The 55,586-nt window shown below is 65.5% G+C and carries 56 protein-coding genes and 1 tRNA gene (1 of these 57 running past the window's edge); 32 read left to right on the top strand and 25 right to left on the bottom strand.

The features are described from left to right. Positions 1–10, bottom strand: the beginning of a protein-coding gene (locus RXV88_RS07250; RefSeq protein ID WP_316291552.1) for a TraR/DksA family transcriptional regulator. It extends 332 nt beyond the left edge of the window; 10 of the gene's 342 nt are visible here — the first part of the coding sequence; its start codon is at positions 8–10; its stop codon lies off the left edge, out of view. An 84-nt stretch (positions 11–94) separates the two neighbouring features. Here RXV88_RS07250 and cysE point away from each other — a divergent pair, with 84 nt between their 5' ends. After that, positions 95–907: a serine O-acetyltransferase gene (gene cysE, locus RXV88_RS07245; protein WP_316291550.1), complete on the top strand. Its 813-nt coding sequence runs from the start codon at positions 95–97 to the stop codon at positions 905–907. Between the two features lie 104 nt (positions 908–1,011). Here cysE and RXV88_RS07240 read toward each other — a convergent pair whose 3' ends face one another. From RXV88_RS07240 to RXV88_RS07210, 7 genes are all read right to left on the bottom strand, one after another. Continuing rightward, positions 1,012–1,896 (bottom strand): hypothetical protein, encoded by an 885-nt coding sequence (locus RXV88_RS07240; protein WP_316291548.1) that lies wholly within the window; start codon positions 1,894–1,896, stop codon positions 1,012–1,014. 121 nt (positions 1,897–2,017) lie between these two features. Next, positions 2,018–3,307, bottom strand: coding sequence for a pyruvate dehydrogenase complex dihydrolipoamide acetyltransferase (locus RXV88_RS07235; RefSeq protein WP_316291546.1), 1,290 nt, complete (start codon positions 3,305–3,307; stop codon positions 2,018–2,020). Then, entirely contained in the window at positions 3,298–3,654 is a 357-nt protein-coding gene (locus RXV88_RS07230) for a hypothetical protein (RefSeq protein WP_316291545.1), read from the bottom strand. The genes RXV88_RS07235 and RXV88_RS07230 overlap by 10 nt, the downstream gene beginning before the upstream one ends. After that, on the bottom strand, positions 3,651–5,012 hold the full coding sequence (locus RXV88_RS07225; RefSeq protein ID WP_316291544.1) for a pyruvate dehydrogenase complex E1 component subunit beta: 1,362 nt from the start codon (positions 5,010–5,012) through the stop codon (positions 3,651–3,653). Before RXV88_RS07225 ends, RXV88_RS07230 begins: the two co-directional genes overlap by 4 nt. Then, on the bottom strand, positions 5,012–6,013 hold the full coding sequence (gene pdhA, locus RXV88_RS07220; protein ID WP_316291542.1) for a pyruvate dehydrogenase (acetyl-transferring) E1 component subunit alpha: 1,002 nt from the start codon (positions 6,011–6,013) through the stop codon (positions 5,012–5,014). The genes RXV88_RS07225 and pdhA overlap by 1 nt, the downstream gene beginning before the upstream one ends. Before the next feature lie 71 nt (positions 6,014–6,084). Continuing rightward, a complete protein-coding gene (locus RXV88_RS07215; protein WP_316291540.1) occupies positions 6,085–6,447 on the bottom strand; it encodes a TfoX/Sxy family protein in 363 nt (120 codons plus the stop codon). Next, positions 6,444–7,637, bottom strand: coding sequence for a pyridoxal phosphate-dependent aminotransferase (locus tag RXV88_RS07210; protein WP_316291538.1), 1,194 nt, complete (start codon positions 7,635–7,637; stop codon positions 6,444–6,446). Before RXV88_RS07210 ends, RXV88_RS07215 begins: the two co-directional genes overlap by 4 nt. 219 nt (positions 7,638–7,856) lie before the next feature. On the opposite strand from RXV88_RS07210, the gene RXV88_RS07205 reads away from it, so the two are divergent. From RXV88_RS07205 to RXV88_RS07185, 5 genes are all read left to right on the top strand, one after another. Next, on the top strand, positions 7,857–8,237 hold the full coding sequence (locus tag RXV88_RS07205; RefSeq protein WP_316291536.1) for a VOC family protein: 381 nt from the start codon (positions 7,857–7,859) through the stop codon (positions 8,235–8,237). Between the two features lie 162 nt (positions 8,238–8,399). After that, the gene (cysS, locus tag RXV88_RS07200) at positions 8,400–9,773 is read left to right on the top strand and encodes a cysteine--tRNA ligase (RefSeq protein WP_316291535.1); all 1,374 of its coding nucleotides are present in this window, start codon (positions 8,400–8,402) and stop codon (positions 9,771–9,773) included. 513 nt (positions 9,774–10,286) lie between these two features. Then, positions 10,287–11,900, top strand: coding sequence for a citramalate synthase (gene cimA, locus RXV88_RS07195; RefSeq protein WP_316291533.1), 1,614 nt, complete (start codon positions 10,287–10,289; stop codon positions 11,898–11,900). Then, the gene (locus RXV88_RS07190) at positions 11,900–12,619 is read left to right on the top strand and encodes a class I SAM-dependent methyltransferase (protein ID WP_316291531.1); all 720 of its coding nucleotides are present in this window, start codon (positions 11,900–11,902) and stop codon (positions 12,617–12,619) included. The genes cimA and RXV88_RS07190 overlap by 1 nt, the downstream gene beginning before the upstream one ends. Continuing rightward, positions 12,616–13,392, top strand: a complete 777-nt coding sequence (locus RXV88_RS07185) for a squalene/phytoene synthase family protein (protein ID WP_316291529.1) — start codon at positions 12,616–12,618, stop codon at positions 13,390–13,392. The genes RXV88_RS07190 and RXV88_RS07185 overlap by 4 nt, the downstream gene beginning before the upstream one ends. A 224-nt stretch (positions 13,393–13,616) precedes the next feature. Here the strand turns inward: RXV88_RS07185 and RXV88_RS07180 are convergent, their stop codons facing one another. Continuing rightward, the gene (locus RXV88_RS07180) at positions 13,617–14,828 is read right to left on the bottom strand and encodes an MFS transporter (protein ID WP_316291528.1); all 1,212 of its coding nucleotides are present in this window, start codon (positions 14,826–14,828) and stop codon (positions 13,617–13,619) included. Positions 14,829–14,903: 75 nt separating this feature from the next. Between RXV88_RS07180 and RXV88_RS07175 the strand changes: the two genes are divergently transcribed. From RXV88_RS07175 to RXV88_RS07160, 4 genes are all read left to right on the top strand, one after another. Next, on the top strand, positions 14,904–15,668 hold the full coding sequence (locus tag RXV88_RS07175; protein ID WP_316291526.1) for a precorrin-6A/cobalt-precorrin-6A reductase: 765 nt from the start codon (positions 14,904–14,906) through the stop codon (positions 15,666–15,668). Next, positions 15,638–16,282, top strand: coding sequence for a DNA-3-methyladenine glycosylase 2 family protein (locus RXV88_RS07170; RefSeq protein ID WP_316291525.1), 645 nt, complete (start codon positions 15,638–15,640; stop codon positions 16,280–16,282). Before RXV88_RS07175 ends, RXV88_RS07170 begins: the two co-directional genes overlap by 31 nt. Continuing rightward, positions 16,279–16,944: an alpha/beta hydrolase gene (locus tag RXV88_RS07165; RefSeq protein WP_316291524.1), complete on the top strand. Its 666-nt coding sequence runs from the start codon at positions 16,279–16,281 to the stop codon at positions 16,942–16,944. Before RXV88_RS07170 ends, RXV88_RS07165 begins: the two co-directional genes overlap by 4 nt. A 270-nt stretch (positions 16,945–17,214) precedes the next feature. Continuing rightward, positions 17,215–17,799, top strand: a complete 585-nt coding sequence (locus RXV88_RS07160) for an HNH endonuclease (protein ID WP_316291522.1) — start codon at positions 17,215–17,217, stop codon at positions 17,797–17,799. A 72-nt stretch (positions 17,800–17,871) separates the two neighbouring features. On the opposite strand, the gene RXV88_RS07155 is transcribed toward RXV88_RS07160, so the two are convergent. The 4 genes from RXV88_RS07155 to RXV88_RS07140 all read right to left on the bottom strand — a co-directional run bounded on the left by RXV88_RS07155 (position 17,872) and on the right by RXV88_RS07140 (position 21,246). Next, positions 17,872–18,426: a polymer-forming cytoskeletal protein gene (locus RXV88_RS07155; protein ID WP_316291520.1), complete on the bottom strand. Its 555-nt coding sequence runs from the start codon at positions 18,424–18,426 to the stop codon at positions 17,872–17,874. Beyond that, positions 18,416–19,729 (bottom strand): DUF5930 domain-containing protein, encoded by a 1,314-nt coding sequence (locus RXV88_RS07150; protein ID WP_316291518.1) that lies wholly within the window; start codon positions 19,727–19,729, stop codon positions 18,416–18,418. Before RXV88_RS07150 ends, RXV88_RS07155 begins: the two co-directional genes overlap by 11 nt. Before the next feature lie 172 nt (positions 19,730–19,901). Next, a complete protein-coding gene (locus RXV88_RS07145) occupies positions 19,902–20,714 on the bottom strand; it encodes a ferritin-like domain-containing protein (protein ID WP_316291516.1) in 813 nt (270 codons plus the stop codon). A gap of 79 nt (positions 20,715–20,793) precedes the next feature. Then, positions 20,794–21,246, bottom strand: coding sequence for a peroxiredoxin (locus RXV88_RS07140; RefSeq protein WP_316291514.1), 453 nt, complete (start codon positions 21,244–21,246; stop codon positions 20,794–20,796). 96 nt (positions 21,247–21,342) lie between these two features. On the opposite strand from RXV88_RS07140, the gene RXV88_RS07135 reads away from it, so the two are divergent. The 5 genes from RXV88_RS07135 to lpdA all read left to right on the top strand — a co-directional run bounded on the left by RXV88_RS07135 (position 21,343) and on the right by lpdA (position 29,217). Beyond that, the gene (locus tag RXV88_RS07135; RefSeq protein WP_316291512.1) at positions 21,343–24,585 is read left to right on the top strand and encodes an AsmA-like C-terminal region-containing protein; all 3,243 of its coding nucleotides are present in this window, start codon (positions 21,343–21,345) and stop codon (positions 24,583–24,585) included. Positions 24,586–24,592: 7 nt separating this feature from the next. Beyond that, positions 24,593–25,645 (top strand): tRNA preQ1(34) S-adenosylmethionine ribosyltransferase-isomerase QueA, encoded by a 1,053-nt coding sequence (gene queA / locus RXV88_RS07130; protein WP_316291510.1) that lies wholly within the window; start codon positions 24,593–24,595, stop codon positions 25,643–25,645. Between the two features lie 149 nt (positions 25,646–25,794). Then, positions 25,795–27,051, top strand: a complete 1,257-nt coding sequence (locus RXV88_RS07125) for an MFS transporter (protein ID WP_316291508.1) — start codon at positions 25,795–25,797, stop codon at positions 27,049–27,051. Between the two features lie 121 nt (positions 27,052–27,172). Then, positions 27,173–27,754, top strand: coding sequence for a DUF924 family protein (locus RXV88_RS07120; protein WP_316291507.1), 582 nt, complete (start codon positions 27,173–27,175; stop codon positions 27,752–27,754). A gap of 68 nt (positions 27,755–27,822) precedes the next feature. Next, the gene (gene lpdA / locus RXV88_RS07115) at positions 27,823–29,217 is read left to right on the top strand and encodes a dihydrolipoyl dehydrogenase (RefSeq protein ID WP_316291505.1); all 1,395 of its coding nucleotides are present in this window, start codon (positions 27,823–27,825) and stop codon (positions 29,215–29,217) included. A gap of 13 nt (positions 29,218–29,230) precedes the next feature. Here lpdA and RXV88_RS07110 read toward each other — a convergent pair whose 3' ends face one another. From RXV88_RS07110 to RXV88_RS07100, 3 genes are read right to left on the bottom strand one after another with little or no spacing between them, the layout of a single operon-like run. Continuing rightward, positions 29,231–29,833, bottom strand: a complete 603-nt coding sequence (locus RXV88_RS07110) for an HD domain-containing protein (RefSeq protein WP_316291504.1) — start codon at positions 29,831–29,833, stop codon at positions 29,231–29,233. A 2-nt stretch (positions 29,834–29,835) separates the two neighbouring features. Then, positions 29,836–30,117, bottom strand: coding sequence for a hypothetical protein (locus RXV88_RS07105; RefSeq protein ID WP_316291503.1), 282 nt, complete (start codon positions 30,115–30,117; stop codon positions 29,836–29,838). Positions 30,118–30,126: 9 nt separating this feature from the next. Beyond that, a complete protein-coding gene (locus RXV88_RS07100; RefSeq protein ID WP_316291502.1) occupies positions 30,127–30,780 on the bottom strand; it encodes an alpha/beta hydrolase in 654 nt (217 codons plus the stop codon). A gap of 170 nt (positions 30,781–30,950) precedes the next feature. Here RXV88_RS07100 and RXV88_RS07095 point away from each other — a divergent pair, with 170 nt between their 5' ends. The 12 genes from RXV88_RS07095 to RXV88_RS07040 all read left to right on the top strand — a co-directional run bounded on the left by RXV88_RS07095 (position 30,951) and on the right by RXV88_RS07040 (position 39,948). After that, entirely contained in the window at positions 30,951–31,412 is a 462-nt protein-coding gene (locus RXV88_RS07095) for an Rrf2 family transcriptional regulator (RefSeq protein WP_316291501.1), read from the top strand. Positions 31,413–31,532: 120 nt separating this feature from the next. Continuing rightward, on the top strand, positions 31,533–32,576 hold the full coding sequence (locus RXV88_RS07090) for a cysteine desulfurase family protein (RefSeq protein WP_316291499.1): 1,044 nt from the start codon (positions 31,533–31,535) through the stop codon (positions 32,574–32,576). Between the two features lie 17 nt (positions 32,577–32,593). Then, the gene (gene sufB / locus RXV88_RS07085) at positions 32,594–34,114 is read left to right on the top strand and encodes a Fe-S cluster assembly protein SufB (RefSeq protein ID WP_316291497.1); all 1,521 of its coding nucleotides are present in this window, start codon (positions 32,594–32,596) and stop codon (positions 34,112–34,114) included. A gap of 4 nt (positions 34,115–34,118) precedes the next feature. Beyond that, positions 34,119–34,295 (top strand): hypothetical protein, encoded by a 177-nt coding sequence (locus RXV88_RS07080; RefSeq protein WP_316291496.1) that lies wholly within the window; start codon positions 34,119–34,121, stop codon positions 34,293–34,295. A gap of 28 nt (positions 34,296–34,323) precedes the next feature. Then, entirely contained in the window at positions 34,324–34,674 is a 351-nt protein-coding gene (locus RXV88_RS07075) for a hypothetical protein (RefSeq protein WP_316291495.1), read from the top strand. Further along, entirely contained in the window at positions 34,674–34,988 is a 315-nt protein-coding gene (locus RXV88_RS07070) for a heavy metal-binding domain-containing protein (protein ID WP_316291494.1), read from the top strand. Before RXV88_RS07075 ends, RXV88_RS07070 begins: the two co-directional genes overlap by 1 nt. Beyond that, on the top strand, positions 34,985–35,587 hold the full coding sequence (locus tag RXV88_RS07065; protein WP_316291493.1) for a hypothetical protein: 603 nt from the start codon (positions 34,985–34,987) through the stop codon (positions 35,585–35,587). The genes RXV88_RS07070 and RXV88_RS07065 overlap by 4 nt, the downstream gene beginning before the upstream one ends. 33 nt (positions 35,588–35,620) lie before the next feature. Further along, positions 35,621–36,376, top strand: coding sequence for a Fe-S cluster assembly ATPase SufC (gene sufC / locus RXV88_RS07060; protein WP_316291491.1), 756 nt, complete (start codon positions 35,621–35,623; stop codon positions 36,374–36,376). After that, complete coding sequence (locus RXV88_RS07055) at positions 36,376–37,653, top strand: SufB/SufD family protein (RefSeq protein ID WP_316291490.1); 1,278 nt, start codon at positions 36,376–36,378, stop codon at positions 37,651–37,653. The genes sufC and RXV88_RS07055 overlap by 1 nt, the downstream gene beginning before the upstream one ends. A gap of 3 nt (positions 37,654–37,656) precedes the next feature. Next, entirely contained in the window at positions 37,657–38,148 is a 492-nt protein-coding gene (locus tag RXV88_RS07050) for a YIP1 family protein (protein ID WP_316291487.1), read from the top strand. Continuing rightward, the gene (locus RXV88_RS07045; protein WP_316291485.1) at positions 38,145–38,735 is read left to right on the top strand and encodes a YIP1 family protein; all 591 of its coding nucleotides are present in this window, start codon (positions 38,145–38,147) and stop codon (positions 38,733–38,735) included. The genes RXV88_RS07050 and RXV88_RS07045 overlap by 4 nt, the downstream gene beginning before the upstream one ends. Then, the gene (locus RXV88_RS07040) at positions 38,728–39,948 is read left to right on the top strand and encodes a cysteine desulfurase (protein WP_316291483.1); all 1,221 of its coding nucleotides are present in this window, start codon (positions 38,728–38,730) and stop codon (positions 39,946–39,948) included. Before RXV88_RS07045 ends, RXV88_RS07040 begins: the two co-directional genes overlap by 8 nt. 3 nt (positions 39,949–39,951) lie before the next feature. Here the strand turns inward: RXV88_RS07040 and RXV88_RS07035 are convergent, their stop codons facing one another. Next, positions 39,952–41,436, bottom strand: coding sequence for a fused MFS/spermidine synthase (locus RXV88_RS07035; RefSeq protein WP_316291482.1), 1,485 nt, complete (start codon positions 41,434–41,436; stop codon positions 39,952–39,954). Positions 41,437–41,657: 221 nt separating this feature from the next. Here RXV88_RS07035 and RXV88_RS07030 point away from each other — a divergent pair. Continuing rightward, positions 41,658–41,734 (top strand) — tRNA-Arg (locus RXV88_RS07030). 1,804 nt (positions 41,735–43,538) lie between these two features. Here the strand turns inward: RXV88_RS07030 and RXV88_RS07025 are convergent. From RXV88_RS07025 to RXV88_RS06990, 8 genes are all read right to left on the bottom strand, one after another. Next, positions 43,539–44,741, bottom strand: coding sequence for an amidohydrolase family protein (locus RXV88_RS07025; RefSeq protein WP_316291480.1), 1,203 nt, complete (start codon positions 44,739–44,741; stop codon positions 43,539–43,541). Between the two features lie 10 nt (positions 44,742–44,751). After that, positions 44,752–45,375, bottom strand: coding sequence for a flavin reductase family protein (locus RXV88_RS07020; protein ID WP_316291479.1), 624 nt, complete (start codon positions 45,373–45,375; stop codon positions 44,752–44,754). 33 nt (positions 45,376–45,408) lie between these two features. Then, a complete protein-coding gene (locus tag RXV88_RS07015) occupies positions 45,409–46,392 on the bottom strand; it encodes an ABC transporter ATP-binding protein (RefSeq protein WP_316291478.1) in 984 nt (327 codons plus the stop codon). Next, complete coding sequence (locus RXV88_RS07010; protein WP_316291476.1) at positions 46,392–47,378, bottom strand: ABC transporter ATP-binding protein; 987 nt, start codon at positions 47,376–47,378, stop codon at positions 46,392–46,394. Before RXV88_RS07010 ends, RXV88_RS07015 begins: the two co-directional genes overlap by 1 nt. Continuing rightward, complete coding sequence (locus tag RXV88_RS07005) at positions 47,378–48,253, bottom strand: ABC transporter permease (protein ID WP_316291474.1); 876 nt, start codon at positions 48,251–48,253, stop codon at positions 47,378–47,380. Before RXV88_RS07005 ends, RXV88_RS07010 begins: the two co-directional genes overlap by 1 nt. Further along, positions 48,250–49,227 carry an ABC transporter permease gene (locus RXV88_RS07000; protein WP_316291472.1) on the bottom strand — a complete coding sequence of 326 codons (978 nt, stop codon included), beginning with the start codon at positions 49,225–49,227 and terminating at the stop codon, positions 48,250–48,252. The genes RXV88_RS07005 and RXV88_RS07000 overlap by 4 nt, the downstream gene beginning before the upstream one ends. A 72-nt stretch (positions 49,228–49,299) precedes the next feature. After that, a complete protein-coding gene (locus tag RXV88_RS06995; RefSeq protein WP_316291470.1) occupies positions 49,300–50,877 on the bottom strand; it encodes an ABC transporter substrate-binding protein in 1,578 nt (525 codons plus the stop codon). A 76-nt stretch (positions 50,878–50,953) separates the two neighbouring features. After that, positions 50,954–51,919 carry a LysR family transcriptional regulator gene (locus tag RXV88_RS06990; RefSeq protein ID WP_316291468.1) on the bottom strand — a complete coding sequence of 322 codons (966 nt, stop codon included), beginning with the start codon at positions 51,917–51,919 and terminating at the stop codon, positions 50,954–50,956. 107 nt (positions 51,920–52,026) lie between these two features. On the opposite strand from RXV88_RS06990, the gene RXV88_RS06985 reads away from it, so the two are divergent. Genes RXV88_RS06985 through RXV88_RS06970 form a run of 4 tightly spaced genes read left to right on the top strand, consistent with a single transcriptional unit; the run spans position 52,027 to position 55,502 of the window. Further along, positions 52,027–53,670, top strand: a complete 1,644-nt coding sequence (locus RXV88_RS06985) for an amidohydrolase (protein WP_316291467.1) — start codon at positions 52,027–52,029, stop codon at positions 53,668–53,670. Beyond that, the gene (locus RXV88_RS06980; protein WP_316291466.1) at positions 53,670–54,557 is read left to right on the top strand and encodes a GTP-binding protein; all 888 of its coding nucleotides are present in this window, start codon (positions 53,670–53,672) and stop codon (positions 54,555–54,557) included. The genes RXV88_RS06985 and RXV88_RS06980 overlap by 1 nt, the downstream gene beginning before the upstream one ends. Before the next feature lie 15 nt (positions 54,558–54,572). After that, a complete protein-coding gene (locus RXV88_RS06975; protein ID WP_316291465.1) occupies positions 54,573–55,094 on the top strand; it encodes an IS110 family transposase in 522 nt (173 codons plus the stop codon). 24 nt (positions 55,095–55,118) lie between these two features. Then, positions 55,119–55,502, top strand: a complete 384-nt coding sequence (locus RXV88_RS06970) for a transposase (RefSeq protein ID WP_316291464.1) — start codon at positions 55,119–55,121, stop codon at positions 55,500–55,502. Positions 55,503–55,586 lie beyond the last annotated feature (84 nt).

Here is a 55,586-nt window from a genome sequence, read left to right as displayed (position 1 = left end):
AATCCTCCATTTTTTGTGATCCCCGTCTTCAAGCATTGGCGTTTCCGTAACGCCAGACTATCTGCTAAGCTCCCGTGGTCAAAGGAGAGATGACATGGCACAGACACGCGCACAGATTGCCGCAGTCGACCCGGTATGGGCCCGCATCATCCGCGAGGCGGAGCAGGCCGTCGGCAACGAGCCGCTGCTGGGCGGCATGATCCATTATTCGGTGCTGCACCATCCGACCATCGAGCGGGCGCTGGGCTACCGGATTTCGCTCAAGCTGGCCAATGGCGAGATCAGCGAGCAGATCCTGCGCGAGATCTGCGACGAGGCTTACGCATCGGACCCCGAGCTGGCGCTGGCCGCCCGTGCCGACATCGTCGCGGTGTTCGAGCGCGATCCCGCCTGCCACCGTTTCCTGCAGCCGCTGCTCTTCTTCAAGGGGTTCCAGGCGGTTCAGGCCTATCGCATCGCCAACTGGCTCTGGCGCGAGGGGCGCACCGATCTGGCCTATCTCTTTCAGATGCGCTGCTCGGAGGTGTTCGGCGTCGACATTCACCCGGCCGCGCGGATCGGTCGGGGCATCATGATCGACCACGCCCATTCCATCGTGATCGGCGAGACGGCCGTGGTGGGCGACAACGTGTCGATGCTGCATTCGGTGACGCTCGGCGGGACCGGCAAGGAAGAGGAAGACCGTCACCCCAAGATCGGTGACGGCGTTCTGATCGGGGCCGGCGCCAAGGTGCTGGGCAACATCAAGGTGGGCAATTGCAGCCGCATCGCCGCGGGGTCGGTGGTGCTGGAGGAAGTGCCGCCCTGCAAGACGGTCGCCGGCGTGCCCGCGCGCATCGTCGGCGAGGCCGGCTGCCCGCAGCCTGCGGTCAGCATGGACCAGATCCTGCGCGGCGGGAAGATCTGACCGGGCGCGGGAGCCCCCGGTGTGACATGGCCATCGCGTGAGGACGTCAGCGGCGCTGGGCCGCTGACCCTCGACCGAATTGAAGCCTCCGATCGGGCGAATGGCTACTCTGTCTTCGCAGTCTTCGCGTCGATTTCCGAATTCGACATATAGACATCGAAGTCGAGCAAGATCGCCTCGGCCGATATCCGGTAGTACATCTTGTGTGCGAGCGTCCCAAGGACGACCGCACCGGCCAAACTGGCCAAGAGCGTGATACAGGTATTGGGCGCCGCGTCCTCCTGCAAGAGAACGACGACCAGTGTAACGACCCACAAAAGCACATATGCCGCGGCATAGCGCCCGTATAATTCCATATTGCCCACCTTCTCGGTCAGACCGGCGCTGCGATTGCGGTATCGGGCAAGGCCTTCGCGCCGGTCGTTCGAGACGACGACGTAGCGGTGCGCGTCCCGCAGGCTGGTTTCGTTCTGAGCGGTAAAGTCTTTGATGTTACGCTCGCCATAGTGCGCCTTGAGGCGCGCGCCCAGGTCCTGGGGGCATTGCCGCAGGATGGTGGTGATGCGGTTCGAAAAGAAGCTGTCGGGTCTGATCTGCCCGATGACGTAGAGGATCACCGACCCCAGCCAGCTGGTCAGGACGTGCAACAGAAAGACGATCACGCCGACAATGACGATGATGCTGGTCGAGGCGGTGACCGACTCTTTTAACGGGTCTTTCAGGAAATTGCAGTAGAGGCTGGCGACCGTCCGGCCGAGCAGGCCTTGTGACGAGTCCGGAATGCCCTCCTTGGGGCAGATGAGGGCCGGCTGTTCCTGGCCGGTGCCATCGGTCTGGGCGGGCGCGCGGGTTTCGAGCGTCGCACCGACCGTCGAGACGATCAGCGGGAAGGCCAGGGCGCAAATGAAGACGAAATTGAGAAGCGGGGTTCCGAAGAATTTCCAAAGCTCCGACAGAATGTTGTCGAAGGCATCCCAACTCGCGCGCATGACGTGGCTCCCAAGGCATTTCGAACAATGCCTTGGGGATATCACAAAATGCGCGAGCGTGAAACGGGTTGCGCAACCTTAGGCTTAGGGTTTGGCCCGGTGGTTGGACAGGCGGTCGGTTTCAGGCCAGCATGGCCATCGGGTTTTCCAGATGGTCGACAATGGCTTGCAGCACCTGCGCCCCGAGCGCGCCGTCGATGACCCGGTGATCGACGCTGAGCGTGACCGACATCACGGTCGCGACGCCCAAGCTGCCGTCGGGCGCGACCACCGGTTTCTTGACGCCCGCGCCGACCGCCAGGATGGCTCCGTGCGGCGGGTTGATCACCGCGTCGAAATTGTCGATCCCGAACATACCGAGGTTTGAGATGGCAAAGCTGCCGCCCTGGTATTCGTGCGGCGCGAGCTTGCGGTCGCGGGCGCGGGCGGCGAGATCCTTCATCTCGGCGCTGAGGGCGGAGAGCGATTTCTGATGCGCGTCCTTGAGCACGGGCGTGAAGAGGCCGCCCTCGATGGCCACGGCGACGGCCACGTCCGAGGGGGTTAGTTGAAGGATGCGGTCGCCGGCCCAGACGGCGTTGGCGGCGGGCACCTCTTGCAGGGCGAGGGCGCAGGCCTTGATGATGAAATCGTTGACGCTGAGCTTGACGCCGCGCTTTTCGAGCTGTCCGTTGAGCTGGGAGCGGAAGGCCAGCAGCGCGTCGAGCCGGATGTCGCGGCGCAGATAGAAATGCGGGATGGTCTGCTTGGCCTCGGTCAGCCGCGCGGCGATGGTCTTGCGCATGCCGTCGAGCGGGACCTCGGTATAGGCGCGGTCGGCGTAGAGTTTTGCGATGGTATCCGGGGACACGGGTGGCGGCGCGGCGGGGCGGGGCGCCTCATCCGCCCTTGCGGGCGTCTTCGGCGCGGCAGCGGCGGCCTCGACATCGGCCTTGACGATGCGCCCGCGCGGGCCGCTTCCAGCAATCTGAGCGAGATCGAGCCCTTTGTCCGCAGCGATGCGCCGGGCGAGGGGGGAGGCGAAGATGCGCTCGCCCCTGGCGTCACGCGATCCCGGGCTTGACCCGGGACCCCCTGCCGCGGGTGCGGGCGCCTGTTCGGGAGCGGGTTCGGGTTCGGGCGGTGTGCTGGCGGCGACTGTCGGGTCGGACAGGTCGTCGGCGTTTTCGCCGTTTTCCAGCAAGAGCGCGATGGGGGTGTTCACCTTGACGCCAGCACTGCCCTCGACCACCAGGATCTTGCCCATGACACCCTCGTCCACGGCCTCGAATTCCATCGTGGCCTTGTCGGTCTCGATCTCGGCGAGGACATCGCCGGAGCGGACGCTTTCGCCCTCTTTGATCAGCCATTTGGCCAGGGTGCCGTCCTCCATCGTGGGGCTGAGGGCGGGCATGAGGATTTCTATCGGCATGGCGGTGCCTCCTGGCGGCGCGCGTGTGTCTGGCGGGCGGAGCGAGGGGCCGGCCCCTCGCGCTCCCCGGGATATTTTGGGATCGATGAAGGGCTGGGCGCGTCGTCGAGCAGGGTGAGGATGTCGTAGGGCGGCTTGGGGGCGCGGCCCGCGCGGAGGGTCTCGACGGCGCGTGCCAGCGCAACGCGATGCGCGGCGATCCATTCATAGGCCTCCTGGTGGCTGGGCCGGTCGCCGGGGCGCAGCCCTTCCATCAGGCATTCGGGCACCAGCGCGCGGCCCGAATCGGTTTCGATGCGGTAGGCCTCGGCGGCGGCGTCGCGGCCCTGAACGGCGACGCGGCTCATCGGTAGGTGACCTGTTTCGCCGCCGCGATCACTTCGGCGGTGGTGACAAGCGCGTGTTTTTCCAGGTTCGCGGCATAGGGCATGGGCACGTCCTTGCCGGTGCAGTTGATCACCGGGGCGTCGAGATAATCGAAGGCCTCCTGCATCAGCACCGCCGAGATGTGGTTGCCGATGGCGCCCACCGGCCAGCCTTCCTCGACAGTGACGCAGCGGTTGGTTTTCTGGACGCTCGCGATCACCGTGGCGGTGTCCATCGGGCGCAGGGTGCGCAGGTCGATCACCTCGGCCTCGATCCCGTCTTCGGCAAGCTTTTCAGCGGCTTCCAGCGCATAGCTCATGCCGATGCCGAAGCTGACGATGGTGACGTCGCCGCCTTCGCGCCAGATGCGGGCCTTGCCGAACGGCACGGTGAAATCGTCGAGTTGGGGCACGTCGAAGCTGCGGCCGTAAAGGATCTCGTTTTCCAGGAAGATCACCGGGTTGGGATCGCGGATCGCGGATTTCAGCAGGCCCTTGGCGTCCGAGGCCGAATAGGGCATCGCCACCTTGAGGCCGGGGATATGCGCGTACCACGCCGCGTAATCCTGGCTGTGCTGGGCGCCGACGCGGGCCGCGGCGCCGTTGGGGCCGCGAAAGACCATCGGAGCGCCCATCTGACCGCCGGACATATAGAGCGTCTTGGCGGCGGAATTGATAATCTGGTCGATGGCTTGCATGGCGAAGTTGAACGTCATGAACTCGACGATCGGCCTGAGCCCACCAAAGGCCGCACCCACAGCGATGCCGGCAAAGCCATGTTCGGTGATCGGGGTGTCGATCACGCGTTTGGATTTGAACTCGTCCAAGAGCCCCTGGCTGATCTTGTAGGCGCCCTGGTATTCGGCCACCTCCTCGCCCATCAGGAAGACCGTGTCGTCGCGGCGCATCTCTTCTGCCATGGCGTCGCGCAGCGCCTCACGCACGGTCTGCTGTTTCAGCTTGGTGCCCTCGGGCCAGTCGGGGCCCGGGGCGGGCGTGGCGACCGGGCTGGCGGGGGCGGCGGCGACCGGTTCGGCCTGCGCGGCGGCGGGGGGGGCTGGCGCGGCGGCTTCCGGGGCCTGATCCGGCACCTCTTCGCCCTCTTCGACCAGCACCGCGATGGGGGTGTTCACCTTGACGTCGGCGGTGCCCTCGGCGACAAGGATCCTGCCCATGACGCCCTCGTCCACGGCCTCGAATTCCATCGTGGCCTTGTCGGTCTCGATCTCGGCGATCACATCGCCCGAGCGGACGGGATCGCCCTCCTTGACCAGCCATTTGGCCAGCGTGCCCTCTTCCATCGTGGGGCTGAGGGCGGGCATGAGGATTTCCGTGGCCATCAGACAGCCTCCTCTGCGTAGATATCCGTCCAGAGCTCGTCGAGCGCGGGTTCGGGGCTTTCCTTGGCGAAATCGGCGCTGGCGTTGACCACCGCCTTGATCTCTTTGTCGATGGCTTTCAGGTCGTCCTCGGTGGCGTGCTTGCCCTGCAGCAGCATGTCGCGCACGTGGTCGATGGGGTCGCGTTCCTCGCGCATTTTCTGCACCTCTTCGCGGGTGCGGTATTTCGCCGGGTCCGACATCGAGTGGCCGCGGTAGCGATAGGTGTTGATCTGCAGAATATAAGGCCCCTTGCCGGCGCGGCAGTGTTTCACCGCCGTGTCGCCCGCCTGTTTGACCGCCAGCACATCCATGCCGTCCACCGCCTCGCCGGGGATGCCGAAGGCGGCCCCGCGGGTGTAGAGATCGGGCGTCGAGGTCGAACGCGCCATGGCCGTGCCCATGGCGTATTGGTTGTTCTCGATCACGAAGACCACCGGCAGCTTCCAGAGTGAGGCCATGTTGAAGGTCTCGTAGACCTGGCCCTGGTTGGCAGCACCATCGCCGAAATAGGTGAAGGTCACGCGGCCGTTGTCCTGGTACTTGTCCGCAAAGGCGAGGCCCGCGCCCAGCGGCACCTGCGCCGCCACGATGCCGTGCCCGCCGTAGAAATGTTTCTCCTTGGAAAACATGTGCATCGAGCCGCCTTTGCCCTTGGAATAGCCGCCCTCGCGCCCGGTCAGTTCGGCCATGACGCCGTTGGGGTCCATCCCGCAGGCCAGCATGTGACCATGGTCGCGGTAGGAGGTGATGCGCTTGTCGCCTTCCTCGGCGGCGGCCTCGAGCCCGACGACGACCGCCTCCTGCCCGATGTAGAGGTGACAGAAGCCGCCGATCAGGCCCATGCCGTAAAGCTGGCCGGCCTTTTCTTCGAAGCGGCGGATCAGCAGCATGTCGCGGTAATATTTCCGCAGGTCGTCAGCCGAGACATTGGGTTTCGGGGTGGTCTTGCGGGCCGCCATCGGCACCTCCCTGCGGGAATTGTTTAGTGTTAAACGTTTAGCCGCAGGGTAATGCGCGACGGCGGGTCTTGTCAAAGGTCACGGGGGCGGGCGGGCGCGCGTTTCTCGATCACGCCGATGGCGTCCAGCGCGGCCTCGAAATCCGAGCGTTTCTTGTCGGCGCTGCCCGCGACCTCGGCCTTGAGCCGGTCGAAGGATTTGCGCAATTCGGCCTTTTCAGCGCCCTTGCAATCATTCCAGGGTCGCCCCTGCAACCCCATGTGCAGCACGTAATAGCCGATGAAATGCGCCTGCGTGCCGGTCAGCAGCAGGCGGCGGTAGGTCTCATGCGCGCCAAGCTCCCGCAGGGTTTCGGCATCGGGGATGCCGGCGCGGTGGCAGGCGGCCTCGACCGCGGGGCCGAGGTTGCGGATCGTGGTGATCGGGGTGCTCATACCGCGGGCGCGTGCGCAAGCGACGCGGCAAAGGCGCAGAGCGTGGTCAGCGCCGTCTCGAGCGCGGTGTCCTCGACCGTCAGCGCCACGCGGACATGGCCCGCCGCCGCCTGGCCAAAGCTTTCGCCGGGCATGACCGCGATCCGGTGCGCATCGAGCAGGGCGTTGGCGAAGGCCTCGCCGTCGAGGCCCGTGGCGCGGATGTCGAGCATGATGTACATCGCCCCCTGCGCCGGAATCGCGCGCACCACGTTCTGCCGGCCGATCACCGCCTGCGCCAGATCGCGGCGGCGGCGGAAGGGGGCGGCGACGGCGGCCTCGACGTCGTCGCCCTGGTTCAGCGCAAAAAGCGACGCGTCCTGGATATAACCGGGCACGCCATAGGTGGTGTTGGTGGCCAGATCGACCAGCCCGTCGATAGCCGGGACAGGGCCGCAGATCCAGCCAATGCGGCTGCCGGTCATGGCGTGGCTTTTCGACATCGACCCGATCACCAGCGTGCGCTCGGCCATGCCGGGCAGGGCGCGCGGGCTCAGATGCGCGCCCTCCCAGACCTGGGTGTCATAGACCTCGTCCGAGATCAGCCACAGATCGCGCGCCTCTGCCACCTGCGCCAATGCGGCGAGCGTGGCGCGCGGATAGACCGCGCCTGTGGGGTTGTTAGGCGTGTTGATCAGCAGCGACCGGGCCTGCGTCTGGCCCGCCAGCGCGTCCACATCGGAGGCCTCGGGCAGGAACCCGGCATCGGCCCGGGTGATCACCGCGCGGGGCACCGCGCCTGCGCTGCGGATCGAACCGGGGTAGGTGGCGTAATAGGGGTCGACGTAAAGTGCTGTTTCGCCCGGATCGCAGGCCAGCATATGCGCGGCGAAAAGCGCGGCCTGCCCGCCAGGGGTGATCAGGATGTTGTCGCGCGTGGTCGGAACGCCGGTGCGCGCGGCGATCCGCGCGGCCACCGCGTCGCGCAGGCCGGGCGTGCCGGGCACCATCGCATAGCCGGTGTGCCCGCCACGCGCGGCGGCGTGCATCGCGTCGAGGATTCGCGCATCGGTGCCGGTGTCGTGCTCGCCGATGGTCAGCTCGGTCACCCGCTCGCCCGCCGCCACCATCGCGCGGGCGCGATAGAAGACGTCCCAGCCGTCGGACCCGCCGGCATTGATCGAGGTGACGCGCGTGGAGAGCTGGGGCATGACGGCTCCTGTCGGGTTCGAACTGCGTCGCTTGTGGCAGAGAGCGCGGGTGGCTGGCAAGCCCGTCTGGTCTTCGGGGGCTGCTCAGGCAGGCGGGCGCAACACGGTCCCGGATCGGGTCCGGGACTCGCGCGTGCCAGGGGTCGATCTTTTCGCTTGACCTCAAGTGGGCTTGAGAAATTACCCTTCACGTGAGTCGTTATCGAAAGGACCATCGCCATGCCTGCCAAACTGGAACATCTGAACATCTGCGTGCACGCCCCCGACGAGGTCGCCGAGGCGCTCTGCGCTCTTTTCGGCTGGCGCATCCGCTGGCGGGGTTCGGTGATGGACGGCGGGCTGTCGGTGCATGTGGGCGGCGAGGACGACTATATCGCGCTCTACGCCCCCACGCATGACATGGACCAGCGCCCCGAGAGCTACCGCCATTGGGGGATGCTGAATCATGTGGGCGTCACGGTCGACGATCTCGACGCCGTCGAGGCGCGGGTGCGCGAGGCCGGCTTCACCCCGCGCGAACATGCCGATTACGAACCGGGGCGGCGGTTCTACTTCATGGGGCCGGGCGGGATCGATTACGAGGTCGTCAGCTACGCCTGACATAGGTCTTGGCGGATCGGGGGGGGCGTGCTATGCCCCCCTCATGACCGACACCGCCCTCATTTGTTGCATTAGCCGCTGACATATTCGGCGGGCCGGTCCTCTATTCCCTCTCTTCGACAGAGTTGCTAAGCCCGCCGCGACCCCGCGCGCGAGGAAGCCATGACCATTCGCCTGACCAACACCAAGACCCGCCGGAAAGAGCCGTTCAAACCCATCGACCGTGAAAACGTGCAGATGTATGTCTGCGGGCCGACGGTCTATGACCGCGCGCATCTGGGCAACGCGCGCCCGGCGATCGTGTTCGACGTGCTCTTCCGGCTGCTACGCGAGGTCTACGGCCCGGATCACGTGACCTACGTGCGCAACTTCACCGACGTGGACGACAAGATAATCGCCCGGGCCGACGAGACGGGGCGCGACATCGGCCAGATCACCGCCGAGACCACGCAATGGTATCTCGACGACATGGCCGCCGTGGGCGTGATGGAGCCCACCCACATGCCGCGCGCGACTGACTACATCCCGCAGATGGTGGCGATGATCGAAGGTCTGGTGAAGGACGGCCACGCCTATGCCGCCGAGGGCCATGTTCTTTTCGCGGTGGACAGCTGGAAGGACAGCTACGGCAAGCTCTCGGGCCGGTCGGTCGACGATATGATCGCCGGCGCCCGGGTCGAGGTCGCGCCCTACAAGCGCAACCCGATGGATTTCGTGCTCTGGAAGCCGTCGACCGGCGATCAGCCCGGGTGGGACTCGCCCTGGGGCCGGGGGCGGCCCGGCTGGCATATCGAATGCTCGGCCATGGCCAAGGCTTTGCTGGGCGACACCTTCGACATCCACGGCGGCGGCAACGACCTGATGTTCCCGCACCACGAAAACGAGATCGCCCAGAGCTGTTGCGCCAACCACACCGACCGGATGGCCAACGTCTGGCTGCACAACGAGATGCTGCAGGTCGAGGGCAAGAAGATGTCCAAGTCCCTGGGCAATTTCTTCACCGTCCGGGATTTGCTGGACCAGGGCGTCCCGGGCGAGGTGATCCGCTTTGTCATGCTGAGCACCCATTACCGCAAGCCGATGGATTGGACCGAGAAAAAGCGCGAAGAGGCGGAGAAGACGCTGCGGAAGTGGTACGCTCAGGTGTCCGAGGCATTGGATAATGCAGAGCCCTACGAAAACGTTGTGCAGGCGCTCGAGGACGATCTGAACACCGCCGGCGCGATTGCTGAATTGCATCAGCTGTCATTGGCCGGGGATACACCTTCGTTGCGATCGAGTCTCCGGCTGCTGGGATTTCTCGACAATGGCATTCCGGAATGGGCTGCCGTTCCGCAAGTCGATCTTTTCCCCTATGTCTCCTTGCTCACCAAAGCGCGCGAGACGGCGATGGAGACGAAGGATTTCGCCGAGGTGGACCGCCTCAAGACGCTGTTGACCGAAGCCGGTGTCGAGGTGCGCATGTCGCGTGCGGGCGTGGATCTCATTCCCGATGCAGGCTTCGATCCTTCCAAGCTGGAGGGCATCCTGTCATGACCCTGGGCTCGCACGACTCCTCCCGCCCCGCCGACGGATCGCACCCCAGCCGCGGAGTCAAGGCCGCAGGCCGCCGCGGCCAGCGCCTGCCCGCCCGGACGGGCTGGCGCTTTGGCGACGCCTGGGGCGCCGTTCGGACGGCGTCCGGGTTGGCAGTGATAAAGCGCCACAGAACCGCCGTTGCTGCGCCACCCCGCGGGCAGGCGCTGGCCGCTGGGTGCTTTGAATGGACGGTTTCGGGATCGAGAAAGGTGCGTATGTCGAAAGAAGGGGTGGTTCTGGTCCCGGGGCCGGGGTGCGATGCTTTGGCTTTGGAGGGAATCGCGTGAAAGATCGTGGCGGTCGCAGTCACCGGCGCCGGAGTGGGGGGCAGCCCCCACACGCTGGTTCAAGTGGGGGCCAGCCCCCACACGCAGGTATTAGTGGGGGCCAGCCCCCACACCCAGGTTTAAGTGGGGGCCAGCCCCCACACCCCCGGGATATTTTCGACCAGATGAAAGCAGGGGCGCTGCGATGACGCGAGAACGGCTTTATCTCTACGACACGACCTTGCGGGACGGGCAGCAGACGCAGGGGGTTCAGTTCTCGACGCCGGAGAAGCTGCGGATCGCGGCGGCGCTGGATCGGCTGGGGGTGGATTACATCGAGGGTGGATGGCCCGGGGCGAACCCCACCGACAGCGCCTTTTTCGACGAGGTGCCGCACACACGGGCGCGCATGACCGCCTTTGGCATGACAAAGCGCGCGGGCCGTTCGGCGGCCAATGACGACGTGCTGGCGGCGGTGATGAACGCGGGCACGCCGGCGGTCTGTCTCGTGGGCAAGTCGAGCGCCTTTCACGTCACCGACGCGCTGGGCATCACGCGCGAGGAGAACCTCGAGAACATCGGCGCCTCGGTGGCGCATCTGGTGGCGCAGGGGCGCGAGGCGCTCTTCGATGCCGAACATTTCTTTGACGGCTATGCGGACGATCCGGCCTATGCGCTCGACTGCTTGCGCGTCGCCCTCGACGCGGGGGCGCGCTGGATCGTGCTGTGCGACACCAACGGCGGCACCTTGCCCGCCACCGTGGGCCGCGTGGTGGGTGAGGTGATCGCGGCGGGCATCCCCGGGGACCGGCTGGGCATCCACACCCATAACGACACCGAAAATGCGGTGGCCGCGTCGCTGACGGCGGTGGATGCGGGCGCGCGCCAGATCCAGGGCACGCTGAACGGGCTGGGCGAGCGTTGCGGCAACGCCAACCTGACCACGCTGATCCCGACGCTTTTGCTGAAGGAGCCCTATGCCAGCCGCTTTGACACCGGCGTCAGCCCGGAGGCGTTGGAAAGCCTGACGCAGGTCAGCCGGATGCTGGACGAGGTGCTCAACCGTGTGCCGATGAAGCAATCGCCCTATGTCGGCGCCTCGGCCTTTGCCCACAAGGCCGGGCTGCACGCCAGTGCCATCCTCAAGGACCCCACGACCTATGAACATGTCGACCCCGCCCGGGTCGGCAACCGGCGCATCATCCCGATGTCGAACCAGGCCGGCCAGTCCAACCTGCGCCGCCGCCTGGTCGAGGCAGGGCTGGAGGTGGTTCAGGGCGACCCGGCGCTGGCGCGGATCCTCGAACGGGTCAAGACGCGCGAGGCCGAGGGCTATTCCTACGACACCGCGCAGGCCAGTTTCGAGCTTTTGGCGCGCGAAGAGCTGGGGCTCATGCCCGAGTTCTTCGAGGTCAAGCGCTACCGCGTCACCGTCGAGCGGCGCAAGAACAAGCACAACCGGATGGTGTCGCTTTCCGAGGCTGTGGTCGTGGTCAAGGTGGACGGCGAAAAGAAGCTGTCGGTCAGCGATTCGCTCGATGCGGCGGGCAGCGACCGGGGGCCGGTCAACGCTCTGTCGAACGCGCTGGCCAAGGATCTGGGGCGCTACCAGGACACGATCGACGACATGCGGCTGGTGGATTTCAAGGTGCGCATCACCCAGGGCGGCACCGAGGCGGTGACCCGCGTCATCATCGACAGTGAGGACGGGCAGGGGCGGCGCTGGTCCACCGTAGGGGTCAGCGCCAACATCGTCGACGCCTCGTTCGAGGCGCTGCTGGACGCGGTGCGCTGGAAGCTGGCAAGGGATCACGCCTGATGGACATGGAAGCGTTTCTCACCCTGCACAAGGACCTGCCGCGCGAAGGCCCCGGCGCGCCCGAGGACGTGGCCTGGGCCTGCGCGCTGGCTGGGCTGGCGGCGGATGCGGTGATCTGCGACGCGGGCAGCGGGCCGGGCGGCGATGTGCCCGCGCTGCTGGCGGCGGCGCCTTCGGGCCGCGTTGTCGCGGTCGACGCCTATTTCGGCGCGGCGGCGGATGCGCGCTTTGCCGAGGACCCCCGCGTTCGGGGCGACACCGCGGACATGGCGCATCTCGACCGCCTGCCCGAGGCGCCCTTCGACCTGATCTGGTGCGCCGGGGCGCTCTATTTCCTCGGGCTCGAGAACGGGCTCGCGGCGATGGCGCGGGCGCTGAAACCCGGCGGCGTGCTGGCCTTTTCGGAGCCCGCGCGCTTCGTCGATGCGCCCGACCCGGCGGCCGAGGCCATTTTCGAAGGCTACCCGCTGCGACGCCCCGAAGAAATCGCGGCGGTGACGGTCGGCGCGGGCTACGAGGTGCTTGGCCAGCGCAAGGTGCCCGATGCCGGATGGGAGGCCTACTTCGGCCCGATCGAGGCGCGCGTGGCGGAATTGCGCCCGGGGGCGGACGAAAACCTGACGGTTGTTCTGGACGAGGCCTTGGCGGAGGCTGCCGCCTGGCGGGTCCATCGCGACGCCATTGGCTATGTCCTGACCGTGGCGCGGCGCGGCGCATGACCGATTTCGCCCCTGGGACAGACCTGCACGCCTGCGCGCGGATCGTCGAACAGGGCGACCCCGACCGCTTTGCCGCCGCGATGGCCGCGCCTCTGGCGGCGCGCGCCGTGCTCTTTCCGCTTTACGCCTTCAACGTCGAGGTCGCGCGCGCACCGTGGGTGACGCAAGAGCCGATGATCGCCCAGATGCGCCTGCAATGGTGGGCCGATGTGCTGACCGAGATCGAGGCGGGCGGCCCGGTGCGCCGCCACGAGGTGGCGACACCGCTCGCCGTGATCGGTGCGCAGGCCGCGGGGCGGCTGCAACAGCTGGTCGAGGCGCGGCGGCTCGATACCGAACGCGCGCCCTTCGACGACGCGGCGGCGCTCGACGCCTATCTGGCGGACACCGCCGGGGGACTGGCGATGGCGGCGGCGCAGGCGCTGGGCGCGCAAGCGACCGACAGCCTGGCGCCCTGGGGCCGCGCGGCGGGGTTCGTGCGCTACATGCAGGCGGTGCCCGATCTCGAGGCGCGGGGCAAACAGCCCTTGCCCGACGGCCGGGCCGAGACGATTGCCGACATGGCCCGCGCGCATCTCGAGGTGCTCGAGCCGCGCGGGATCCGGCGGCTGCGCGCCGCGCTCGGGCCGGATGCGGGGGCGGCGGCGATCGAGTTCTGGCAGGTCGAACCGCTCTTGCGCCTCATTTCGGCAGAGCCGGGACGCGTGGCCGACGGCACGGTGACGCTCAGCGATTTCGCGAAACGCTGGCGGCTGATGCGCGCGGCGTTCTAGCGATCGAAACCATCGTTCATCGCCCCTAAGTCGCGGAATCAAGGCCGTAGGCCGCCGCGACCGGTGCCTGCCCGTCACGGCGGGCTGGCGCCTTGTCGAGGTAAGTGCCGCGATCATTCGGAGCGATGACTTGGCTGGCATAAAGCGCGCCGATCTGTGGTAGCAGCGCCACCCCACGGGCAGGCGCTGGTCGCGGCTTGGGGGGGGGGCGCACTCCAGCGCGGCTATTGCGCAGGTTGGTCCTTGGGTCGCATCACCAGCCAGATCAGCGCACCGCCCGCCAGCACCAGGAACGGCGCCATGGCCAGGTTCACGGCGGTCCAGCCTTGCTCGGCCGAGCCGCCCGAGCAGTTCATCAGCCCGCCCGAGGCCAGCGAGGCCATGGTCACGCCGCCGAAGACCAGAAGGTCGTTCAGCCCCTGCATCCGGCCGCGTTCGTGCGGGGCGTGGGCGGCGGCCAGCATGGTGGTCGCGCCGATGAAGCCGAAGTTCCAGCCCAGCCCGAGCAGCACCAGCGCCACGAAGAAATTCTCGAGCGTAACGCCCGAGAGCGCGACAAGCCCGGCCCCGGCGAGGATGACCAGCCCGGTCGCGACGATCCGCTCGACCCCGAAGCGCGCGATCAGGTGCCCGGTAAAGAACGACGGCGCGAACATCGCCAGCACATGCGCGGTGACCACGTCGGCGGCGTCGTTGGTCTCGAACCCGCAGCCGACCACCGCAAGCGGGGTCGAGGTCATCACCAGGTTCATCAGCGCATAGCTGACCATGGCGCAGATCACCGCCACGGCGATGCGCGGCGTTGTCAGAAGCTCGAGCCGCGAGCGGCCTTTGGGCGCGTCTTCGGCGGGGACCTGCGGCTTGGGGATGTCGAGAAAGAGAAAGAGAAGCGATCCCAAGAGGTTGAGCGAGATCACCGCCACATAGGTGCCGATGAAGGGCACCACATAGGCATCCGCCGTCAGCTTGACCAGCTGCGGCCCGACAATGGCCGACGCGAGCCCGCCGGCCATCACGTAGGAAATCGCCTTGGGGCGGAATTCGTCCGACGCGGTGTCGGCGGCGGCGAAGCGGTAGAACCCCTGCGCCGACATGTAGACGCCGGTCAGCAGGCTGCCCAGCAGGAAGATCGGGAAGGATGCCAGATAGAGCCCGTAGGCCCCCACGGCCCCGCCCAAAGCGCCGCCCGTGGCGCCCACGAAAAACCCCGCCCGGCGTCCGAACCGCTGCATGAACCACGACAAAGGTGTGGCCGAGAGCATGCTGCCCAGAACGATCAGCGAGATCGGCAGGGTGGCGAAACAGATGTTCGAGGCCAGCGACTGGCCCGCAAGCCCGCCGATGGTGAAGATCATCGGCATCTGCGCGCCCAGGATGGCCTGGGCCATCACCAGAACGGCGACATTACGTTTGGCGCGGGTGTCGGATCTTGTCATGGCGCAGGGCTTACGCGGCCACGCTGGGGGCCGCAAGATCGATAGCGCCCTCGTTCGGATCGGGCGCGGATTTTCGTGGCACGCCGGGACGGCGCGGCGTATCACCGGGGCATGAAGGATACCGGACAGAGACCCGTGGCGATCGTCGGCGGCTCGGCCGAGGCGCGGCTGCTGGCCGCGCTGCTGCCGGGGGCTGTGGTCCGTCTGCCCGCGCCGGATAGAGTGCCGCAGGATTGGGCTTGCCCGGTGTCGGTGGGGCCTGTCGACGCGGCCTGGCTGCGGGGCGTGGGTGCTGTGGCGGTGCTGATCGCGCCGCATCCCTGCGACGACGGTGCGGCCTTTCAGGCGGTGCGCGCTGCGCGGGGCGCGGGGCTGGACTATGCGCTGGTGCGCCGGCCGCCGTGGCGGGCGGCGCGGGGTGACCGCTGGCACAGCCTGCGGGCGGCGACCGAGGCGCGGGCGGTCATCCCGCCGGGTGCGCGGGTCTTTGTCACGCTGGGGCGCGCGGGCCTGGGCGATCTGCACGGGCTGCGCGCCCGCGCCTTCGTGCGCCGCATCGGCGCGCCGGGGGGCGCCTGTCCGCTGCGCGGCGGGCGCTTTGTGCCGGGGCAGGGGCCTTTTACGGTGCGGCAGGAGGCGGGCTTGCTGCGCACGCTGCGCATCGGCTGGCTGATCACCCGCAACGCCGGCGGGCCCGGCGGCTGGCCCAAGCTGGCCGCGGCGCGGCAACTGGGGCTGAAGGTGGCGATGATCGACCGGCCGCGCTGGCCCGAGGGGCCGCTTTTCGACACGGCAAAAGGAGCGATCGCATGGGTGACGGCGCGGATATCGGCCGGATAATCGTCTCGGACGACTGCGTGGCCGAGGGCGCGGAATGGCTTGCGTGCCGGGATGCGCGCTTTGCCCGGGCGCTGGAGGCGACCGGGCCGCTGCCGCTACGCCGCCGCCCCAACGGCTTTGCGCAATTGCTGAGCGCGATCGTCAGCCAGCAGGTCAGCGTCGCCTCGGCGCGGGCGATCTGGGCGCGGCTGGAAGAGGCCGGGATGACGGCCCCCGCGCAGATCCTGGCCTCGAGCGACGAGGCGCTGCGCGGGCTGGGGCTGAGCCGGCAGAAAGCGGCCTATGCGCGGGCGCTGGCCGAGGCCGGGATCGACTTCGCGGCGCTGCGGAGCGCGCCGGTGACAGAGGTGGTGGCGACCCTGACGGCCGTCAAAGGCATCGGCGTCTGGACCGCCGAGATCTATGCGATGTTCAGCCTGGGCCGGGCGGATGTCTTCGCGCCGGGGGATCTGGCGCTGCAGGAGGGCGCGCGGCTGCTTTTCGAACTGCCCGACCGGCCCCGCGAGAGGGCGCTGCGCACCATGGCCGAGGACTGGAGCCCGTGGAGATCGGTTGCGGCGCGCACGCTCTGGGCCTACTACCATGTTGAAAAGCAACGTGAGGGGATCGCATGACACGGGTTTTGACGGCGGGCCGGAAAGAGCCTCTTTCGGGAGAGATGCGGTCGGCGGTGGTGTTTCTGCACGGCTATGGCGCCAACGGGGCGGACCTTTTGGGGCTGGCCGATCCGCTGGCCGAGCATCTGCCCGACACGCTTTTCGTCGCGCCCGACGCGCCCGAGGCCTGCGCGGGCGCGCCTTTCGGGTTTCAGTGGTTTCCGATCCCCTGGATCGATGGGTCCTCGGAAGAGGAAGCGATGGCCGGGATGGCGCGGGCGGTCGACGATCTGAACGCCTTTCTCGACGCGCTGATGGTGGACGAGGATCTGCTGCCCGAACAGGTGGTGCTTTTCGGCTTTTCGCAGGGCACCATGATGTCGCTGCATGTTGCGCCGCGCCGCGAGGACGAGGTGGCGGGCGTGGTCGGGTTTTCGGGGCGGCTGTTGGAGCCGGAACTGCTGGCGGATGAAACCGTCAGCCGCCCGCCCATCCTGCTGGTGCATGGCGATCAGGACGACGTGGTGCCGCCGCAATCGCTGCCGGCGGCCGCCGAGGCGCTGCAGGGTGCGGGCTGGAAAGAGGTCTATGCCCATATCATGAAGGGCACCGCCCATGGCATCGCCCCCGACGGGCTGTCGGTGGCGCTGGCCTTTATGCGTGACAAGTGCGGGTTGTGACCTGGCGGCGGGTGCGCCCTGGGCCGGCGTCGGAGTGAGGGGCCAGCCCCTCACGCTCCCCGGGATATTTTGTGGATCAGTGAAAGGGGAAAGCGCCTGTTTTTCAGGCGTCGTTGTTCTGTTGCATTGGCTTGGTAGGGCTTGTGCCGTCACTCTATCTAGCGGGGCTTGCCTTGGGGCATCCGCGATATATAGTGGTTGCAGACCGGGGCGGGACTCCCCGCTTTGGTGCACGGTGACGGGCAGGCAGGGTAGAGGACGAGTCACGACATGGACGGCGATTTCAGAACGGCCTTCGTGCGCGAACCGGGCGCGTTGAGGCATCATCCGGCGCTGGTGCTGAATGCGGATTACCGGCCGCTGTCCTATTACCCGCTCAGCCTCTGGCCCTGGCAGGAGGCGGTCAAGGCGGCCTTCCTCGACAGGGTGGATATCGTCGCCGAATATGACGAGGTGGTCCGCAGCCCTTCGATGACGCTGAAAATCCCCAGCGTCGTGGTGCTGAAAGATTATGTCAAACCGAGAAAGCGCGTGGCCTTCACGCGCTTTAATTTATTTCTGAGGGACGAATTCCGCTGCCAGTATTGCGGATCGAAGGGCGATCTGACCTTTGACCACGTGGTGCCGCGCGCCAGCGGCGGGATCACCTCGTGGGAAAACGTCGTGGCGGCCTGCGCGCCCTGCAACCTGCGCAAAGGGTCCAAAAGCCTGCGGCAGGTGGGGATGAGCCTGCGCAAACCGCCGCGCCGGCCGGGGGCGTCGGAGCTGATGAACATGGGGCGGAAATTCCCGCCCAACCATCTGCACGACAGCTGGATGGATTTCCTTTACTGGGACGCCGAGCTGGAGGCGTGAGCCGTCTGGCGGTATGAAAAAGGCCTCCGGGCGATCTGCGCGGAGGCCTTTGATTTTTCGTGACCGAAAGGATCAGCCGTTCTGCGGGCCGCGCTGGGGCGCGGGCTTTGCGCCGCCGGCCTGTCCGCCGCCGCCAGGCTGTCCGCCAGCGCCTGCGGCGCCCTGCGGCTTGGTCTTGTTGCCGGTGAGCGGATCGTCCTGACGCTGCACCGAGCCTTCGAAATGCGCGCCGCTTTCGATGGCGATGGTCTTGTGGATGATGTCGCCCTCGACCCGCGCGGTCGCGGTCAGGCGCACCTTGAGGCCGCGCACGCGGCCGACGATGCGGCCGTTCACGACCACGTCGTCGGCGGTCACTTCGCCCTTGATCGTGGCGGATTCGCCGATGGTCAGCAGGTGGGCGCGGATGTCGCCCTCGACCGTGCCTTCGACCTGGATGTCGCCGGTGGTCTTGAGATTGCCGGTGATGTGAAGATCAGGGCTCAGCACCGATGCGGGGGGCTTGGCCTTGGGGGCCGATGCCTTGAAGTCGGGAGCGGGCGAGGGGCGCGGGGCCTCGGAAGAGGCGGGTTTCGCCGTGTCCTCGGGCTTGGCGCCGGGCTCGTTGATTTTGCTTTTAGAAAACATCGTTCGCAGCCTTGATGTAGATCATGGGGTTGACGGCGTCTCCTCCGACGCGGACCTCGTAGTGCAGATGCGTGCCGGTCGACCGTCCTGTATTGCCCATATCACCGATGCGGTCCCCGCGCGAGACCCTTTGACCGACCTTCACGCGAATTTTCGACAGATGCGCGTAGCGTGTTTCGATGCCGAATTCGTGCTGGATCTTGACCAGGCGGCCATAGCCGGACTGCCAGCCCGCATGCACCACGACGCCGTCGGCGGTGGAATAGATCGGCGTGCCGTGGGGCGCGGCGAAATCGGTGCCCGCGTGCAGGCGGCCCCAGCGGTAGCCGAAGCCGCTGGTGAAGCGGAACGGATCCTTGAGCGGCGACGAGAAGGGCGCTTTTTGCGCGGCGATCCGGTAGAGGTTCAGCCGGTCCATCTGGTTGAGGATCCGGTTGGCGCGCTGGGTGTCCGGCGAGGGGTCGCCGCCCCGGGTGGAAAAGCTGAGCGGGGTCAGCGGGCCGCCCTGGCCGGAATAGCCGCGGCGGACCTGGTCGAGGATGCGGTCGGGGTTCATTCCCGCCGCTTCGAACATCTTGTCGAGCGGCTTGACGCTGACGGTCATGGCCTCTTCGAGCTGGCGGAAGATGGCGTCGTTCTTTTCTTCCATCAGCCGGATTTCCAGCGCCATTTCGTCGGCGCGGATCAGCGCGTCCTGCGCGTCTGCCACCACCTGGTCGCGTTCGGCGGCGGTGCGGGCCAGCGCCTGGGCCAGCATGTCGAGCGTGCCGTCCCCTTCGCCGCCGCCCCGGGCCAGTGCGGTCGCGCCGCCTTCGATCTGCGCCTCGAGCGCGGCGAGACGGTCGGCGACGGCCTCGCGTTCGTTCATCGTGTTGCGCAAGGTGGCCTGGATCACGTCGATGCCGGTCTCGAGCTCTTTGCGGCGGGTTTCGGAATCGAGCAGCTGCGATTGCATGGCCGAGATCTGCGCCAGGGCCGAATTGAAGCGCTGCTGTGCGGCCAGCGCCTCGGCGGCGCGGGCGTCGCGTTCGGCGGACATCTCGTTGAGGCGCTGCTGGTAGGTGATCTGGTCGCGCTTGGCCTGTTCGCGGAAGTTGCCGGCGCCGATGCTGTCCATCAGAAGGACTGCGGTGGCGATGATCGTCCAGGCCAGAACCGCCGTTCCGCCGGCAAAGGCGAGCGCCTGAGTCTCGGATTTCAGACGAATGAAACGGGTGTCTTCTTCGGACCTCAGAAACAGCCGGCGTTCCGGAAACCAGCGTTCGAGCAGCGCATGTGTCTTGATCGCGAGACGCGTTCTCACCTGATCGTCCTCTTTCCCGTCCCAATTCCGGCGCTCGGTTCCCCATTCCGGAACCTTGGGAACCGGGGTTAACGGCCGCGTGACGGTTTCGCAACACTTTTGGGCGTGCGATTCGGGTCTTTGGGCGTCATGCCGCGCAAGTGGCAAAAATCCGCCGATGCCAAGGGCTTCGTTATTGCGGCCGATCCGCGAGCGGCCAGTAGAAATCCGGCGGCAGGCCCGCCTCGGCGCGTTTTTCCTCGTTGAAGGGCGGCTTGAGCGCGCCCTTGAAATATCGCCGGACCAGGTCGTGGAAGACGGTTTTGGGGTCGAGATCGTGGCGGCCGCAGAGGAAATGGAACCATTTGGAGCCGTAGGCGACGTGGCTCACCTCCTCGGCATAGATCGTCTCGAGCGCTGCGACGGCGGCGGTGTCGCCGGCCTTGCGGAAGATCTCGATCATGCCCGGGGTCACATCGAGCCCGCGCGCCTCGAGCACCATGGGCACGACGGCGAGCCGGCCCATGAAATCCTCGGCGGTGTCCTCGGCGGCGCGCCACATGCCGGCATGGGCGGGCAGGGCGCCGTAATGGCTGCCGGCCGCTTCGAGGCAGTCGCACATCAGGTTGAAATGCTTGGATTCCTCGTCGGCGGCCTTGACCCAGTCGTCGTAGAAGCCGGCGGGCATCGCGGTGCCGGCAAAACGCGGGATGATGTCCCAATGCAGATCGACGGCGTTGAGCTCGATATGGGCGACCGCGTGCAGGAGCGCGATGCGACCCTGCGGCGTTCCGGGCTTGCGTTTGGGCACGTCGCGCGGGCTCAGAAGCTCGGGCTCCGCGGGCCGGGCCGGGCGCAGCGGCGGCGCGGCGCGGCCCAGAGGGATGTCGTCACCCGAGGCACGCGCGGCAAACCACGTGGCGGCATGGGCGCGGGATTTGGCGGTCTTTTGCCGCCCGTCGGCGGTGGTCAGAACATCCACCGCCATGTCGCACAAGGTCATCATGCGACCGCTCTACCGCGGCGCCGAAATCTTTGAAAGATTTCGGACCGATTTCTTTGAAAGAAATCGTCACGCGCCGGGTTCAGAGGGCGCGCGCCGCCTCCAGCACCTCTTCGGCGTGGCCGGGGACCTTGACCTTGCGCCATTCCCGGACAATCCGTCCTTCGCCGTCGATCAGGAAGGTCGAGCGTTCGATCCCCATGAATTTCTTGCCATACATGGATTTTTCCTTCCACACGCCATACTTTTCACACACGTCCGACGCTTCGTCGGACAACAGCGGGACGGTCAGCGCCTTCTTGGCCATGAACTTGTCGTGGCTTGCGATACTGTCCTTGGACAGGCCGAAGACCTTGGTGTTCAGCGCCTCGAACTCGGCCTGAAGCGCGGTGAAGGCCTCGTTCTCCTTGGTGCAGCCCGAGGTGTCGTCGCGAGGATAGAAGAACAGCACCACATTGGCCGGGCGCAGGGCCGAGAGGGTGACATCGCCGCCGCCGGTGACGGGGAGGGTGAAATCGGGGGCCGTATCGGTCATCGGGGGCTCCTTGTCATGCATCATGAGAACGGGCGTTCCATATCGGCCCGTGATGGGCAACAGTAATCCGGGAAAGACACAGCTCAAGTGAGAGACGTGAAAGAAACCGAACCGACGCGGCGAAAGACCCGCCGCTGGCCCTGGGCCGCGGCACCGCTGGCGCTGATCCTGGCCATCGGCGGACTGCTGATGCTGGGGCGTGCGGTGTCGGCGCCCGACTGGCTGCGCGAGCGGATCGAGGCGCGCATCGACGTCGCCCTTCCGGGCCTCGACCTGCGGTTCGGCGACATGCAGGTGCAGGTCCAGCGCAACGGTCTGCCGCAGGTGATGCTGTGGGACGTGGACATCCGCACCGACGACGGCGTGCCGGTTGCGGCGTTTGGCGACGTGCGGGCGGCGCTCTCGCCCAAGGCGCTGGCGCGGGGCAAGATCGTGTTGCGCGACGCGAGCGTCTCGGGAGCGATCCTGACGCTCACCCGCGGCCCCGATGGCCGCATCGCGGTGGCGCTGGGGGATGTCTTTGCCGCCGACACAGCGACGCCGGACCTGCCCACCCTGATCGCGCAGGTCGACCGCGCGCTGGCGGACCCTAGGCTGGCGCGGCTGCGCAGCGTGACCGCCGACGCGCTGACCCTGCGCTACGAGGACGCCCGCGCGCACCGCGGCTGGACGCTGGACGGCGGCGTGCTGCGGCTGACCCGCGACGACGGCCGGCTGCAGCTGGGCGGCAACGTGGCCATCCTCGGCGGCGGCGACACCGCCGCCAGCATCGAGCTGAACGCCCAGAGCGTCATCGGCGACACCGGGATGGACTTTGGCCTGACCCTGCGCGGGCTGTCGTCCAACGACATCGCCACGCAGAGCCCGGCGCTGGCCTGGCTCGACGCGCTGCACGCGCCGATTTCCGGCGCCCTGCGCGGCGCACTGACGCCCGAGGGCGCGCTCGGCCCGCTCAGCGCAACCTTGCAGATCGGCGAGGGCGTGCTGCAGCCCAACGAGGGCACCCGAGCGATCCCTTTCAAGGCCGCGCGCACCTATTTCACCTACAAGCCCGACAGCGCCACGCTCGATTTCGACGAAATTTCCGTCTCCAGCGAACTGGGCGAGCTTCTGGCCGACGGGCGCGCGGTGCTGGAGGGCATCGAGGATGGCTGGCCCCGTGCGCTGACCGGGCAATTCGCGGTCTCGCGGCTGATGGCCGATCCCGGCGATCTGATGCCGGAGCCGGTCGAGCTGGCCGGGGCCGAGATGGATTTCCGTCTGGATCTCAAGCCCTTCCGGTTCCGGCTGGGGCGGCTGCGCCTGACCGACGAGGACCTGCCGCTGCGGCTGAGCGGCGATGTGCTGGCGCTGCGCGAAGGCTGGCAGCTGGCGCTGGATGCGCGGCTGGACGGCGCGACCCGCGACCAGGTGCTGCGCTACTGGCCGCCGCGCGTGACGCCCCGCACCCGTGACTGGGTCGAACGCAACGTCGCCCGCGCCGACATCCGCCACGCCGTCGCCGCGCTGCGTCTGTCGCAGGGGCAAAAGCCCGACCTCTACCTCGACCTGCGGTTCGAGGACGCGGATGTGCGCTATGCCCGGACCCTGCCGCCGGTCACCGGTGGCAGCGGCCAGCTGACGATCTACGAAAACCGCCTGTCGGTCTTGGCCGAGGGCGGCACGGTCGACCCCGGGCAGGGCGGCACGATCGACATCGCGGGCACCAGTTTCGTCATCCCCAACGTCCGCGAGCGCCCGGCGCGGGGCGAGGTGCAAGTGGCGGCCAACGCGCCGCTCACGGCGGCGCTGGCCTATCTCGACAGCGACCCGCTGAACATCATGCAAAAGGCCGGGCGGCCGGTCGATCTGGGGCAGGGGCAGGTCATTGCGCGCGGCCGGGTCGACCTGCCGCTTGTGCGTCCGATGCCGAAAGGCGCGGTGCGCTTTGGCTTCGAGGGCGAGGTGCGCGACGCCGCCAGCGACCAGATCGTGCCCGGGCGAGACCTGCGCGCGGACCTGCTGACCTTTGCCGCCGACAACGATCTGGTCGAGGTCGCGGGCCGCGCCACCTTGTCCGGCGTGCCGTTCGAGGGCAGCTGGCGCCAGCCGCTCGGGACCGGGGCGGGCAGCCGCGTGGCGGGCCGGGTGACGCTGTCGCAAGCGGCGGTCGAGGCCTTCAACATCGGCCTGCCCGCCGGGTCGGTGCGCGGTTCGGGGCCGGGCGATCTGACGGTCGAACTGCCCAAGGGCGGCCCGCCCCGGTTCGCGCTGACGTCCGAGCTGGCCGGGGTCGGCCTGCGCATTCCGCCGCTGGGCTGGAGCCTCGCGCCCGAGACACGCGGAACCCTGCAAGTGGCGGGAACGCTTGGAAAACCGGCGGCGGTCGAGACGTTGCGGCTCGACGCGCCGGGGCTTCTGGCCGAGGGCAGTGTCGCGCTGAAGGAGGACGGGTCGCTCGACCGGGTGGTGATGTCGCGGTTGCGGGCGGGCGGCTGGCTGGACGCGCCGGTCACCTTGCGGGGGCGCGGCGCGGGGCGCGCGCCTGCGGTGCAGATCGCGGGCGGCAGGATCGACATGCGCAACCTTCCGAGCAGTGGTGGCGGCGGATCGGGCGGCGGGCCGATCGCGATTGCGGTGAACCGGCTGCAGGTGTCCGAGGGCATCGCCCTGACGGATTTCCGCGGCGAGTTCAGCAGCGGCGGCGGGCTGAACGGCAAGTTTACCGGCAAGGTCAACGGCGCCGCCGCCATCGCCGGAGAGGTGACGCCGCAGAAAGGGCGCAGTGCGTTCCGCATCAGCGCAGAGGATGCAGGCAGCGTGTTCTCTGCCGCCGGGCTGCTGAAAACCGCCGCCGGCGGTGCGCTGAGCCTGACGCTGGCCCCGGTCGCGGGCGTGGCGGGCACCTATGACGGGCGGCTCGACGTGAAAGACATCCGGCTGCGCGACGCCCCGGCCTTTGGCGCGCTGCTCGACGCGATCAGCATCGTCGGGCTGATCGACCAGCTGAACGGGCCGGGCATCTATTTCGCCGAGGTCGAGGGACGTTTCCGGCTGACGCCCAACCAGCTGATCCTGACCCGGTCGAGCGCGGTGGGCCCGTCGATGGGTGTCTCGCTCGATGGCTATTACGATCTGGCCAGCAAGCGGATGGACATGCAGGGGGTGCTGTCGCCGATCTATATCCTCAACGGCATAGGCCGCATCTTTTCGCGCAAGGGCGAGGGGCTGATCGGCTTCAACTTCAACCTCAGCGGCGCGGCGGAAAAGCCGCGCGTCGCGGTCAATCCGCTTTCGATCTTTACACCCGGCATGTTCCGCGAGATTTTCCGCCGGCCTCCGCCGGATGTTTCGCAATAGGACCGCCATGCAGCTTTCCGACTTCGACTTTGACCTGCCCGAGCGGCTGATCGCCACGCGCCCGGCGCAGCCGCGCTCTTCGGCGCGCCTTTTGGTGGCAGAAGGCGACCGGATCACCGATGCGGTGGTGCGCGATCTGGGCCAGTGGCTGCGTCCGGGCGACCGGCTGATCCTGAACGACACACGCGTGATCCCCGCCCGGCTGAGCGGGCTGCGCCGCCGCGACAGCGCGCAGGGGCCGGTTGAGGCGCGGATCGAGGTCACTTTGCTGGAGCCGCGCGCTGACGGCACATGGGCCGCGCTGATGAAGCCGTTAAAGAAGGTTCGGATCGGCGAGGAAATCATATTTTCCAATGACCTGAGCGCTGTTCTTGAAGCAGTGGAGGACGGCCAGGCCCATCTGCGCTTCAACCTGACGGGCGACGATTTCGACACCGCCCTGGCCGAGGCGGGCGCAATGCCTTTGCCGCCCTATATCGCCGCCAAACGCCCCGCCGACGACCGTGACAAACAGGATTACCAGACCGTCTGGGCCCGCAACTCGGGCGCCGTCGCCGCGCCGACCGCGTCGCTGCATTTCGACGAACCGCTGCTGGCCGATCTGGCCGCGCGCGGCATCGCCTTTACCCATGTCACGCTGCATGTGGGCGCGGGCACCTTCTTGCCGGTCAAGGTCGATGACGTGACGACCCACAAGATGCATGGCGAATGGGGGCAGGTGACCCCCGAGGCCGCCGCCGAGATCGCCGCCACCAAGGCCGCCGGCGGGCGGGTGATCCCGGTGGGCACCACCGCGCTGCGGCTGATCGAGACGGCGGGCCAAAGCGGCCGGATCGAGGCCTGGGAAGGCACGACAGAGATCTTCATCTACCCCGGCTTCAAGTTTCAGGTCGCCGACGCGCTGATGACCAATTTCCACCTGCCGAAGTCGACGCTGATGATGCTGGTGTCGGCACTGATGGGGGCGGATCGGATCAAGGCGATCTACGATCACGCCATCGCTGCAGAGTACCGCTTTTTCTCGTATGGCGACGCGTCGCTGCTGATTCCGGACGGGTGACCGCCTGTCGCACCCCCGCGCCCTGTTTCCCGCTTTCCCCGGCTTTGCGGCTGTGACACTCCGCCCGCGACGGCGGGTGTCGCATCCAAGCGCGTGACGGGGGGGCGTCCGCGCTAGGCAGACCCCGAAACCAAGACGCGGAGGCCGCCATGCTGCAAGTTTTGAACGCATCCTGGGCGCTGTTGCTGGGCATGACGCTTTTGATGGTCGGCAACGGGCTGCAAAGCTCGCTTCTGGGCGTGCGCGGCAGCGCGGCGGGGTTCTCGGCCTTCGAGATGTCGGTGATCATGTCGTCCTATTTCGCGGGCTTTCTGGCCGCGTCGCGGATGACGCCCGGGATGATCCGCCGCGTCGGGCATGTGCGGGTCTTCGCGGCGCTGGGGTCGTTCATCTCGGCCGTTCTGATCCTGTTTCCGGCGCTGCAAAATCCCATCGCCTGGATCGCCGGGCGCGCGATTCTGGGGTTCTGCTTTTGCGGGGTTTACGTGACCGCCGAAAGCTGGCTGAACAATTCCGCCAGCAACGAGACCCGCGGGCAGGCGCTGTCGCTTTACATGATCGTGCAGATGGCCGGGATCATCGCTGCGCAGGCGCTGCTGCTGGTGCCGGACCCGTCCGGCTTTCTGCTCTTCGTGATCCCGTCGGTTCTGGTGTCGATCGCCTTTGCGCCGATCCTGTTGTCGATCTCGCCCACCCCGGCCTTCGAGGCGACCAAGCCGATGAACCTGCGGCAGCTTTTCAAGACCTCGCCGCTGGGCTGCGTGGGCCTGTTCCTGCTGGGCGGGGTGTTCGCCGCGCAGTTCGGCATGTCGGCGGTTTACGGCACAGCGGCGGGGCTCAGCCTGCAGCAGATCTCGATGTTCGTGTCGGCCTTCTATGTCGGCGCTCTGGTGCTGCAATATCCGCTGGGCTGGATGTCGGACCGCACCGACCGCCGCCGTCTGATCGCCTTTGTCGCCGGATGGGGCGGGGCGGCGGCGTTGCTGGCGGTGTTCATGGCCGAGCATTTCCTGGTGCTGCTTGGCGCGGCCTTCCTGATCGGGGGGTGTTCGAACCCGCTTTATTCGCTGCTGATCGCCTATACCAACGATTTCCTCGACCCCGAGGACATGGCCAGCGCCTCGGCCGGGCTGTTGTTCATCAACGGGCTGGGGGCCATCGCCGGGCCGATGATCATCGGCTACGGGATGGGCGTCGTCGGGCCGTCGGGCTTTTTCATCCTGATCGCGGTGCTGCTTTTGAGCATGATGGGCTACGCCTTCTACCGCATGACCCAGCGCGCCGCGCCGTCGGTTCAGGACACGGGGGCCTACACACCGCTCACCCCGTCGGCCACGCCGGTCGCGATGGAATATGCGCAGGAATTCGCCATCGAGGCGGCGCAGGACGATCAGGACGCCGCATGAACTTGAAAGCCACAATGGGCTGTCATATGTCGATTTGACAGAAAATGTGACTGGCCTGATGCGGTTGGATGATCCTATCTTTTTATCATCGGCCAGGGGCCGGACAAATGGAGCAAGACCGATGGCATCGCCGGAAGAGGTACTGAGTTTTTGGTTGGACGAGTATGGTCCACAAGATTGGTACAGGAGCGACGCGGATTTCGACGCGCTTGTGCGCGACAGGTTCGAAGCCACCTGGCAGGCGGCGATGCAGGGCAAGTTCGCGCTCTGGCTGACCTATCCCAGCGGCGCGCTGGCCTATTGCATCCTGCTCGACCAGTTTCCGCGCAATATGTTCCGCGGCACCAAGAAAGCCTTCTCTTCGGACCGCTACGCGCTTGCGGCGGCGAAACAGGCGATCCACCGGGGCTGGGATCTGAAGATCGACGAACCGGCGCGGGCGCTCTTTTACATGCCGCTGGTGCATTCGGAAAACCTCTGCGATCAGGACCGCGCGGTGCGGCTGATGAAAGAGCGGCTGCCGAACGGGCCGGTCTATCTGCTGCACGCCAAGGCGCACCGCGAGATCATCCGCATGTTCGGCCGTTTCCCGTCGCGCAACGAGGCGCTGTCGCGGACCACGTCGAAGCCCGAGAGCGCGTTCGCCGAAAGCGGCGGCTATGGATCGGTGCTGCGCGCGCTGCAGGCGACCGAGGCCGCCTGAGTGGACACATTGCCCAGCTATCTGCGATAGGCTAGCGTTCCCCTCACAGCCTGTGAGGGGAGAGCACGATGGCATCTGACAGCTTTGACATGATCGTGATTGGCGCCGGGCCCGGCGGCTATGTGGCCGCCATCCGGGGCGCGCAGCTTGGGCTGAAGGTCGCGATCGTCGAACGCGAGCATATGGGGGGGATTTGCCTTAACTGGGGGTGCATCCCGACCAAGGCGATGCTGCGCTCGGCCGAGGTGTTCCACCTGATGCACCGCGCCAAGGAATTCGGGCTGAGCGCGGACGGGATCGGCTATGACCTGGAGGCGGTCGTGAAGCGGTCGCGCGGGGTGGCCAAGCAGCTGAATTCGGGCGTGGGCCATCTGCTGAAGAAGAACAAGGTCACCAGCGTGATGGGCGAGGCGCGGCTGGCGGGCAAGGGCGAGGTGGCGGTGCGGACCGCCGACGGCGAGACGACGCTGCGCGCGCCGGCCATTGTGCTGGCCACCGGGGCCCGGGCGCGCGAGCTGCCGGGGCTCGAGGAGGATGGCGCGCGGGTCTGGACCTACAAGCACGCGCTGGTGCCGCCGCACATGCCGAAAAAGCTGCTGGTGATCGGATCGGGCGCCATCGGGATCGAGTTCGCGAGCTTCTACAACACGCTTGGCGCCGAGGTGACGGTGGTCGAGGTGATGGACCGGATCCTGCCCGTCGAGGATGCCGAGATCAGCGCATTTGCCAAAAAGCAGTTCGAAAAGCAGGGCATGAAAGTGCTGGAAAAGGCCATGGTCGCCGGGCTGGATCGCGGCCGCGACGCGGTGACGGCGAAAATCGAGAAAGATGGTAAAACGGAAAGTCATACCTTCGATACAGTGATATCTGCGGTTGGAATTGTTGGAAATGTGGAAGATCTTGGGCTGGAAGATCTGGGCGTCCGGGTCGAAAAGACCCATGTGGTGACCGATGAATTCTGCCGCACCGGGGTCGAGGGGCTTTATGCGATCGGGGATGTGGCGGGCGCGCCCTGGCTGGCCCACAAGGCCAGCCATGAAGGCGTGATGGTGGCCGAGCTGATCGCCGGCGGGCATCCCCACGCGGTCGCGCCCGAGAGCATCGCGGGCTGCACCTATTGCCAGCCGCAGGTGGCCAGCGTCGGCCTGACCGAGGCGCAGGCGAAAGAGCGGGGCTATGACGTCAAGGTGGGGCGGTTCCCCTTCATCGGCAACGGCAAGGCCATCGCGCTGGGCGAACCCGAGGGGCTGGTCAAGACGGTGTTCGATGCCAAGACCGGCGCGCTGCTGGGCGCGCATATGGTGGGGGCCGAGGTGACGGAGCTGATCCAGGGTTATGTGGTGGGCCGCCAGTTGGAGACCACCGAAGAGGATCTGATGCAGACCGTCTTTCCGCATCCGACGCTGTCGGAGATGATGCATGAATCGGTGCTGGACGCCTGGGGGCGGGCGATCCACTTTTAGCGCCGGGCGCCGCTCATCCGCCCTTGCGGGCGTCTTCGCTGTGGGTGTCAAACCAGCGGCGGGCGCGGGGTTCGAGCCAGTGCCAGAGTTTTGGCGCGCCGTTGGCGACCTTGCTGCCGACGCGGGCGAGGAACGTGTCGAAGCTGACGTTGTAATCGCGCCAGGACCCGCCGCCGGCGGCCATGTTCTGGTTCGGGGTCTGGAAGCGGTCGATGGATTTGGCGAATTGCGCGTCCGGGGTTTCGTTCGCCTCGAATTCGCGCCAGAGCGCGATCAGCTCTGCCGCCTGATCCTCGGGCAGGAGGCCGAAGAGGCGCTTTGCGGCGGCCTCTTCGCGGGCGGCCATGGCCGAGGCATCGTGTTCGCCGAAGACCGGCGCGTCGCCTGCGTCGATCTCGACGATGTCGTGGATCAGCAGCATCCGGATCACCCGGTCGATGCGCACCTGCGGGTCGGCGTGTTCGCCCAGCACCAGCGCGTAAAGCGCGATCTGCCAGCTGTGTTCGGCGGAGTTTTCGTAGCGCGAGGCGTCGCAGAGCGGGGTGGCGCGGGTGATGGATTTCAGCCGGTCGGCCTCGTTCAGGAAGGCCACCTGGGCGTCGATGCGGGCGGTCACGATCACAGGTTTTCGTTGTCAGAGCCGACCGAACGCGCCTGCGGCACGGCCTCGCCGGCCCGCAGGGCCTTGGCGGCGGCGTCGATATGGTTGTTGATGAAGGCGCGCGCGCGGCGTTCGGAGAGCCGCACGCGGATCGAGGTCAGGAAGGCCTCTTCCAGCGTGGTGGAGGAGGCGGCGAGTTCCTTGGCCACTTCCATGTAGAAGCGATCCTCGCCCAGCTCGTCCTGGATTTTCAGCACGTCTTCGGCCAGCGCGTCGGCCATGTCTTGGACAAGAGACATCGCGGGATCCTACCTTGTGGTTTCGGTCAGCCGGCGCTTCACGTAAGAGGTGACGGTGCCGATCATCGTCTCCATGTGCGGTTCTTCGAAGAAATGCCCCGCGCCCTCGATTTCCTCGTGGGTGATGGTGATGCCCTTCTGTTCCTTGAGCTTGTTGACCAGCGACACGGTGTCGGCGGGCGGCGCGACGCGGTCGCCGGTGCCGTTGATGATCAGACCCGAGGCCGGGCAGGGGGCCAGGAACGAGAAATCGTACATGTTGGCGGGCGGGCTGACCGAGACGAAGCCGGTGATCTCGGGCCGGCGCATCAGAAGCTGCATACCGATCCAGGCGCCGAAGCTGAAGCCGGCGACCCAGCAATGCTTGGAATTGTTGTTCATCGACTGCAGGTAGTCGAGCGCCGATGCGGCGTCGGAAAGCTCGCCGATGCCCTGGTCGTATTCGCCCTGGCTGCGCCCGACACCGCGGAAATTGAAGCGCAGCACCGTGAAGCCCATGTTGTAGAAGGCGTAATGCAGGTTGTAGACAACCTTGTTGTTCATGGTGCCGCCGAATTGCGGATGCGGATGCAGGACGATCGCGATCGGTGCGTCGCGGTCCTTTTGGGGGTGATACCGGCCTTCGAGGCGGCCTTCGGGTCCGGGAAAAATGACCTCGGGCATGGGGGGCGATAAGCTCCTGCAGGGGGTGCGGCGGAATTCTTGACGAAATCGCTTGGGCACCTTAGAACGGTTCTAAATCCGGCAGTTGCCGGGTTCTGGCTTTGATGCAGATAGGCTTTCGTTCCGTCAAGGTCAATCGGTCGGGCATTGGGCAACCCGGAGGACATGAGGTGAAGCTGAGCACGAAGGGCCGCTATGCGATGGTGGCGCTGGCGGATATCGCGCTGCAACCGGACGGGGTTCTGGTGACGCTGGGGGATATTTCCCGGCGGCAGGATATCTCTTTGCCGTATCTCGAGCAGCTCTTCGTCAAGCTGCGGCGGGCGGGGCTGGTGGAATCGGTGCGCGGGCCCGGAGGCGGATACCGGCTGGCCCGGGCGGCGTCGGACATCCGGGTGGTCGATGTGCTGGGGGCGGTCGATGAGACGGTCGATGCGATGCACAAGGGCGCGGGCGCGTCGGGGGCGCTTTCGGGCAGCCGGGCGCAATCGCTGACCAACCGGCTGTGGGAGGGGCTTTCGGCGCATGTTTATGTGTTTTTGCACCAGACGCGGCTGTCGGATGTGATCGACAACGAATTGGCGCCGTGCCCGGCGGTGCCGACGCTGTTTTCGGTGGTGGACGATGGGTGATCTGGCTGTGCGCCTGCGGCGCGAGACGTTTTATTGCGTTCGGGCCACGCAGGCCTTGAGGGGCGCGGCCCCTCAAACTCCCCGGGATATTTCTGGATCAGTGAAACAGGGGGCGGGGTTTTGAGCCGGGTCTATCTGGATCACAACGCCACCGTGCCGCTGCGGGCGGAGGCGCGTGCGGCGATGATCGCGGCGATGGATGTGGTGGGCAACCCGTCGTCGGTCCATGCCGAGGGGCGCGCGGCGAAGGCGCTGGTCGAGCGGGCGCGCGGGCAGGTGGCGCGGGCCTTTGGCGCGGAGGGGGCCGATGTGGTGTTCCTGTCGGGGGCGACCGAGGCGGCGGCGCTGGCCTGTGCGGGGCGCGGGCTGCTGGGGGCGGATGTGGAGCATGATGCGGTGGTGGCCTGGATCGACCCGGGTCTGCCGGTGGACCGCGACGGCCGGGTGAGCGTGGCGGATCCGGAGCGTTCGGTGCTGCAGGCGGCCAATTCCGAGACCGGGGTGGTGCAGGATCTGCCCCAGGATTTGGCGGTGGTGGATGCCACGCAGGCCTTCGGCAAGCTGCCGGTGGCGTTCAACTGGATGGGTTGCCAGATGGCGCTGGTGTCGGCGCACAAGCTGGGCGGACCCAAGGGCGTGGGCGCGCTGGTGATCCGGCGCGGCACCGATCTGGCGGCGCAGATCCGGGGCGGCGGCCAGGAGATGGGCCGGCGCTCGGGCACCGAAAACGTCATCGGCATCGCCGGTTTCGGGGCCGCGGCGGAGGCGGCGGCGCGCGATCTGGAGGCGGGCGTCTGGGCCGGGGTTGAAAAACTTAGAAACATTCTAGAATACGAGCTTGAGGCTGGCGCAAAAGAGACTATTTTTGTCGGGAAATCGGCGAAGCGCCTGCCCAACACCAGCTGTTTCGCGGTTCCGGGCTGGAAGGGCGAGACGCAGGTGATGCAGATGGACCTTGCCGGTTTCGCGATCAGCGCAGGGTCGGCCTGTTCGAGCGGCAAGGTGCGCGAGAGCCGTGTGCTGCGCGCGATGGGATATGACGCGGCCACGGCCCGCGCGGCGATCCGCGTGAGCCTGGGGCCGGAGACGACAGAGAACGACGTGGCGCGCTTTGCTGAGGCGTGGCTGCGGCACTTTAAAAGGCACCGCGCCCGTGCGGCGTGAGGATCAAGGGGGTTGAGATGGCAGCTTTGGACAATGTGACCGTCAAGGAAGGCGTCGAGCAGGAAACGGTCGACGCCGTCAAGGCCGTCAGCAGCTACAAATACGGCTGGAATACCGAGATCGAGATGGAATACGCCCCCAAGGGGCTGACCCCTGATATCGTCCGGCTGATCTCGGAAAAGAACGGCGAGCCGGAGTGGATGACGGATTGGCGTCTGGCCGCCTACGACCGCTGGCTGCAGATGAAAGAGCCCGAATGGGCGATGATCGACTATCCCGAGATCGACTTTCAGGACCAGTATTACTATGCCCGCCCCAAGAGCATGGAGGAAAAGCCCAAGTCGCTGGACGAGGTCGATCCCAAGCTGCTGGAAACCTATGAAAAGCTCGGGATCCCGCTGAAAGAGCAGATGATCCTCGCGGGTGTCGAAGGGGCCGAGGACGCGCCGGCCGAGGGCCGCCGGGTCGCCGTCGACGCGGTCTTCGATTCGGTGTCGGTGGGCACCACTTTCCAGAAAGAACTGGAAAAGGCCGGCGTCATCTTTTGCTCGATCTCGGAGGCGATCAAGACCCACCCCGAGCTGGTGAAGAAATACCTGGGCTCGGTCGTGCCGGTCAGCGACAATTTCTACGCCACGCTCAACAGCGCGGTCTTCTCGGACGGCTCGTTCGTTTACGTGCCGCCGGGGGTGCGCTGCCCGATGGAGCTGTCGACCTATTTCCGCATCAACGCTGAGAACACCGGCCAGTTCGAGCGCACGCTGATCATCGCCGCCAAGGGGTCGTATGTGTCCTACCTCGAAGGCTGCACCGCGCCCAAGCGCGACACCAGCCAGCTGCACGCCGCCGTGGTCGAGATCGTGGTCGAGGAAGATGCCGAGGTGAAATATTCCACGGTTCAGAACTGGTATCCCGGCGATGAGGACGGCAAGGGCGGCATTTATAACTTTGTCACCAAGCGCGCCGATTGCCGGGGCGACCGGTCCAAGGTCATGTGGACCCAGGTCGAAACCGGGTCGGCGGTGACGTGGAAGTACCCTTCGTGCATCCTGCGCGGCGACGACAGCCAGGGCGAGTTCTATTCCATCGCCATCACCAACAACCACCAGCAGGCCGATACCGGCACCAAGATGGTGCATCTGGGCAAGAACACCAAGTCGCGGATCGTGTCCAAGGGCATCAGCGCGGGCTTTGCTCAGAACACCTATCGCGGGCTGGTGTCGATGCACCCCAAGGCCAAGAACGCGCGCAACTATACCCAGTGCGACAGCCTTCTGATCGGCGACAAATGCGGCGCGCACACGGTGCCCTACATCGAGGTCAAGAACAACTCGGCCCGGGTCGAGCACGAAGCGACGACGTCCAAGGTGGACGACGATCAGCTGTTCTATTGCCGCGCGCGCGGCATGGACGAGGAAGAGGCGGTGGCGCTGGTCGTCAACGGCTTCTGCCGCGAGGTGCTGCAGGCCCTGCCGATGGAGTTCGCCATGGAAGCGCAGCAGCTGGTTGCGATCTCGCTCGAAGGCTCCGTGGGCTGAGACGATGCTGAAGCTGGCCCTCGTCCCGGCGCTCTTGACCGGCGTCTTCTGCGCTGCGTTCGCGGTGGGGGTCGATTTCGTGGTCGGCATGAAGGGTCTGACGACAGTGATCGTTATTTCCTTCGTCTCGGGCTTTCTGGGCAATTGCTTTGCCCAGATCGTCACCGGGCGGGACAAGTAACAGCCCCGGACGGGCGCGGGAGTTGAGAATGCAGGCAGGCACGCAAGGCGGCATTGGCAGCGCATCGGTGATGCGGTTCGTGTTCGGCGCGGCGACGTCGGCGCTGATCATGTTTCTGTTCGAGAACATCCAGGTGATCAGCGACCTCGCTCCGCGCTTCATCAAGGAAAGCAGCATGCCGGGCATTCTGGGCGCGCCGGTGGCCTTGGTCACGGCGATCTGGATCGTGGTGATCCCGATGGTCTTTGCCGTGGCGGTCATTCGCTCGGGCATCACCGGGCGCAGGCCCTGGGTCCGGGCCTATGTGGCCGGAGCCTTTGCGGGCCTTGCGGGGTATGCCGCGACATTCGTGATCAGCAATCCGGAGGTTTTGTTCTGATGATCCTGACGACAACCAATTCGATCGAGGGCAAGCGTATCACCGACTACCGCGGCATCGTGGTGGGCGAGGCGATTATGGGGGCCAACGTGTTCCGCGATCTCTTCGCGTCGATCACCGACATCGTCGGGGGCCGGTCGGGCGCTTACGAATCCAAGCTGCAGGATGCCCGCGACACCGCCATGCGCGAGCTTGAGGCCCGCGCGGCGGCGCTTGGGGCCAATGCGGTCGTCGGCGTCGATCTGGACTACGAGGTCGTGGGCGATTCGATGCTGATGGTCAGCGCCTCGGGCACGGCGGTGGTGGCGCAGTGAAGGACACGCCCGTCATAGACCGGCCAGAGCTGACCCTGCCCGACGCCGAGGCCGCGCTGCTGCGCGAGCATTACGCGCGGGCGGAGGTCATTCTGGAATACGGGTCGGGCGGGTCGACCGTGCTGGCGTCGGAAATGCCGGGCAAGACCGTATTCACGGTCGAATCCGACAAGGACTGGGCGCAGATGATGCGGGGCTGGCTGCGCCAGAACCCGCCCGCGACCGGGACCGAGGTGGACATCATCTGGTCCGACGTGGGCGCGACCAGGGAATGGGGCCGCCCCGCGGATGACAGCGAATGGCGGCGCTATGCGCGCTATCCGCTGGAGGTCTGGCAATTGCCGGAATTCCGGCACCCGGATGTGGTGCTGGTGGACGGGCGGTTCCGCGAAGGCTGCGCGCTGGCGGCGGCGTTCCTGGCGGAACGCCCCGTGACGCTGCTTTTCGACGATTACCGCGACCGGCAGCAATATCACCATGTCGAGGAGTTCCTCGGCATCCCCGAATTGACCGGCCGCATGGCGCGGTTCGAGATCACCCCGCAACCCATCCCGCCCCGGCGGCTGTTGCGGATCATGCAGTTGACGGTGCGGCCCTGAGGCCCGCGAGATGGAATGAAGAGCGAGGAAAAAATGCTGGAAATCAAGAACCTGCACGTGAAACTTGAAGAAGAGGACAAGGTGATCCTCAAGGGTGTCGACCTGACGGTCGAGGCGGGCAAGGTGCACGCGATCATGGGGCCGAACGGGTCGGGCAAATCCACCCTGTCCTATGTGCTGTCGGGCCGCGACGGCTATGAGGTGACCGACGGCGGCGCGACGCTCGACGGTGAGGACCTGCTGGACATGGAGCCCGAAGAGCGCGCCGCGGCGGGGCTTTTCCTGGCGTTCCAGTACCCCGTGGAAATCCCCGGCGTCGGCAACATGACCTTTCTGCGCACGGCGGTGAACGCGCAGCGCAAGGCGCGCGGACAAGAGGAAATGTCGGCGACCGATTTCCTTAAGGAAATCCGCGCCAAGGCCAAAGAGCTGAAGATCGACGCCGACATGCTCAAGCGCCCGGTCAACGTCGGTTTCTCGGGCGGCGAGAAAAAGCGCAACGAAATCCTGCAGATGGCCATGCTCGAGCCGCGGATGTGCATCCTCGACGAGACCGACTCGGGCCTTGATGTGGACGCGATGAAGCTGGTTGCGGACGGCGTGAACGCGCTGCGCAGCGAAGGGCGCGGGTTCCTGGTGATCACGCATTACCAGCGCCTGCTCGATCACATCAAACCGGACGTCGTGCACATCATGTCGAACGGCCGCATCATCAAGACCGGCGGGCCCGAGCTGGCGCTTGAGGTGGAAAAGAACGGCTATGCCGACCTGATCGAGGAGGAGGCGTAATGGCGGTTCCTCAACCGAAATTGGACGCGACCGAGGCGCGGATCGCCGCGCTGACGATGCCGCAGGGCGGCTGGTCCGAGGCCGCCCGCAAGGACGCGCTGGCGCGGCTCCGCGCCATGGGCCTGCCGGGCCGCCGCGACGAATACTGGAAATACACCCGCCCCGACACGCTGGTGGATGCGCAGGCCCCCAGCGCCGCGCTGTTCCACGGCGACGAGGCGCCGATGTTTGACGAGGTGGACCGTCTCAAGATCGCCTTCGTCGACGGCGTGTTCGACCCCGAGGCCTCGGACGACCTGACGCTCGAGGGTGTGACCATCGACCGGCTGGCCGAGGACAAGGACATCCACTGGGCGCGCGATCTTTACGGCGCGCTGGAAACCCGCGGGCAGAGCCCGGTGGACCGACCGTTGGCGGCGCTCAACACCGCATTTGCAACCGATGGTGTGCTGATCCATGTCACCGCCACGCCGTCGAAACCGATCAGCCTGATTTATCACCATAAATCAGAGGTTTCCGACGCGATCCTCCACCATGTGATCAAGGTGGATGCGGGCGCCGAAGTGACGGTTCTGGAAAACGGGCCCGCCGCCGCACGGTTCAACAAATGCATGGAGGTGGAGGTCGCCGACACCGCCACCTTCCACCATGTGCGCGCTCAGGGCCGCGACCACGAACGCCGCGCCGCCACGTCGATCTTTGCCCGTCTGGGCACGGAATCGACCTTCAAAAGCTTCACGCTGACCGCCAATGGCGTGCTGACGCGCAACGAATGCGTGATCGAGCTGACCGGCGACGACGCCACCGCCCATGTGGCCGGGGCCTGCGTCGGCGACGGTGATTTTCACCACGACGACACGGTCTTTATCACCCATGACGCGGTGAATTGCGAAAGCCGCCAGGTGTTCAAGAAGGTGCTGCGAAACGGCGCGACCGGCGTCTTCCAGGGCAAGATCCTCGTCAAGGCGGGCGCGCAGAAGACCGATGGCTACCAGATCAGCCAGTCGCTGCTGCTGGACGAGGACAGCCAGTTCCTCGCCAAGCCCGAGCTGGAGATCTATGCCGACGACGTGGCCTGTTCGCATGGCTCGACCTCGGGCGCGATCGACGAAGAGGGGCTGTTTTACCTGCGCGCGCGCGGCATCCCCGAGGGCATCGCCACCGACCTTCTGACCATCGCCTTCCTCGCCGAAGCGGTGCAGGAGATCGAGGACGAAGGCCTTCAGGATGCGATCAACTGCCGGATCGAGGCCTGGCTGATGCGGCGGCGCGGCTGAGCCTTGGCGCTGACTACGGACATAACGGCCACCTATCGCGGGCCGGGGGCGGTGATGCGCCGCCTGCTCGCGATGGGGCAGAACGAGGCGCGGGCGCTGGCCTTCCTGATGGGGGCTTGCTGCGTGATGTTCATTGCGCAATGGCCGCGTCTTGCGCGCGAGGCGCATCTGGAAGGCACCGAGCTGAACATGCTGCTGGGCGCGTCGCTGATGGGACTTATGTTCATCGCACCGCTTTTGTTCTACCTCCTCGCCTTCGTCAGCCACCTGGTGGCGCGGCTGATGCGGGGGCAGGGCACCGGCTATGGCGCGCGGCTGGCGCTGTTCTGGAGCCTTTTGGCCGCGAGCCCGCTGATCCTGCTGCACGGGCTGGTCGCGGGGTTCATCGGTCCGGGGCTGGAATTGCAGATCGTCGGCGTCGTCTGGTTCGGGGTCTTCCTGTGGTTCTGGCTGCGCGCGCTGATCGTGGCCGAAAGCGGGGAGGCGCCCGCGTGACGCCCGCGGGATTTCTGAACCTGGCGTGGCAGACCGTTGTCGCCCCACAGGACGTGGCGCGGCTGCTGCTGTCGCTGCGGCTGACCCACGAGGCGCTGCTGCTGGCCTTCGCGACGGTGGTCGTGCTCAATGCGCTGTTGTTTTCGCTGTCGGTGCAGATGTCGCCGACGGCGTCGCCCTTGCAGCCGATCCTGGGCAGCCCGGTGATCTTCATGCTGTCGCTGGGTGGATCGCTGGCGATCGTGGCGCTGGCGATCACCTGGACCGGGCGGGCCCTGGGCGGCGCCGGGCGGATCGAGACGGTCGGGCTCTTGCTGATCTGGCTGCAGGCGCTGCGGATGCTGGTACAGGTTGCGATGCTGGTGCTGATTCCGTTAAGCCCGCAACTGGGGGCGTTCCTGGCGTTCGCCGCCGCCATCGCCGGGGTCTGGATCCTGGTGAATTTCATCGAGGTTGCGCATGAATTCGGCAGCCTGTTCAAATCGGCGCTTGTCCTGCTTCTGGGCGTGACGGGCATGGCGCTTGGGGTGTCGATCATCTTTTCGCTGATCGGCGTGACGACGACGGGGCTGGCTGGCTATGTATGACGTGACCGAGATCCGTAAGGATTTTCCCATCCTGACGCGCGAGGTGAACGGCAAGCCGCTGGTTTATCTCGACAACGGCGCCTCGGCGCAAAAGCCGCAGGTCGTCATCGACGCGGTGACCCGCGCCTATTCCGAGGAATACGCCAACGTCCATCGCGGGCTGCATTACCTCAGCAACCTCGCGACCGAGAAATACGAAAGCACCCGTGGCATCATCGCGCGCTTCCTCGGCGCGCGGGACGAGGACGAGATCGTGCTGAATTCGGGCACCACCGAGGGCATCAACCTTGTGGCCTACGGCTGGGCCATGCCGCGCATGGGGCCGGGCGACGAGATCGTGCTGTCGGTGATGGAGCACCACGCCAACATCGTGCCCTGGCATTTCCTGCGCGAGCGGCAGGGCGTCAAGCTGCGCTGGGTCGATGTGGACAGCACCGGCGCGCTTGATCCGCAGGCGGTGATCGACGCCATCACGCCCAACACCAAGCTGGTTGCAATCACCCATCTTTCCAACGTGTTGGGAACGGTTGTTGATGTGAAATCCATCGTCGCCGCCGCCCATGAAAAGGGCGTTGCGGTGCTGGTCGACGGCAGCCAGGCGGCGGTGCATATGCCGGTCGATGTCGAGGACATCGGCGCGGATTTCTACGCCATCACCGGGCACAAGCTCTATGGTCCGTCCGGGTCGGGCGCGATCCATATCAAGCGGGCGCGGATGGACGAGATGATCCCCTTCATCGGCGGCGGCGACATGATCCGCGAGGTGCACAAGGACGAGGTCACCTGGAACGACCCGCCGATGAAATTCGAGGCCGGAACCCCCGGCATCGTGCAGACCATCGGGCTGGGCGTGGCGCTGAACTATATGATGGACATCGGCGTCGAGAACATCGCCGCGCATGAGGCGAAATTGCGCGACTACACGCGCGAGCGTCTGGGCGGGCTCAACTGGCTTCAGGTGCAGGGCACGGCCCCCGACAAGGCGGCGATCTTTTCCTTCACCATGACCGGCGCGGCCCATGCGCATGATATCTCGACCATCCTCGACAAGAAGGGGGTCGCGGTGCGCGCTGGCCAGCATTGCACCGGCCCGCTGATGGATTTCCTGGGGCTGAACGCCACGTGTCGCGCGTCCTTCGGCATGTACAACACCGAGGCCGAGGTCGACGCGCTTGTCGACGCGCTGGAACTGGCGCACGAACTCTTCGGCTAAACCCTAGTCGCGGGCACCCACAAGCCGGTCGATGGGCGCGTAATCGTCGCTGAGCAGCGTGCCGCGCGCCGCGATCCGGTCGACGAAACCGCGGGCGAGGGCGGCGTATTGCGTTCGGTCGGGGGAGGGTGCGATCAGGCTGTCCTGCGGGGTCTCGGCATCGCCCGCGACGATCACCATGACGACGCGCGCGCCTGGCGCGGGCCTGCGCGCCTCGGTCCAGACCTCGACCACCGGGAAGACCTCGCGCAGGGTCGCCACGAGGCTGCCCACCGCTTCTAGCCGGTCGGCATAGTCGATCACGTTCATCAAATATGTGCCGCCGGGGGTCAGGCGCTGTTGGACGAGGGCGAAAAACTCTTTGGTCACAAGGTGCTGCGGCACAGCCGTGTCGGTGAAGGCATCCCCCACGATCACGTCATAGCGGGTGTCGAGCCGGGCCAACGCGCGCCGGGCGTCCTCGTGATAGATGGTCGCGCCGGCCGGGTCGAACCAGAATTGCCGGGTCGCCAGGCGGGTGACCTCTGGGTCGATCTCGGCCACCGCGATGCGGGTCAGCCCGCGATCGGCGAAGGCCCGGGGCAGGGCGTAATTGCCGCCGCCGATGTGAAAGCTGGAAAAATCGGCGGAGGGCGCGCGCAGCCGCGCCAGCGCGTCCAGCATTGCTGCGTGGTCGGTGAACATCACCCGCGGCAGATCCCGCGCCGAGATGCCATGCACCAGGTGATCGAGGATCAGCGCGCGGGCAGGCCGCTCGGGGTCGGCGGACACATCCGACACGGTCAGACAGAAATAGCGGCTTTCGACGGTGCAGGGGCTGGGGGCGAAAAGGCTCTGCCCCCCGGCCGCCAGCGCCAGCGCCGCCGCCAGCAAGGGGGCCGGGCGCAGCCCCCGAGCGATCCGGAAACAGAGCAGCGCGCAAAGCACATAGGCCACGCAGACCGTGGCCAGCGTGGCGCTGCTGCCCAGCCACGAGATAAAGAAAAACCCCGCCAGCAGCGTGCCCGCGATGGCCCCGAGCGCCCCGGCGGCGAACATCGCCCCCAGGGCGCGCCCCTGCGCGCCGCCGCTGTCGAGCGACACGCGCGTCAGAACCGGGGCCGGGACGCCGGCAAAGAAGGACGGCAGGAAGAACGCCGCAAGCGTCAGCGCCGTGATACCCAGCACCGGCGCGGGCTCTGCCGCCAGCACCGGCCCGGCGGCAAGCCGCAGCGCGCCGCCCGCTAGCGCCGTGCAGACCGCCGCGGCCAGCAGCGCCCAGCCCGTGGCGGCCAGCGCGCGCTGGGCCGGGCGCTCGGCCAGCGCGCCGCCCCACCAATGCCCGGCCGAAAACCCCGCCAGCACCACCGCGATGACCGAGGTCCAGGTGTAAAGCGACATGCCCACATAGGGTGCCAGCATCCGCCCGGCGACGATTTCCACGACCAGCGACGCGGCAGAGACAACGGCCTGAAGGCCCACAAGAAGCGTCAGAGGCGCACGATCCATTCTGGAACTCCGTCAAGACCGACGCCAAGATGCGCCAAGCGGAAAATTCCGCAAGCGCTTTTCCATATTGCGGGGCGCGGCGGTTTCGTCTACTCCCCGCACCAGCCGGCGACGCGTGATGCCCGCCGGCGACAAGGACGATCTGGAACGGCGGCGCGCGGGTCTGCGGTTCTTTGCTTTCAACCCGCGGAAATATCGCGTAAGCATCGCTCAGGCGTTATGCACCCGTAGCTCAGCTGGATAGAGCGCTGCCCTCCGAAGGCAGAGGCCAGAGGTTCGAATCCTCTCGGGTGCGCCATCTCACTTTTTTGGCTGAAGCCTCACCTAAGGCCTTGAATGGTAAGGGTGATTTAAGTGCTCAAAACCTCTGATTTCGGCAGTGGGACAGTGGTTCGACAAAGGCTGGTCTGAGCACTGTTTTCTTCAGGGCCAATTCTGAAGATTTCGATATATTCCAAGGGCTTGAGGAAGGCCGTATGGCGGGTTCGATCGACACCTCAAAAATGGGTTGTGGTTTGCGATTCTGAGCCTGTCGCTCTTGTGAGAGAAGCTTTTCCCGTTCGAGCTTGGCGATACGTTTCTCGTATGCGGCGACAACGGAACCGTTGCTCGCCTCGACGATGCGATCAAGGAGCCGATCAATCTGCAAAAACCCAATACCCATTCTGCATACGAACCCGCATGCGGTTGACCGTTTGCTCACCGTTCTTTTGCCTTTGATGCTGAGCCACTGACGCCAACAGGTTGCTGACGTCTTTTCCCTGTGCTCCTGACTGATCCGTCATACTGAACTGCGCCTATGGGCGCATGTCATCCTTGTTGTTCTTTTCGGGCTTAACCGAGCATGCTGCATCAAACGCGTCGTTTGCGCTTGGCGGGATGCTTTTTGTGTCTTTTCCACAGACTTCTTGCAGAGGAAGCACGCCAAACCCGAATTCGACGAATCCCACTATGATTTGCCACAGGCTTTGCAGGAGCTCTTCCTTCTGCGCGTCCGTCGTTCGGCATTATCAGGGTAGGCCTGATATCGCTCGAGGTTGGCCGTGAGATACGGTTTCGCCGAGGCGTCAAGCGCTACGTTCAGGCCTTCGAGGCCTGACTTACTTTTGATATCGCCATCCATCGATTCTCCTTTCGGAGGCGGGTTTTGGACCCATTTTCACGACCGTATTTTGGAAAAAATCCCTAATTTTTGCGGTTTGCGAGATGTCATGTGTCTAGGATGAGGCGGCTAGAACGGAATATAATCGAGCCGTCCCGTGTGCGGATTACGGCACAGGCGGATCACGTTGTCCGCCTTTTCGGTCCGGCGCGTTGCCGCCAAGGATTTTCAGAGATGCTTGCAAGCTTCACAGCATTCGACGTCCTGGGCTCCATCTGAGCTCATCGGATTCGACAACGGCTCGTGACAGACAAGAGTGTCCCAGCGGAACGAGTGGCAATATCAGTCAATATGCTGAAATCAATGGGTGAATCCGGCTTGTTACAGTGGTTACGGCAACGGGCCCAAGGCGCAACTCTTGGCGCCATCAGTAATCGGTGCGCTCGCCAATGGGGGGCGAACGTCGCGGCGCTTTGCTTCCCCAATCCGGCTGCTCCCTCACGCAGAGATTTTTTTTCCTCAAGGCGAGAAATTTCGGAGGGGTCGTCGGCTTCGGCTGCGCGAGCGACCGCCTCGGGCATCACACAGGGCCTTTCTGACGAAGGTGTGTGAACAGCAAAATCCATGTTCGGGCCCTGAGCGGCTCTGTCAGGCGCGTGCCGGCTGGTTCGTCGCTCATTATTGGTCTGTCGGGTTCTGGCAGCATTTTTTCCTGCTGGGTGACCTTTCCTACTGGGGCGATAACTGCCCCTCAAAGGCGAAACCCGTGCAATTCAATGCCAGCGCGGGTGGTTTCGGCGACGCCTGCGACCGCTGCTGCGCGGGGTTAGCGCCAAAGTGGGAAAGCTGAACGCCGGGCACAGATGCCCCTTCGGCGGTCAGCATCTGTGGGACTTTTGGAGGGGGTTTCGCAATGGAGGATTTCAGGCTCTTCTGAACCCCGAAAGTGACCGTATGAACAAGACATCAGGTTCATCGAAGGACGCCGCAGACAAGCTGATCAGGGGGCAGCGAGAAGGGCGCGGCCCTCTTTCGCCACAACCCGGCCAGCCTTCAGAATCAACTTGCGCGGAGGGTGGTTGACGACCGCATGAGCGGGTGTCTCCGCCTCCACGAGTACGAGATCGGCGCGGCAACCTTCGGTCAGGCCATAGTCATTCAGGCCCATGACTTGCGCACCGCCGTGGGTGCAGCACCAGAGCGCGTACTCGATATCCTCGTCGCGGCGGAAGTTGTTGCGCAGACCAAGATGCATCGCGCGCTCGAGCATGTCGGCGTTGCCATAAGGACCCCAGCAATCGCGAATGCCGTCGGAACCGGCGCAAAGCGTCACGCCCGCCGCCCGCAGATCGTCAGCCAGCGGCACCGGGCGGAAGGGGGTGGCGACGGTCGCGATGTGGACACGTGCCTCCGCCAGATCGTCGATGAGCGACAATGCCCGGTCCCGGTCCGGCATGCCAAGGCAGAATGCATGGCTGATCGTCACTTGTCCCTGCATTCCATGGACGCGGGTGTGCTCAAGGATCAGTTCGATGGAAAACGCGCCCAGCTCGCCCGGTTCGTGCAAATGGATGTCGACCGGTTTGCCGTGCCGCTCGGCCAGTGAGAACACCGCCTCGAGATGCCCTTTCGGATCGCGGTCCATGCTGCAGGGATCGAGACCGCCGACCACGTCCGCGCCCTGCCGCAGGGCCTCATCCATCAGTTGGAATGTCCCGGGGCGGACCAGCAGGCCGGATTGCGGGAAGGCGACGATCTGGATGTCGATCAGCCCCGCGAGCGCCGTGCGCGTTTGCGACACGCCCTCGAAACCCTCCATGCCGCAGTCGGTATCCATGTCCACGTGGCTGCGGATCGCGGTGGACCCATGGCCCAGCGAGAGAAGCGCCTGCCGCATGGACTGCCGGTGCGGGTCAATATCCCATTCCCGACGCAGCCGCCGCTCGGTTTCGATCTTGTCCTTCAGGCTCGGGCCCGCTTGATGCGGGCGCCAGCCCATGCCCAGCAGGTTCTTGTCGAGATGGGTATGCGCCTCGATGAGCCCGGGCAGGAGTATCGCATTTTCTCCGTCGATGCTCTGCTCGGCCGTGTCGGCCGGCAGGCCGGGCGCGATGCGGGCGATGCGACCGTCGCGGATCAGGACATCGACCGTCTCGCCTCCGTCGGGCCGGACGTTGCGGAGAAGCAGGGTGCGCTCGGCCATGCTCTGCCCCCTAGCGCCTTGGCCGGTCGGACAGATCGGCGCTTTCGGTCAGAACGAATTGGCGGTCGGCGACGATGTAATTTTCCGCGTGCAGGCGGGCGATGGGCTGGTAGGCCTCGGGCCGGACATAGTGGCCATCGGCGTCGAGACAGGCATCGCGGACGTGCATCTGCACGACCTCCCCCAGCACGATGGCGCGGTTTGGATAGTCGATCGACTGCGACAGGCGGCATTCCATCGACGCCGGGGCCTCGGCCACGCGGGGCGGTGCGATCTTCAGCGAGGGCGCATGGCTCAGCCCGGTAAGCACGATCTCGTCGACGTCCTCGGCAAAGGGATGGCCGCAATCCACCATCTGCTGTGCGATGGCCATGTCGCAGAGGTTCACCACGAATTCGCCACTGCGGCGGATGTTCCGGATGGTGTCTTTTTCGGTCCCGTCCGGGCGCGTCTGGATGCCGAGGATCACGATGGGCGGATCCTGCGAGAATACGTTGAAGAAACTCATCGGGGCCGCATTGGCGGTGCCATCCGATCCGCAGGTCGTCACCAGCGCGATGGGGCGGGGCGCCACGAAACTGCAAAGCAGGCGGTAGCGGTCGCGCGGGGGCAGGGCCTCGAAATCAAACTCCACTGCTGGTCGCCTCCTTAGAATTCGTCAGGCTGCTTACCCGGCCTCGCGCAGATGGCATGCGACAAGCCCGCCGTTGCTGGCCGGCTTCAGTGGCGGCTCGCTTTCCGAACAGCGCGGCTCGGCGATCGGGCAGCGCGAGGCGAAACGGCAGCCCTTGGGCAGGTTCAGCGGATCGGGCGGATCGCCCGGGATGAGGATGCGCCGGGTTTCCTCGCGCCGCTTCGCATCGACGGAGGGAACGGCGGAGAGAAGCGCCTCGGTATAGGGATGCTGCGGATCGGAGAAGAGCGCGATGCGGTCCGCATGTTCCACGATCTTGCCCATGTACATCACCGCCACGCTGTCGCACATGTGCTGCACGACGCCGAGATCGTGACTGATGAAAAGATAGGTCAGCCCGAAATCTGCCTGCAGCCTGCGCAACAGGTTGAGGATCTGCGCCTGCACCGCAACATCGAGCGCGCTGACGGGTTCGTCGCAGATGATCACCTCAGGCCGGGTGGAAAGCGCGCGCGCGATGCCGATACGCTGGCGCTGGCCGCCGGAGAACTGGTGCGGGAAAAGCCGCTTCTGCTCGGGCCGCAGACCCACGGCGGCGAAAAGCTCGTCCACGATGGCAGCCTTTTCAGCGGCACTCTTGTCGGTCAGGCTGTCGAGCGGTTCGCGCACGATATCCTCGGCCCGCTGACGCGGGTTGAGCGAGGAATAGGGGTCTTGAAAGATCACCTGCACCTGTCGGCGCATCGCCTTCAACTGTTCCTGTTGCAGCGGCAGGATGTCCTTGCCCTCCAGCCGCACCTGGCCTGTCGTCTCGCCCGTGACCAGCCGCGCGATGGCCAGCGCCGCCGTGGTCTTGCCCGACCCGCTTTCGCCGACGATGGCCAGCGTCTCGCCTTTGCGGACGGTGAAATTCACGCTGTCCACGGCGGTCAGGTAGGTCCTTGCCCCCCAACCCGCGCCTTTCTTGCGGACGGGAAAGCGGACCGAGAGGTTTTCGATCTCCAGAAGCTCGTGCATCAGACCTCCTCCGCGCGCCAGCAGGCGGCGCTTTGACCATTTGCAAAAGCGGCCTCTGGGGGGCGCGCGCGCAGACATTTGTCCACGGCCATGCTGCAACGCTCCGAAAAGAGGCACTTGTCCTGGCCGAATTCGCCAAGGCCCGGCACGATTCCGGGGATTTCGGTCAATTCCTCCCGCTCGAACGTCGGATCGGCCATGATGTGCGGCACGCAGGAGATAAGACCCCTGGTGTAGGGGTGCCGTGCGTGTTCGATGATCTGCTTGACCGGGCCGACCTCGGCCTTGCGTCCCGCATACATGACGATCATCCGCTCGGCCATCTCGGCCACGGCGCCCATGTCGTGGGTGATCATGATGATCGAGGTGCCGAATTCCCTGCGCAGATCGCGTAGCAGATCGAAGATTTGCGCCTGCACCGTCACATCGAGGGCTGTGGTCGGCTCATCGGCGATCAGGATTTTCGGTTTGCAGGCCAGAGCGATGGCGATCATCACGCGCTGTCGCTGCCCGCCAGACATCTGGAAGGGGTAGTCGTTGACGCGGCCCTTGGGGTTGGGGATGCGCACGGCGTCCAGAAGTTCGATGGCGGCGTTGTGCGCCGCCGCCTTGCCAAGCTTCTCATGCTCGCGCAGCACTTCGGCGATCTGTTCGCCGACGGTGTAGACCGGGTTGAGCGAGGTCATCGGTTCCTGGAAGATCATTGAGATTTCGTTGCCGCGCAGGTCTCGCAGGCGCTTCTCGTTGGCCTTGGTCAGATCCTCACCGTTGAAGATGATCCTGCCCGATGCGATCCGTCCAACCCGTTCGGGCAAGAGCCCCATGATGGCAAGCGCGGTCATGGATTTGCCGCATCCGCTTTCGCCGACGAAGGAGATGTTCTCGCCATGCCCCAGCTCGAAACTGAGGTCGTCAATCACTGGCGCCACACCCGCACGCGTCGCCAGCTCGATCCGCAGATTTTCGACCTTTAGAAGCGGTTCCATCAGCGCTGCCTCAGGCGGGGATTGAGTGCGTCGTTCAGCCCGTCGCCGACAAGGCTGATCGCCAGAACGGTGATGAAGATCGCAAGGCCGGGGATCGTCACGGTAAAGCCGCTTTCCAGAATGTATTGCCGGTTCGATCCGATTATCTGGCCCCAGCTGATGACGTTGGGGTCGGTGAGGCCGAGGAACGACAGCCCTGCCTCGAAGAGGATCGCAGAGCCGACCATCAGGGCGGATTGTACGATGATCGGCGGCAGCGCGTTGGGCAAGATCACTCGGAACATCAGTTTCAGCCCCGAGGCGCCAGAGGCGCGGCTGGCCATGACGTACTCCAACTCTCGGATGCGCAGGAATTCAGCGCGGGTGATCCGCGCCACGGCGGTCCAGCTGACAAGTCCGATGGCGAGGGTGATCATCGGTAGACTGGCCCCGAAGAGCGCCACGATCACCATGGAGAACAGCAGCGTGGGCAGCACCTGGAAAAACTCGGTGAAGCGCATCAGCGCTTCCTCAACCAGCCCGCCATAAAAGCCTGCCAGCGCGCCGATGGTCACGCCGATGACCACCGTTACGATGGCAGCAGAGAGCCCGATGATCAGGGTGACCCGCGCCCCATGGATGATCTGCGCCAGCAGGTCGCGGCCAAGGTAATCGGTGCCCAGCAGGAACCCGTCCACGCCGGGAGGAGAGAAGGGGGCCCAGGCCATCTCGAACGGTTGCCCTGGATAGAGGTAGGGACCAAAGATCGCGCCCAGCACGATCAGGCAGAGCACGATCAGCCCCGCCATCGCGGCGTGGTTGCGCCGGAACATGTTCCAGGCTTCGGAAAGCGGCGATTGCGCCTTGATGGTTGCTTCTGTCGATTGGTCGGTCATCCCCGGCCTCTCATTCTGGGATCGACCGCGCGGAGCGCAAAGTCTGTCAGCAGGTTCCCGACGATCACCATCAGCGCGGAAAAGAACAGGATCCCGAGGATCGTCGGCGTATCGCGGGCGATTATCGACTGGAAGGCGAGTGTGCCGAGGCCGGGCCAGGCAAAGACTGTCTCGACCAGCACCGCGCCGGAGACGACCGCGGAGAATTGCAGGCCCGCGAGCGTGATCACCGGCGAAAGCGCGTTCTTGAGCGCGTGCTTGTAGACGACGGACCGTGTGGAGAGCCCCTTGGCTTTGGCGGTGCGAACATAGTCGCTGCCCAGCGTCTCCATCATGGTCGCGCGCGACAGGCGGGAATAGAGGGCGATAAAGATCGACGACAGCGTGATGACCGGAAGGACAAGGTGGCGTGCCACATCCCAAAAATGCGCCCAGAAGCCGCCGATCAGCGTGACGTCGCGCATACCCGCCACCGGGAACCACTGGATCTTCAGCGAGAAGGCGATGAGCAATAGGATGCCCGTCCAGAAGACCGGCGCAGAATAGCCGAAGAGGGCGAAGAAGGTCACGAAATGCGACAGGATGCCGTTGGGCCGCCGGGCCGAGATCACGCCCAGCACCACGCCCACGATCAGCGCCAGCAGCTGTGCCAGAAAGACCAACAGCAGCGTCGCGGGCAGGCGCTGCAGGATCAGCTCGGTGACCGGCATGGAGTAGAAAAAGGAATAGCCCAGGTCAAAGCGCAGGACCCGCGCCATGTAGCTGCCAAGCTGGATCAAAAACGGCTGGTCCAGTCCGTAATCAGCCCGGATACGGTCGAGAATTTCTTCGTCGGCCCCACCCATCGACTGCGCGATCGTATCCGCAACGTCCCCCGGGGCCAGGTGGATCAACGTGAAGTTGAGCACAAGTACCGCCAGCAGCAGGGCGACTGCGTAGAAGAGGCGCGTCGCGATGGTTCGGATGAAGTCCAAGTCCCGTGATCCTTATGCGCATGTGTCGCTGGATGGGCGGACCGGAAGCCGGTCCGCCCGGTTCACTTCAGATCAATCCCTCAGCCACACGCGGTCCATCGGCGAGGACGTGGACCAGATGCCGCCGATCGGCGGATTGCCGACCTTGTCGGAGTAGAACGTGTGCATTGGCACGGCGTTCAGGTAATAGATCGGAACCTCTTCGTTCACGATCTCCTGAAACTCCGCATAGAGCGCCTTGCGCTTGTCCTGGTCGTTCTCTTGCGCGGCCATCTCCAGGAGTTCGTCGACACGGGCATTGGAATACCCTTGCGTGTTCGACCACACGCCCTTGGCGATGTTGGAGGTCATGTAGGTCCGGTTCACGCCGATCACCGGGTCACCCCAGTTGTAGACACTGTCGAGCGACATGTCGAAATCCATCGTTCCCATCAGCTTGGCCCAGCTGGGGAAATCCGGCACGGATTCGATCGTCACGTTGATGCCGACCTTCGACAGAGCCTGCTTGATATACTCGGTCTGAGGCTTGTAGCCGGGGAACGGCACCAGCTCCATCGTGATGTCGAACCGCTTGCCGTCTTCCATCGGAAAGCCTGCCTCGTCGAGCAGGGCGTTGGCTTTGTCCAGGTCCAGATCATAGGCATCGACGTTCGCGTTGTAGAGCGGACTGTCCGGGTGCACGCCAGTCAGTGCGTCTTTGGCGGTGCCGCGCATGATCGCCTTGTGGATGAAGTTCTTGTCGATGGAATAGGCGATGGCCTGACGCACGCGCACATCCTGCAGCGGACCGCGCGTGGTGTTCATCGCCAGCCAGTCGATGGGGCCGATGCCGCCATAACCGTCGCCGGAGACGCTGATGCCATCGGCATTCATCATGCGGTTCACCAGCGTCGGCTCCGCTTCGAACGTGGACAGATGCAGTTCGCCGTTCTCCAGAGCGATGGTGCGCGACGAGCTGTCGGGAATGATCCGCGCGACGATCCGGTCGAGGTAGGGCAGACCTTCCTCCCAATAACCGTCATAGCGCTCCATGATCACGTGCTCGCCCGGCTTGAACTCCACCAGCTTGAAGGGACCGGAGCCCACGACATCTTCGTTGTTGCGGGGATGGTTCTTGGGGTCCTGACCGTCGCCGTATATGTGCTCGGGGATGATCGACATCAGCTGCCCGGACATCGCGAGCATCAGCGCGGGGTGCGGATGGGCGAGGTTCAGAACGGCGGTATGCTCATCCGGCGTATCCACCGAGGTGACCGGGGCGAACATGGATTTGAAAGGATGGTATTCCTGAATGATCTTGACCGAAAAAGCGATGTCCGAGGATTTAATCGGCTCACCGTCGTGGAAGGTGGCGTCTTCCTGCAGGTTCAGCGTGACCTTGAGGCCGTCGTCGCTGATCTCCCAGCTTTTGGCGAGGTAGGGCTGCGGGTTCCAGCCGTCGTCATAGCGCAGTGGGGCGGCGAAGAGCTGCGCCCCGACGAGGCCGGTGACGATGCCCGACTGCACCGCCGGGTTCAGAACGCGCGGCGTGCCGGTCAGTGCAGCGACCAGTGTACCGCCCGATTTTGGGGTCTCTTGGGCCGTGGCCCCGGTGGCAAGCAGGGCCGCCGTCGCGGACGCTGCCAGAAAACGCTTCAGATGGTGTTTCACGTTGTATCACTCCTTGTTGGCTTTTCTCGTTTTTAGAATCGAGCGTAGATCATTCTCATTCCCGCAAAAAACAGATTTATTGCCCGCTATTCCTCGGTATTTTGGGGTTATTGGCTTGTGGCCGCACCGCCAGCGCGTCGAAGGCGCCGTCCTTTTGCAGGCCGGCGCAGACGTCCATGAAGGTCTGCACGATCTTCGGGCGCCGAACGTTCGCGATGGTGGCGATGCCAAACCACTCGACCTCGTTGGCATCGCGGATGGGAACGGCACGGTATCGCGCGTTCTCGTCCTGGTCGGGCTGAGGCCGGATGTTGAGAATGGTGTAACCGAACCCGCCTGAAACCAGCGCGCGGGCGATCTCGGCCGAGCGTGTGGAGTGGGCGATTTGTGGAGTGCAGCCGCAGGCGCTGAAAAGCCCAAAGAAATAGTCTCGCGTCAGCGGAAGGTCGAGCAAGACCATTGGCTTGCAGGAAAGTTCCTTCAAAGTGACGCTCTTTCTTGCGGACATGGGGTCATCTGTCGAGATCAGCGCGAAGGGCGGCGGCTGAAAGAGTGGCAGAAAGTCATGCCCGGCGTTGAGCACGCGGGGATAGGTGAAGGCGAGGTCCGCCTTACCCTCGTCAAGAAAGTTCGCGATGGTCTCCATGTTGCCTTCCAGGATCTGCACCGACATCTGAGGAAAGTCCCGGTTGATGCTGCGCAGGATCGGCGGCAGGAAAGCGGGCGCCGCCGTGGCATAGCAGGCGATCCGCACCAGCCCGGCAGCATCGCCCCCGACCGAGCGCAACTCTGCATCGAACTGGCGCGCTTGATCGAGAAGGTTGCGGATCAACTCAAGCGCATTGGCCCCGGCGGGCGTCGGCTGTATCCCCTTGGCCGGCGTGCGCACGAAGAGGTCGTAGTCGAGCCATGTCTCCAGCGTGTCGATGGCCGCCGTGATCGAGGATTGCGAGATCGACAATTCCGCCGCCGCCTTGGCGATGGAGCGCAGCCGACCGGCGGCTTCCACGTAGCGCAGCTGCTTGAGGGTGAAGTTCAGCATGGCTCAATCCTCGGAAAAATAGCGCTTAGTGGTCAGTTAATAACATTTTTCCAAACAAGCGAAGCTGGCTAGCATTTTTCAGTGACAGACCGAGGAAAGAGTTCGAGATGACACAGACCACCATCTTCTCCGCCCGAAAAATCATCACCATGAACCCCAATCGCCCCGTAGTCAGCCATGTCGCGGTGCGCGATGGGCGTATCCTTGGGGCAGGCACTCTGGAGGAACTGGCGGGGTGGGGCGATTACACGCTCGACGACCGTTTTGCCGATCTCGTGGTCATGCCGGGGCTGGTGGAGGGCCATGCTCATACGATGGAAGGGGCGCTGTGGTCCTTCACCTACGTCGGCTGGTTCGACCGGATGGACCCCGATGGCGGGACCTGGTCGGGTCTGAAAACCGTGGACGAGGTGATCGCGCGGCTCAGCGAGGCGGAGAGCCGGACAGGGGATCAGGACGCACCGCTGCTTGGCTGGGGGCTCGACCCGATCTACATGGGCAACGTGCGCGTGTCGCGTCACGACCTCGACCGGGTGTCGAAGACGCGGCCCGTCGGGGTGCTGCATGCCTCGGGCCATATTCTGAACGTCAACACCAAGGGGCTGGAACTGGCCGGGCTTCTCAAGGAAGGCACCAATCATCCGGGCATTCCGCTGGGCGAGGACGGGCTGCCCACGGGCGAGTTGAAAAGCCCCGAGATCATCATGCCCGCAGGCAAGCACGTCGGTATGGACCGCGCCTTTCTCGCCACTGACGAGAACGGGCTGCGCAACTACGCGCGGCTTTGCGTGCGGGCCGGGGTGACCACGTCCTCCGATCTCGGCCAACAGCTGAACGACGATCTCGTGGCCATGTTCGAGCGGGTGACGGGTGAGGCGCAATTCCCCGTCTGTCTTGTCGCCTTTCGTATCAATTTCGGCATCGAACCGCAGGAACTGGTCGACTACACCGCGTCGCTGACCGACCGGTCCACCGACCGGCTGGAGCTGGGCAAGATCAAGGTGGTTGCCGATGGGTCGATCCAGGGCTTTTCCGCACGTCTGCAATGGCCCGGCTACTACAACGGGGCGCCCAACGGGCTGTGGTACGTTGCTCCCGACCAACTGGCAGAGATCTACGAGCGTGCGCTGGCGGCGGGGGTGCAGGTGCACACTCACACCAACGGCGACGAGGCGACCCAGCTGACCATCGAAACGCTGGAGGCCGCCCTGCGAAAACACCCCGATTTCGACCACCGCTTCACTCTTCAGCATTGCCAGCTCGCATCCGAGGCACAGTTCCGCAAGATGGGGCGACTGGGGATGTGCGTGAACCTCTTTGCCAACCATCACTACTATTGGGGGGACGAGCACTACCGCCTGACCGTCGGTCCGGAACGGGCGGAACGCATGAATGCCTGCCGCACCGCGTTGGACGCAGGCGTGCCGATGGCGATTCACTCCGACGCGCCGGTCACGCCGCTTGGCCCGCTCTTCACCGCGAGTGCGGCGGCAACCCGGCAAACCGCGTCGGGCCGCACGCAGGGTGAAGCGCAGCGGATCAGCGTGGCCGAGGCGCTCTACGCGGTCACGATGGGGGCGGCGATCACCATGAAAATGGACGACCGCATCGGCTCCATTGAGACCGGCAAGCGGGCCGATTTCGCCGTGCTTCAGGACGATCCGACCGAAGCCACGCCTGAAAGCCTGAAGGATATCGGCGTCTGGGGTACCGTGCAGGGCGGGCGCATCTTCGAGGCGTCGGGCATCTGATGAAGCTGCCGGTCACTGTCATCTCCGGCTACCTCGGCGCGGGAAAGACGACGTTGATCAATCACCTGCTGCGCAATGCGAATGGCTTGCGGTTGGCGGTCCTGGTCAACGAATTCGGCGCGCTGGCGATCGACGAGGACCTGATCGAGGCCGAGGAAGACGGGCTAATGTCGATCTCGGGCGGCTGCGTCTGCTGCGCCTTTGGCGGTGACATGATCGGCGTTCTGGAAGACATCCGCGACAGCAAGCCTGGGTTCGATCACGTGCTGCTCGAGGCCTCCGGCGTGGCCTTGCCCGGGTCGATTATCACGACTGTGGGCCTTGTCGATGGGCTGCGCCCGGATGCGAGCGTCGTGCTGGCGGACGCCGAGCAAATCCAGCGCAACGCGTCCAACAAGTATCTCAGCGACACGGTGCTGCGGCAACTGGAGCAGGCGGACATCCTGCTAGTAACCAAGACTGATCTGGTTGGCTCGGAAAGGCTTGTCGCAGTCGAGAATTGGCTGAAAGCGCGGGCGTCGCGGGCGATTGTTCTATGCGTCGCCCATGGGCAGATTCCGCTGGAGGCGTTGGTCGGAGGAACCCCGCTTGCCGGTCGCCACGGAACTGCCGAAGGGTCGAAAAGCGCCTTCGCCAGCACGGTTTTGTCGCCGGATCGCATCATTGACGCCGAAGACCTCGCCCGGTCGCTTGCCGAGGCCGCTTCGATCACCCGCGCCAAAGGCTACGTTCGAACCAAAGAGGGGCTCGCGCTGATTCATGTCGTTGGCGAGCGATATGAGGTTGAGGCCGCGGAAGGGCCGCACGATGTCGGCGTGGTCTGCATCGGAGCGAGAGCGCTGTTCGACGCGGAGCTTGTGCAGAGCCTTGTCCATGCGAAACCATGACTTCTCGCCTGGGCCATGTCACGGCGACTAGGTGTGGCCGTCAGTACCTTCCGAAGGCGGCCTCAGGCGCCACGATCTCATCAGGCACATAGCCTCTGCCTTGGTGACCAGCGGTGGTTCCGACATTCCTACACGGCAGAAGGCCATAGTTCGCAGGTGGCAATGCTCCGTCAGATACCCGGTGCGGTCAAAGTTGGATTTTTGGCGGAGGGTGGCCGTGAATGGGTACTCAGGACAGAACTTGTCGCCGCAGGGATTGTCGCCGTCCGGCGATCTCCATCACAGATCAAGGCGTTCGCGCCGTCCAGAGGCACTCGGGCGAAGACTGACCGGATCGATGCGGAGCCCGTCGCACGGTTCGTGGCGTTCAGACTTGCGGCCGGGCGAGAGGAGCCAGATGAGAATCGACGTATTCTCAGAACCTTGACCACGCGGGCGGGGCAGCTCGTCGACCTGCGGAAAGGGCGCAAAGCCCAGATAAGCGGCCGGACGAAGAGGGGCGTCTCTGTCGATCTCGAGGCCCGGATGACGATCTGAAAGACGTGCTCGACACCCAGATCAATGCCATCGAACGGCGGATCGAAAATGTCATCGCGCAGGTCGGGCCACTTGCCAAGAAAGCGAAACTGCTGCGATCTATACCCGGGTTTAGGTCCCGTCTTTGCGGCGATGTTGATCGCCGCATTGCCCGAACTCTGTCAGTTGACGTCAGGCGAAGCCGCTTCCATGGCCGGTCTGGCGCCGATCCCATATGACAGCGTGGCGATGCGAGGCAAGAGAACCATTGCGAAGGGACGATGCTCTTTGCGCCATGTGCCGTTCCAGGCCGCGCTCGCCGCCGCCTGTCACGATCCGGCTTTGAAGCCCGTTGCAAAACGTCTCAAAGAACGGGGAAAGTCCTACAGCTCAATAGTCGGGTTTGAACAACGCCTTCAGGCGGACTGAAGGCGGGGATTTTGTGTGTTGGGCGTGTGCAGGTCGGCGAACAACCAACCGATGATGACGGTCCAAAGCGCTCTGAGGTGGGCG

The organism is Aestuariicoccus sp. MJ-SS9 (assembly GCF_032586235.1).
In the GTDB taxonomy this organism is placed as follows: domain Bacteria; phylum Pseudomonadota; class Alphaproteobacteria; order Rhodobacterales; family Rhodobacteraceae; genus Aestuariicoccus.
Note: the sequence above shows the minus strand (reverse complement) of the source record. Positions and strands in the feature narration are given on the sequence as shown.

What these genes read in the sequence shown, in the direction of transcription:
- RXV88_RS07015 (WP_316291478.1), bottom strand. Translation starts at nt 46,392, where the DNA reads ATGCACGAGCTTCTGGAGATCGAAAACCTCTCGGTCCGCTTTCCCGTC.
- RXV88_RS06985 (WP_316291467.1), top strand. Translation starts at nt 52,027, where the DNA reads ATGACACAGACCACCATCTTCTCCGCCCGAAAAATCATCACCATGAAC.
- RXV88_RS07120 (WP_316291507.1), top strand. Translation starts at nt 27,173, where the DNA reads ATGGCATCGCCGGAAGAGGTACTGAGTTTTTGGTTGGACGAGTATGGT.
- RXV88_RS07075 (WP_316291495.1), top strand. Translation starts at nt 34,324, where the DNA reads ATGCAGGCAGGCACGCAAGGCGGCATTGGCAGCGCATCGGTGATGCGG.
- sufB (WP_316291497.1), top strand. Translation starts at nt 32,594, where the DNA reads ATGGCAGCTTTGGACAATGTGACCGTCAAGGAAGGCGTCGAGCAGGAA.
- RXV88_RS07235 (WP_316291546.1), bottom strand. Translation starts at nt 3,307, where the DNA reads ATGCCGATAGAAATCCTCATGCCCGCCCTCAGCCCCACGATGGAGGAC.
- RXV88_RS07215 (WP_316291540.1), bottom strand. Translation starts at nt 6,447, where the DNA reads ATGAGCACCCCGATCACCACGATCCGCAACCTCGGCCCCGCGGTCGAG.
- RXV88_RS07170 (WP_316291525.1), top strand. Translation starts at nt 15,638, where the DNA reads ATGGGTGACGGCGCGGATATCGGCCGGATAATCGTCTCGGACGACTGC.
- RXV88_RS07240 (WP_316291548.1), bottom strand. Translation starts at nt 1,896, where the DNA reads ATGCGCGCGAGTTGGGATGCCTTCGACAACATTCTGTCGGAGCTTTGG.
- RXV88_RS07040 (WP_316291483.1), top strand. Translation starts at nt 38,728, where the DNA reads ATGTATGACGTGACCGAGATCCGTAAGGATTTTCCCATCCTGACGCGC.
- lpdA (WP_316291505.1), top strand. Translation starts at nt 27,823, where the DNA reads ATGGCATCTGACAGCTTTGACATGATCGTGATTGGCGCCGGGCCCGGC.
- RXV88_RS07165 (WP_316291524.1), top strand. Translation starts at nt 16,279, where the DNA reads ATGACACGGGTTTTGACGGCGGGCCGGAAAGAGCCTCTTTCGGGAGAG.
- RXV88_RS07210 (WP_316291538.1), bottom strand. Translation starts at nt 7,637, where the DNA reads ATGCCCCAGCTCTCCACGCGCGTCACCTCGATCAATGCCGGCGGGTCC.
- RXV88_RS07140 (WP_316291514.1), bottom strand. Translation starts at nt 21,246, where the DNA reads ATGACCGATACGGCCCCCGATTTCACCCTCCCCGTCACCGGCGGCGGC.
- pdhA (WP_316291542.1), bottom strand. Translation starts at nt 6,013, where the DNA reads ATGGCGGCCCGCAAGACCACCCCGAAACCCAATGTCTCGGCTGACGAC.
- RXV88_RS07035 (WP_316291482.1), bottom strand. Translation starts at nt 41,436, where the DNA reads ATGGATCGTGCGCCTCTGACGCTTCTTGTGGGCCTTCAGGCCGTTGTC.
- RXV88_RS06990 (WP_316291468.1), bottom strand. Translation starts at nt 51,919, where the DNA reads ATGCTGAACTTCACCCTCAAGCAGCTGCGCTACGTGGAAGCCGCCGGT.
- cimA (WP_316291533.1), top strand. Translation starts at nt 10,287, where the DNA reads ATGACGCGAGAACGGCTTTATCTCTACGACACGACCTTGCGGGACGGG.
- RXV88_RS07155 (WP_316291520.1), bottom strand. Translation starts at nt 18,426, where the DNA reads ATGTTTTCTAAAAGCAAAATCAACGAGCCCGGCGCCAAGCCCGAGGAC.
- RXV88_RS07105 (WP_316291503.1), bottom strand. Translation starts at nt 30,117, where the DNA reads ATGTCTCTTGTCCAAGACATGGCCGACGCGCTGGCCGAAGACGTGCTG.
- RXV88_RS07070 (WP_316291494.1), top strand. Translation starts at nt 34,674, where the DNA reads ATGATCCTGACGACAACCAATTCGATCGAGGGCAAGCGTATCACCGAC.
- RXV88_RS06975 (WP_316291465.1), top strand. Translation starts at nt 54,573, where the DNA reads ATGTCACGGCGACTAGGTGTGGCCGTCAGTACCTTCCGAAGGCGGCCT.
- RXV88_RS07180 (WP_316291528.1), bottom strand. Translation starts at nt 14,828, where the DNA reads ATGACAAGATCCGACACCCGCGCCAAACGTAATGTCGCCGTTCTGGTG.
- RXV88_RS07100 (WP_316291502.1), bottom strand. Translation starts at nt 30,780, where the DNA reads ATGCCCGAGGTCATTTTTCCCGGACCCGAAGGCCGCCTCGAAGGCCGG.
- RXV88_RS07205 (WP_316291536.1), top strand. Translation starts at nt 7,857, where the DNA reads ATGCCTGCCAAACTGGAACATCTGAACATCTGCGTGCACGCCCCCGAC.
- RXV88_RS07125 (WP_316291508.1), top strand. Translation starts at nt 25,795, where the DNA reads ATGCTGCAAGTTTTGAACGCATCCTGGGCGCTGTTGCTGGGCATGACG.
- RXV88_RS07055 (WP_316291490.1), top strand. Translation starts at nt 36,376, where the DNA reads ATGGCGGTTCCTCAACCGAAATTGGACGCGACCGAGGCGCGGATCGCC.
- sufC (WP_316291491.1), top strand. Translation starts at nt 35,621, where the DNA reads ATGCTGGAAATCAAGAACCTGCACGTGAAACTTGAAGAAGAGGACAAG.
- RXV88_RS07080 (WP_316291496.1), top strand. Translation starts at nt 34,119, where the DNA reads ATGCTGAAGCTGGCCCTCGTCCCGGCGCTCTTGACCGGCGTCTTCTGC.
- RXV88_RS07145 (WP_316291516.1), bottom strand. Translation starts at nt 20,714, where the DNA reads ATGATGACCTTGTGCGACATGGCGGTGGATGTTCTGACCACCGCCGAC.
- RXV88_RS07010 (WP_316291476.1), bottom strand. Translation starts at nt 47,378, where the DNA reads ATGGAACCGCTTCTAAAGGTCGAAAATCTGCGGATCGAGCTGGCGACG.
- RXV88_RS07225 (WP_316291544.1), bottom strand. Translation starts at nt 5,012, where the DNA reads ATGGCCACGGAAATCCTCATGCCCGCCCTCAGCCCCACGATGGAAGAG.
- RXV88_RS07005 (WP_316291474.1), bottom strand. Translation starts at nt 48,253, where the DNA reads ATGACCGACCAATCGACAGAAGCAACCATCAAGGCGCAATCGCCGCTT.
- RXV88_RS06980 (WP_316291466.1), top strand. Translation starts at nt 53,670, where the DNA reads ATGAAGCTGCCGGTCACTGTCATCTCCGGCTACCTCGGCGCGGGAAAG.
- cysS (WP_316291535.1), top strand. Translation starts at nt 8,400, where the DNA reads ATGACCATTCGCCTGACCAACACCAAGACCCGCCGGAAAGAGCCGTTC.
- queA (WP_316291510.1), top strand. Translation starts at nt 24,593, where the DNA reads ATGCAGCTTTCCGACTTCGACTTTGACCTGCCCGAGCGGCTGATCGCC.
- RXV88_RS07190 (WP_316291531.1), top strand. Translation starts at nt 11,900, where the DNA reads ATGGACATGGAAGCGTTTCTCACCCTGCACAAGGACCTGCCGCGCGAA.
- cysE (WP_316291550.1), top strand. Translation starts at nt 95, where the DNA reads ATGGCACAGACACGCGCACAGATTGCCGCAGTCGACCCGGTATGGGCC.
- RXV88_RS07230 (WP_316291545.1), bottom strand. Translation starts at nt 3,654, where the DNA reads ATGAGCCGCGTCGCCGTTCAGGGCCGCGACGCCGCCGCCGAGGCCTAC.
- RXV88_RS07025 (WP_316291480.1), bottom strand. Translation starts at nt 44,741, where the DNA reads ATGGCCGAGCGCACCCTGCTTCTCCGCAACGTCCGGCCCGACGGAGGC.
- RXV88_RS07185 (WP_316291529.1), top strand. Translation starts at nt 12,616, where the DNA reads ATGACCGATTTCGCCCCTGGGACAGACCTGCACGCCTGCGCGCGGATC.
- RXV88_RS06970 (WP_316291464.1), top strand. Translation starts at nt 55,119, where the DNA reads ATGCCATCGAACGGCGGATCGAAAATGTCATCGCGCAGGTCGGGCCAC.
- RXV88_RS07160 (WP_316291522.1), top strand. Translation starts at nt 17,215, where the DNA reads ATGGACGGCGATTTCAGAACGGCCTTCGTGCGCGAACCGGGCGCGTTG.